This window comes from Hymenobacter guriensis (genome assembly GCF_015773195.1).
Classification (GTDB): Bacteria; Bacteroidota; Bacteroidia; order Cytophagales; family Hymenobacteraceae; genus Hymenobacter; species Hymenobacter guriensis.
Genome location: NZ_JADWYK010000002.1, coordinates 515466 through 572116, shown reverse-complemented (window position 1 = coordinate 572116; position 56651 = coordinate 515466). Strand labels below are relative to the sequence as shown.

51 protein-coding genes and 1 tRNA gene (1 of these 52 only partly in view) are annotated in these 56651 nt (G+C 59.2%); 23 read left to right on the top strand and 29 right to left on the bottom strand.

The features are described from left to right. The 6 genes in view from I5L79_RS05945 to I5L79_RS05920 are tightly spaced (at most 54 nt apart) and all read left to right on the top strand, a layout consistent with a single transcriptional unit that may run on beyond the window. Nucleotides 1–881: the 3' portion of a hypothetical protein gene (locus I5L79_RS05945; protein ID WP_196954083.1), read on the top strand. 697 nt of this gene lie to the left of the window's left edge; the window shows 881 of its 1578 coding nt (coding positions 698–1578); its start codon lies off the left edge, out of view; it ends in the stop codon at nucleotides 879–881. Beyond that, nucleotides 878–2155: a hypothetical protein gene (locus tag I5L79_RS05940; protein ID WP_196954082.1), complete on the top strand. Its 1278-nt coding sequence runs from the start codon at nucleotides 878–880 to the stop codon at nucleotides 2153–2155. The genes I5L79_RS05945 and I5L79_RS05940 overlap by 4 nt, the downstream gene beginning before the upstream one ends. A 20-nt stretch (nucleotides 2156–2175) precedes the next feature. After that, nucleotides 2176–2787, top strand: a complete 612-nt coding sequence (locus I5L79_RS05935) for a hypothetical protein (protein ID WP_196954081.1) — start codon at nucleotides 2176–2178, stop codon at nucleotides 2785–2787. Between the two features lie 18 nt (nucleotides 2788–2805). Then, a complete protein-coding gene (locus I5L79_RS05930; RefSeq protein ID WP_196954080.1) occupies nucleotides 2806–3363 on the top strand; it encodes a glycoside hydrolase family 19 protein in 558 nt (185 codons plus the stop codon). Between the two features lie 54 nt (nucleotides 3364–3417). Beyond that, a complete protein-coding gene (locus I5L79_RS05925) occupies nucleotides 3418–3630 on the top strand; it encodes a hypothetical protein (protein WP_196954079.1) in 213 nt (70 codons plus the stop codon). Further along, nucleotides 3630–4715, top strand: coding sequence for a hypothetical protein (locus tag I5L79_RS05920; protein ID WP_196954078.1), 1086 nt, complete (start codon nucleotides 3630–3632; stop codon nucleotides 4713–4715). Before I5L79_RS05925 ends, I5L79_RS05920 begins: the two co-directional genes overlap by 1 nt. A gap of 126 nt (nucleotides 4716–4841) precedes the next feature. On the opposite strand, the gene I5L79_RS05915 is transcribed toward I5L79_RS05920, so the two are convergent. The 3 genes from I5L79_RS05915 to I5L79_RS05905 all read right to left on the bottom strand — a co-directional run bounded on the left by I5L79_RS05915 (nucleotide 4842) and on the right by I5L79_RS05905 (nucleotide 5810). Beyond that, on the bottom strand, nucleotides 4842–5090 hold the full coding sequence (locus I5L79_RS05915; protein ID WP_196954077.1) for a hypothetical protein: 249 nt from the start codon (nucleotides 5088–5090) through the stop codon (nucleotides 4842–4844). Then, complete coding sequence (locus I5L79_RS05910) at nucleotides 5059–5331, bottom strand: hypothetical protein (protein WP_196954076.1); 273 nt, start codon at nucleotides 5329–5331, stop codon at nucleotides 5059–5061. The genes I5L79_RS05915 and I5L79_RS05910 overlap by 32 nt, the downstream gene beginning before the upstream one ends. A gap of 113 nt (nucleotides 5332–5444) precedes the next feature. Continuing rightward, nucleotides 5445–5810, bottom strand: a complete 366-nt coding sequence (locus tag I5L79_RS05905; RefSeq protein ID WP_231402806.1) for an HNH endonuclease — start codon at nucleotides 5808–5810, stop codon at nucleotides 5445–5447. A gap of 402 nt (nucleotides 5811–6212) precedes the next feature. Here I5L79_RS05905 and I5L79_RS05895 point away from each other — a divergent pair, with 402 nt between their 5' ends. Further along, nucleotides 6213–6419 (top strand): type II toxin-antitoxin system HicA family toxin, encoded by a 207-nt coding sequence (locus I5L79_RS05895; protein WP_196954073.1) that lies wholly within the window; start codon nucleotides 6213–6215, stop codon nucleotides 6417–6419. Between the two features lie 90 nt (nucleotides 6420–6509). After that, the gene (locus tag I5L79_RS05890) at nucleotides 6510–6896 is read left to right on the top strand and encodes a helix-turn-helix domain-containing protein (protein ID WP_196954072.1); all 387 of its coding nucleotides are present in this window, start codon (nucleotides 6510–6512) and stop codon (nucleotides 6894–6896) included. A 60-nt stretch (nucleotides 6897–6956) separates the two neighbouring features. On the opposite strand, the gene I5L79_RS05885 is transcribed toward I5L79_RS05890, so the two are convergent. The 6 genes from I5L79_RS05885 to pheS form a co-directional block, all read right to left on the bottom strand. Next, nucleotides 6957–7499: a hypothetical protein gene (locus tag I5L79_RS05885; protein ID WP_196954071.1), complete on the bottom strand. Its 543-nt coding sequence runs from the start codon at nucleotides 7497–7499 to the stop codon at nucleotides 6957–6959. Nucleotides 7500–7694: 195 nt separating this feature from the next. Beyond that, entirely contained in the window at nucleotides 7695–9002 is a 1308-nt protein-coding gene (locus I5L79_RS05880; RefSeq protein ID WP_196954070.1) for a site-specific integrase, read from the bottom strand. 165 nt (nucleotides 9003–9167) lie between these two features. Next, nucleotides 9168–9241: transfer RNA gene (locus tag I5L79_RS05875), tRNA-Asn, on the bottom strand. A 96-nt stretch (nucleotides 9242–9337) separates the two neighbouring features. After that, nucleotides 9338–9772 carry a Rieske (2Fe-2S) protein gene (locus tag I5L79_RS05870; protein ID WP_231402804.1) on the bottom strand — a complete coding sequence of 145 codons (435 nt, stop codon included), beginning with the start codon at nucleotides 9770–9772 and terminating at the stop codon, nucleotides 9338–9340. After that, nucleotides 9759–10643, bottom strand: a complete 885-nt coding sequence (locus tag I5L79_RS05865; protein ID WP_196954069.1) for a 3-hydroxyacyl-CoA dehydrogenase NAD-binding domain-containing protein — start codon at nucleotides 10641–10643, stop codon at nucleotides 9759–9761. The genes I5L79_RS05870 and I5L79_RS05865 overlap by 14 nt, the downstream gene beginning before the upstream one ends. Nucleotides 10644–10694: 51 nt before the next feature. Next, the gene (gene pheS, locus I5L79_RS05860) at nucleotides 10695–11732 is read right to left on the bottom strand and encodes a phenylalanine--tRNA ligase subunit alpha (protein WP_196954068.1); all 1038 of its coding nucleotides are present in this window, start codon (nucleotides 11730–11732) and stop codon (nucleotides 10695–10697) included. A 232-nt stretch (nucleotides 11733–11964) separates the two neighbouring features. Here pheS and I5L79_RS05855 point away from each other — a divergent pair, with 232 nt between their 5' ends. Further along, nucleotides 11965–12507 (top strand): hypothetical protein, encoded by a 543-nt coding sequence (locus tag I5L79_RS05855; RefSeq protein WP_196954067.1) that lies wholly within the window; start codon nucleotides 11965–11967, stop codon nucleotides 12505–12507. Nucleotides 12508–12585: 78 nt separating this feature from the next. Here I5L79_RS05855 and I5L79_RS05850 read toward each other — a convergent pair whose 3' ends face one another. Further along, nucleotides 12586–13863: a M16 family metallopeptidase gene (locus I5L79_RS05850; protein WP_196954066.1), complete on the bottom strand. Its 1278-nt coding sequence runs from the start codon at nucleotides 13861–13863 to the stop codon at nucleotides 12586–12588. Between the two features lie 79 nt (nucleotides 13864–13942). After that, nucleotides 13943–16630: a TonB-dependent receptor plug domain-containing protein gene (locus I5L79_RS05845; RefSeq protein ID WP_196954065.1), complete on the bottom strand. Its 2688-nt coding sequence runs from the start codon at nucleotides 16628–16630 to the stop codon at nucleotides 13943–13945. Between the two features lie 144 nt (nucleotides 16631–16774). Between I5L79_RS05845 and I5L79_RS05840 the strand changes: the two genes are divergently transcribed. From I5L79_RS05840 to ytxJ, 4 genes are all read left to right on the top strand, one after another. Then, complete coding sequence (locus I5L79_RS05840) at nucleotides 16775–18763, top strand: alpha-ketoacid dehydrogenase subunit alpha/beta (RefSeq protein WP_196954064.1); 1989 nt, start codon at nucleotides 16775–16777, stop codon at nucleotides 18761–18763. 150 nt (nucleotides 18764–18913) lie between these two features. Continuing rightward, complete coding sequence (locus I5L79_RS05835) at nucleotides 18914–19195, top strand: hypothetical protein (RefSeq protein WP_196954063.1); 282 nt, start codon at nucleotides 18914–18916, stop codon at nucleotides 19193–19195. 26 nt (nucleotides 19196–19221) lie between these two features. Next, the gene (locus I5L79_RS05830) at nucleotides 19222–19572 is read left to right on the top strand and encodes a hypothetical protein (protein WP_196954062.1); all 351 of its coding nucleotides are present in this window, start codon (nucleotides 19222–19224) and stop codon (nucleotides 19570–19572) included. Beyond that, nucleotides 19569–19913 (top strand): bacillithiol system redox-active protein YtxJ, encoded by a 345-nt coding sequence (gene ytxJ, locus I5L79_RS05825; protein ID WP_196954061.1) that lies wholly within the window; start codon nucleotides 19569–19571, stop codon nucleotides 19911–19913. Before I5L79_RS05830 ends, ytxJ begins: the two co-directional genes overlap by 4 nt. A 104-nt stretch (nucleotides 19914–20017) precedes the next feature. Here the strand turns inward: ytxJ and I5L79_RS05820 are convergent, their stop codons facing one another. After that, nucleotides 20018–20425: an OsmC family protein gene (locus I5L79_RS05820; RefSeq protein WP_196954060.1), complete on the bottom strand. Its 408-nt coding sequence runs from the start codon at nucleotides 20423–20425 to the stop codon at nucleotides 20018–20020. Nucleotides 20426–20525: 100 nt separating this feature from the next. Here I5L79_RS05820 and I5L79_RS05815 point away from each other — a divergent pair, with 100 nt between their 5' ends. Beyond that, entirely contained in the window at nucleotides 20526–21335 is an 810-nt protein-coding gene (locus I5L79_RS05815) for a hypothetical protein (RefSeq protein ID WP_196954059.1), read from the top strand. 93 nt (nucleotides 21336–21428) lie between these two features. After that, nucleotides 21429–22325, top strand: coding sequence for a lipoyl synthase (gene lipA / locus I5L79_RS05810; protein ID WP_394368783.1), 897 nt, complete (start codon nucleotides 21429–21431; stop codon nucleotides 22323–22325). A gap of 88 nt (nucleotides 22326–22413) precedes the next feature. Here lipA and I5L79_RS05805 read toward each other — a convergent pair whose 3' ends face one another. Next, nucleotides 22414–23013, bottom strand: a complete 600-nt coding sequence (locus tag I5L79_RS05805; protein ID WP_196954058.1) for a DUF4136 domain-containing protein — start codon at nucleotides 23011–23013, stop codon at nucleotides 22414–22416. Nucleotides 23014–23226: 213 nt separating this feature from the next. On the opposite strand from I5L79_RS05805, the gene I5L79_RS05800 reads away from it, so the two are divergent. Then, nucleotides 23227–23520, top strand: coding sequence for a hypothetical protein (locus tag I5L79_RS05800; protein ID WP_196954057.1), 294 nt, complete (start codon nucleotides 23227–23229; stop codon nucleotides 23518–23520). A 98-nt stretch (nucleotides 23521–23618) separates the two neighbouring features. Here I5L79_RS05800 and gcvP read toward each other — a convergent pair whose 3' ends face one another. Then, nucleotides 23619–26546: an aminomethyl-transferring glycine dehydrogenase gene (gene gcvP / locus I5L79_RS05795; protein ID WP_196954056.1), complete on the bottom strand. Its 2928-nt coding sequence runs from the start codon at nucleotides 26544–26546 to the stop codon at nucleotides 23619–23621. 254 nt (nucleotides 26547–26800) lie between these two features. Here gcvP and I5L79_RS05790 point away from each other — a divergent pair, with 254 nt between their 5' ends. Further along, on the top strand, nucleotides 26801–28015 hold the full coding sequence (locus tag I5L79_RS05790; RefSeq protein ID WP_196954055.1) for an NAD(P)-dependent oxidoreductase: 1215 nt from the start codon (nucleotides 26801–26803) through the stop codon (nucleotides 28013–28015). A gap of 73 nt (nucleotides 28016–28088) precedes the next feature. On the opposite strand, the gene I5L79_RS05785 is transcribed toward I5L79_RS05790, so the two are convergent. Further along, nucleotides 28089–28922 (bottom strand): DUF1206 domain-containing protein, encoded by an 834-nt coding sequence (locus I5L79_RS05785; protein WP_196954054.1) that lies wholly within the window; start codon nucleotides 28920–28922, stop codon nucleotides 28089–28091. Between the two features lie 128 nt (nucleotides 28923–29050). Beyond that, complete coding sequence (locus I5L79_RS05780; RefSeq protein WP_196954053.1) at nucleotides 29051–29269, bottom strand: CsbD family protein; 219 nt, start codon at nucleotides 29267–29269, stop codon at nucleotides 29051–29053. A gap of 191 nt (nucleotides 29270–29460) precedes the next feature. Between I5L79_RS05780 and I5L79_RS05775 the strand changes: the two genes are divergently transcribed. Continuing rightward, nucleotides 29461–31011, top strand: coding sequence for a hypothetical protein (locus tag I5L79_RS05775; protein WP_196954052.1), 1551 nt, complete (start codon nucleotides 29461–29463; stop codon nucleotides 31009–31011). A gap of 69 nt (nucleotides 31012–31080) precedes the next feature. On the opposite strand, the gene I5L79_RS05770 is transcribed toward I5L79_RS05775, so the two are convergent. Beyond that, nucleotides 31081–31374, bottom strand: coding sequence for a hypothetical protein (locus tag I5L79_RS05770; RefSeq protein WP_196954051.1), 294 nt, complete (start codon nucleotides 31372–31374; stop codon nucleotides 31081–31083). A 252-nt stretch (nucleotides 31375–31626) separates the two neighbouring features. Here I5L79_RS05770 and I5L79_RS05765 point away from each other — a divergent pair, with 252 nt between their 5' ends. Then, entirely contained in the window at nucleotides 31627–32028 is a 402-nt protein-coding gene (locus I5L79_RS05765) for a hypothetical protein (RefSeq protein WP_196954050.1), read from the top strand. An 88-nt stretch (nucleotides 32029–32116) separates the two neighbouring features. Here the strand turns inward: I5L79_RS05765 and I5L79_RS05760 are convergent, their stop codons facing one another. The 4 genes from I5L79_RS05760 to I5L79_RS05745 form a co-directional block, all read right to left on the bottom strand. Further along, the gene (locus I5L79_RS05760) at nucleotides 32117–32602 is read right to left on the bottom strand and encodes an XrtX-associated membrane protein (protein WP_196954049.1); all 486 of its coding nucleotides are present in this window, start codon (nucleotides 32600–32602) and stop codon (nucleotides 32117–32119) included. A 15-nt stretch (nucleotides 32603–32617) separates the two neighbouring features. Next, a complete protein-coding gene (gene xrtX, locus I5L79_RS05755; protein ID WP_196954048.1) occupies nucleotides 32618–33127 on the bottom strand; it encodes an exosortase X in 510 nt (169 codons plus the stop codon). Nucleotides 33128–33242: 115 nt separating this feature from the next. Continuing rightward, nucleotides 33243–33452, bottom strand: coding sequence for a PID-CTERM protein-sorting domain-containing protein (locus tag I5L79_RS05750; RefSeq protein WP_196954047.1), 210 nt, complete (start codon nucleotides 33450–33452; stop codon nucleotides 33243–33245). A 37-nt stretch (nucleotides 33453–33489) separates the two neighbouring features. Then, nucleotides 33490–35709, bottom strand: coding sequence for a T9SS type A sorting domain-containing protein (locus tag I5L79_RS05745; RefSeq protein WP_196954046.1), 2220 nt, complete (start codon nucleotides 35707–35709; stop codon nucleotides 33490–33492). Between the two features lie 284 nt (nucleotides 35710–35993). On the opposite strand from I5L79_RS05745, the gene I5L79_RS05740 reads away from it, so the two are divergent. Both I5L79_RS05740 and I5L79_RS05735 read left to right on the top strand, forming a co-directional pair. Continuing rightward, nucleotides 35994–36953: an AAA family ATPase gene (locus I5L79_RS05740; RefSeq protein ID WP_317191358.1), complete on the top strand. Its 960-nt coding sequence runs from the start codon at nucleotides 35994–35996 to the stop codon at nucleotides 36951–36953. Nucleotides 36954–36964: 11 nt separating this feature from the next. Beyond that, nucleotides 36965–37780: a class I SAM-dependent methyltransferase gene (locus I5L79_RS05735; RefSeq protein WP_196954045.1), complete on the top strand. Its 816-nt coding sequence runs from the start codon at nucleotides 36965–36967 to the stop codon at nucleotides 37778–37780. Here I5L79_RS05735 and I5L79_RS05730 read toward each other — a convergent pair. From I5L79_RS05730 to I5L79_RS05715, 4 genes are all read right to left on the bottom strand, one after another. Further along, entirely contained in the window at nucleotides 37777–39045 is a 1269-nt protein-coding gene (locus I5L79_RS05730) for a lipopolysaccharide biosynthesis protein (RefSeq protein WP_196954044.1), read from the bottom strand. The genes I5L79_RS05735 and I5L79_RS05730 overlap by 4 nt on opposite strands. A gap of 21 nt (nucleotides 39046–39066) precedes the next feature. Then, nucleotides 39067–40266: a glycosyltransferase gene (locus I5L79_RS23615; protein WP_196954043.1), complete on the bottom strand. Its 1200-nt coding sequence runs from the start codon at nucleotides 40264–40266 to the stop codon at nucleotides 39067–39069. Nucleotides 40267–40456: 190 nt separating this feature from the next. Then, nucleotides 40457–42064, bottom strand: a complete 1608-nt coding sequence (locus tag I5L79_RS05720) for a T9SS type A sorting domain-containing protein (RefSeq protein WP_196954042.1) — start codon at nucleotides 42062–42064, stop codon at nucleotides 40457–40459. Nucleotides 42065–42169: 105 nt separating this feature from the next. After that, entirely contained in the window at nucleotides 42170–44959 is a 2790-nt protein-coding gene (locus I5L79_RS05715) for a TonB-dependent receptor (RefSeq protein ID WP_196954041.1), read from the bottom strand. Between the two features lie 141 nt (nucleotides 44960–45100). Between I5L79_RS05715 and I5L79_RS05710 the strand changes: the two genes are divergently transcribed. Then, on the top strand, nucleotides 45101–45997 hold the full coding sequence (locus I5L79_RS05710) for a YicC/YloC family endoribonuclease (RefSeq protein WP_196954040.1): 897 nt from the start codon (nucleotides 45101–45103) through the stop codon (nucleotides 45995–45997). 334 nt (nucleotides 45998–46331) lie between these two features. Next, a complete protein-coding gene (locus tag I5L79_RS05705) occupies nucleotides 46332–46874 on the top strand; it encodes a hypothetical protein (protein ID WP_196954039.1) in 543 nt (180 codons plus the stop codon). A gap of 86 nt (nucleotides 46875–46960) precedes the next feature. Here I5L79_RS05705 and I5L79_RS05700 read toward each other — a convergent pair whose 3' ends face one another. The 4 genes from I5L79_RS05700 to sov form a co-directional block, all read right to left on the bottom strand. Further along, a complete protein-coding gene (locus I5L79_RS05700) occupies nucleotides 46961–48268 on the bottom strand; it encodes a M28 family metallopeptidase (protein WP_196954038.1) in 1308 nt (435 codons plus the stop codon). Nucleotides 48269–48276: 8 nt separating this feature from the next. Continuing rightward, the gene (locus I5L79_RS05695; RefSeq protein ID WP_196954037.1) at nucleotides 48277–48681 is read right to left on the bottom strand and encodes a VanZ family protein; all 405 of its coding nucleotides are present in this window, start codon (nucleotides 48679–48681) and stop codon (nucleotides 48277–48279) included. Between the two features lie 9 nt (nucleotides 48682–48690). After that, nucleotides 48691–49071, bottom strand: coding sequence for a glycine cleavage system protein GcvH (gene gcvH / locus I5L79_RS05690; RefSeq protein WP_196954036.1), 381 nt, complete (start codon nucleotides 49069–49071; stop codon nucleotides 48691–48693). A 164-nt stretch (nucleotides 49072–49235) separates the two neighbouring features. After that, on the bottom strand, nucleotides 49236–56537 hold the full coding sequence (gene sov / locus I5L79_RS05685; RefSeq protein WP_231402801.1) for a T9SS outer membrane translocon Sov/SprA: 7302 nt from the start codon (nucleotides 56535–56537) through the stop codon (nucleotides 49236–49238). Between the last annotated feature and the right edge of the window lie 114 nt (nucleotides 56538–56651).

The following is a 56651-nucleotide window of genomic DNA, read 5'->3' as shown; positions in this document are numbered from 1 at the left end:
ACAAGCTGCTTTCGCCCCTCACGGCCGAGTCGGGCGTGTCGTCGGTGAATGGACTATCGGGCGCCGTGACCGTGACCAAGAACATGGTGGGCCTGGGCAACGTGACCAACGATGCCCAGGTAAAGCGCAGTGAGCTGGCCGCTCCGTTGGGCGTGGCCACGCTCGACGGCAACGGCAAGCTGCTGGCCGTGCAGTTTCCCGACGGACTGCTCAGCGGCCTGAGCTGGAAGGGCGACTACTCCTTCGCCACGGGCCAGGTCACCAGTCCCGAGGCGGCCCTCAACGGACAGCCGCTGCCGGCGGCCGGCGCTGGCAACATCGGCTGGTATTTTCTCTCGCAGGGCAGCGGCAGCATTGCCGGCCCGGGCGGTACACAGATCAGCTACGAACAGGGCGACTGGATTGTCAGCTACGGGGCTGTCGGCTACCGCAAGGTAGATAACACCGATGCCGTGCAATCGGTGGCCGGAAAAACGGGCGCTGTCACGCTGGTAAAAGCTGACGTGGGCCTGAGCAACGTCGATAACACCAGTGACCTAGCTAAGCCCATTTCTACTGCTGCGGCTGCGGCCTTGGCGGGCAAGCTCGATGCGGCCACCGTCGTGACGGCTGGCACTGCGCTCAAGTTCGACGTGGAGCGCACCTACGGCTCCGAGGCAGCGCCCCGCTCGGATGCCTCCTACTCGCTGGATCCAGCTGGCGCGATGGTCAATACGGTGGTCATGGTAATTCACCAAGCGGCCACGGCGCCAACGCTGAGCAATACCATATTCCGCAGCACAACGATCAGTGCCTCTTACAAGGCCAACGTGGTGAATTACCTGCTGTTTTTCTACCGCAATTCGTCGCTGGTTCACTACACTATCTACCAGCTCAAATGAGTAACCTGCGGCGGTATTGGCAATTTCTCGGCGGCCTGGTCCCGAGCCTAGCAGTGAAGCTAACGCGGCTGGCCTCTGGCAACTACACTGGCACGGTCTTCAGCCCTACGCCGGTGACGGTGAATGTGGAGCCCACCGGGCAGGAGGTCACGGCACCGGGTAACTCCAGCTTCACCGTGAATTTCCCGGCCGCCGGCACGTACTACCTGCGTCTGTATGCCGCTGGTACGGACATCGTGAGCTATGTGAATTTGGATGGACTAGGTGTCGTGGGCACGGAAGGCGACCCGGACGGCGTGTTCGATACGACCCAATTCCTGAACCTGACCTATGCCAACGTGACGGGGAGCTACGTGCATACCGTCCGGGGCTACTACCAGGACACGCTGTTTATTCGCAGCACCCTGCTGACGTCCGGTACGCTGAACCTAACGGACGTGAACACGGCCACCATTAACATGGAGTTCAACAAGTTCACCGGGCTACTGCTGCCGGTGAACCGTGACCGGCTGGTGAGCATCCTGGGAGCCAGTGGCCGGCTAAGTGGCACCTTCACGTCAGGCATCATGCCGGTGTTGAAAACGCTGGAAATAGGCTCCGACCAGAATGCCGCCGGCCGCCTGACGACGATTAACATCACGGGCTGCACGGCGTTGGAAACCTTCGCTCACTCGCAGAACCAGACGAGTTCGGTAATAGCCACCGCCGCGGATGTGGCCAAGCTGAAGACCTGGACTGCTCTGCGCTGTGCGCTGGGTGGCGCCAATGCTGCGGCACATGCCCTGCTGGTACGCTATGCCGTGCTGCTCACTAGCCTGGATATGCGGGAAAATGGGCTAACGGGGGCAGAGCAGGAAGCCTTCTTTGATTCCTTCCTGGATACGGTCGGTAGCCGCGTGGCCACCGGAGCCAAAACCTTCCGCCTTGACGGTACCGGCCTAGTCGCGCAAACCAATGAGGGCTTGGTACAAACCCAGGAACGGACGAAGGTGGCCTCGTTGCTGAGTGCGCTCAATATGACGGTGAGCTACAACCGCCCTCGCCTGAGCCTGTCCCGGCTGAACACCAACACCATCCGCCTGACCTATACCGGCACCCGAGACATAACCATTTGGGGCATAGGCGACACGATTACACTCATTAGCTCCACCAACACTACGGGCCTAACAAATACCACCTACACCGTGCTGGCTGGCAGTGGTAAAGTATGGGACATCGGCCAAACGGGAGCCACCATTTCCAATGGTGCCCTCGGAACCTTCGATAAAATCTAACCCCGCCCGCCGTGAACCCCGTGAGCCACTTCTTTCTCGAAATCTATAAGCTACTCGGCTTCCGGAGTGGGCGCGATATGCTGGAATCGGCCTTCGGCTTGAAGTTCTACTCCGTGCAGCTGCTCAAGATTCAGATCAGCACCACCATGCTTGCCAGCGTCGTCGGCTTCTGTGCCCAGTGGATATGGGACCCGCCCTCGGCCCTGTTTCTGCTGCTGGCTATGGAGGTGCTCAATACCTTCTACGGTATCCGAGTAGCGAAGAAAATCAAGAAAGAGCCTTTCAGCTTCGAGAAGTTCTGCCGCTTCTTCGGCAAGCTCTTCGCCGTGCTGGCCGTGTTGAGTATGGTTAAGAACATGATCAACAGCTACGAGGCCGTGAAGGTGGTAGACTTCACTGTGTTCATCTGGCTGGCTGGCACCAAGCTGCGGAAGATTATCTCCAAGCAGGTGGCCCTGCGCGTGATGGAGGACGGGCTACCCGGCGTCATTCAGCAATTCATTCAGCAGTTCCTCTCCACAAAGGTGGCGGCCCTTCTGGTCGACGCGGCCCAGGGTGTGAAGCCCGCCCCGGCAGACCTCCCTTCCCCCAACCCCGAACCGGCCCCGCCAACGGAGCCCCAAACTCCCTAGGTCCCAAACTCCCTAAGTATGCAACTCACACGCCCCCAACTCCTCGAAGCCGTGGCCGGCTGCAGCGCCGCCGAGGCTACCACCTTCATCGGCCCTATCAACAAAACGCTGGCCCGCTACAAAATCAGCACGCCCCTGCGCGTGGCGCACTTCCTGGCCCAGATCGGACACGAGAGCTGCGGACTCGATGCCGTGCGGGAGTACGCCAGCGGCGCCGCCTATGAGGGCCGCCTTGACCTGGGCAACGTGCACCCCGGCGACGGGGTGCGCTTCCGGGGACGGGGCCTCATTCAAATAACCGGCCGGGCCAACTACTACGCCCTCTCGCGGGCCTTCGGCGTGGACTTCGTGGCCGACCCGGTGAAGCTGGAGCAACCGCTGTATGCCGCGCTTTCCGCCGGCTGGTACTGGAACTCGCGCAACCTCAACGAGCTGGCCGATGGGAATTTCTTCCGCACCATAACGAAAAGAATTAACGGCGGCACCAACGGCTATGCTGACCGCGAGGCCCGCTTCCTCCGCGCTGCCAAGGCCCTGGGTGTACCTGGTGGCATTGTGCCAGCCGTGGCCGCCTAACCCACAACCAGCAACCTGTTACCTGTCACCTTCTCACCATTTCACCATACCACTATGAAAAACTGGATCCTCCGCATCTTTCTGTTTGTGCTCCTGCTGGCCCTGGGCTTCTGGTGGCGTCAGGCTGCCCAGTCCTCAGACTACGGGCACGTCGAAGGCAGTGCGTACCTGACCGCCTTTGTGTTGGTGCTGCTCCTGAACATTGGCAACGCCTACGGCGACTGGCGTACGCGCAAGAGCTTGAACCAGAAAGCCCGGCCCCGCTGATGTTCTGGCTGCTCTACAACCTGTTCGCGCTGCTCGACGGGCTCTGCGACGCGCTGCTCTACGGGCGGCTCGGGGCGGATTCCTTCGAGTGGAATGAGCACGCCCCGCTCGGCACCCGGCGCGTGGTAACCGTAGCGGCGGCCGTGGGCGCCGGGGCTGATGCCGTACTGGCCGGCCCCGGCTCTGCGGCTGGCGTGGCCCTGTGGGCGTGGTGGCTGGGCTGGGAAATAGTGGCCGCCGCCTTCTCCTTCAGCTTATTCCACAACGAGGCCTACAACTTCGGCCGCGTCTGGATTCGGGAAAAGACCCTTACCCGCGCCTGGGACGCCTTCCGCTTCAACTACCAGTCTGACAGCACTACGGCCCGCTGGGACTTCGACGGGCCCGCCCGCTGGCAATGGCCGGCGCTGCGGTGCTCTGGCTCGGCCTGGGCTGTATTCTCCTCGCCAAACTCTAACGTTATGACGGAATCTACAAAACGCGCCTGGCCCTTCCTGGTTCTGCTGATAGGGGTAATCATAGCCAGCTGCTGGCTGTTTGGTTGCGCCGCCTCCCGTACCACCCAGCCGGAGGAAGAGCTTTCCCCGAAAACGTGGGCAACACCCACGTTTTCCAAACCAGACCCCGCCGCGCCGCCGGCTACACTTCCGGAGGCCGACCAGCCCGGTATACTGAAGCAGGTAGCCACCAGCGCGGCCCGCCTGTTTGGCGGCTCCGGCAAGACCAAATTCAATGGCCCGGTAACTATTCAGCTGGGCAACGGCAACATTGCGGCCGCAGCCACGAAGCCGGGTACTATGGCCACTGGCACCGACGCCACCGCCGTGGAAGCGAAGAAAGCGCAGGCTCCGGTGCAAGCCGGAACTGGCAACAACCAACAGGCAACTGACAACACAAAGGCTGGCCAACGGGGCGGCGCTGCCGCTACGGCACCCGGCGCTAGTGCCGAGGCCTCCTCGAAGCCGGGAGGGGTGCCCTGGTGGGTGTTTGTGCTGGTGGCTGGTGCCGGCGGTGCGGGTGGCTGGTGGCTACGCGGGAAGGCCAGTGTATGGCACTGGTGGCCGGCGTGGGCGCGGCCGGGTTAGATGTCGTAGCTTTGTGCTGTCGTCGGACGCAGCGTGGCCATAGTTCTTAGCACGTTCTATGTGTGCATGCTGACTAGTAGGGACACAGAAAAGCCCCGGCTGCTAAAACGGTCGGGGCTTTTTTTATTAGGAGCCGGGCGGGAAGCGCATCCGCTCGAAGAATGCCTCCAACGTCGGAACGTGCTTCTGCGGTAGCGGCCGGGTGCCGCCGACCCAGTACTCCAGGATCTTGTGCGAGAAACCGCAGCTTTCGGCAATGCCTTTTAGGCTGAGCGCCTTGCGGAACTCCTGCACATAGGCCAGCAGGCGAGCCTCCCGCTCACCATCCAACGCAACCAGCGGCTCAGAATTCTCGGATTTCGATTGTTTCTGCATCGTTTTCTATAATTGTCTGCCCGTAAAAGGCGGTCGGCTCCTCGTGACCGTAGGGCGCAAGGCCCAACTCGCTGGGACGGGCTTTACTAGGTTTCAGCTCCCAGCGGCCAGCGAATAGATGGTCGCGCACGGCGGCCCATGCCCCGGCGTAAGTTTCGTACTGACCAGCCCAAACGCGGCCGCTAGGGTTGTCGTCGTACTCGGCGGCCCATTCAGTGTAGGTGCTGCGGATTTGATACATAGGGCTGGGATTGAGTTGGTGCCGCTACCGAAGCCAACCGCTGCCAGGGTAATCGGCTTTCGGTTGACTTCGGTAGCGGCGGAAGGATTGCGGCTTGCAAGGAAGGGGTAAATTTAGCTTAGTTCAGCTAAGACCTTGGCGCATGAACCACGCTTAGCTACCATTTCTTTGGCGGCTTTCAGCGGCAGCACCCGGCGTATCCGGTTGCGAATGCCAGCCAGAATAGAGCTAGCATCTTGTTGGGTATAAGCGGCTACGGCAGTCACAAACGCCTTCACGTCGCGGTTGCCACGGGCGGAGTTGCAGGAGAGGCAGCAGGTTACAAGATTCGTTTCCTTGTTGGAGCCGCCCAAAGAGTAGGGCATCAGGTGGTCAAGAGTAAACTTTGTACCGGCTTCTACTCCGGCGCCGCAGTAGGCACAGGCTAGGCCGTCACGCAGGTAGATAGCCAGCCGCTTGTGCTGAGAAATCCAGTTCATTCCCTGAGTGCGTTTGGCGGGGGCGGAAGTAGAAGGCTTGCACATAGTAGAAGGCGTTTGCTGCTGTTTGATGTTCCAAATATAGAACATATATACCAATGTTCCAAATAAAGAACAAAAGTATTTCAGCCTCTTTTCGTACCTTTCACCATGCCGCTGCCCCGCACGGGGTCGGCAAGGGTTGGCTTGCGCCAGCACTGACGCTCCATGACAGGCAACCATTCTACACGGTGCTGGCACGTACCAGAATGGCCGAAAAAGACTCCGCCGAAAGAGCCCTGCCAAACCGAGAAAAGCCCGAATGCCGCCCGCGTTCGGGCTTTTTTGTTGCTGATAAAAAAAAGATATAAATTTATACCGGGTATTGCTTGCAGTGAAGATATAATTTTATATCTTTGACATATGAAAAGCAAAGACCTACTCAAAATCCTGTTCGAAGATGGCTGGTACATCCTTCGGCAAGCAAAGGGAAGCCACATGAAACTGGCTCACCTCACGAAACGAAGCCCCAAAACAGCAGACGGCTGCATAGTCTTCTCCTTCCACGGAAGCGACGAAGTAGGAAAAGGGGCAGAATCTGACATACTGAAACAGGCGGGGCTTAAATAGCCCCCCTCTTTCAGGGAGGGGGTGGGGCTGAAAGGCCCCACCTATCCTACCTCCCCCTCTTTCACAAACTGTAAAAAAAGACTGTACAAAATGGCACACAAGAAAATCAATGTAATAGTCGAGAAGACGGGCACGGGGTATTCTGCCTACGCTTCCGACGAGGCCGTGTATGCCGGTGGCGCAACATTCGCCGAATTAAAAAAGAATATGGTGGGGGCCTGTAATTTCGCCTTCGAGGACACGAGCGGCCGGGTAGTAACGGAAGATGATTTGCAGTTCACGTTGGACGTGCCGCAATTCTTCGAGTTTTATAAAGAATTAAATGTTTCCAAATTAGCGGCCCGTATCGATATGTCGCAGCCGTTGTTGGCCGCCTATATCAATGGGAGCCGAAAGCCCTCAGAAAAGCAGATTACCCGCATTTTAGCAGGTGTTCGCAGTCTTGGGCGCGAGTTGGCCGATATTGACTTGATTTAAATAAAATAAACCCTTTGCTTTTCATACACGAAAAAGCCCGTCCATATTGGACGGGCTTTTTTATTTATACGACATCATTAAATTGTATTGATTGTCATCCAGTAAAGAAATGTTCGTGCCTTCTGATTTCTTCGGGTGCTTCTGGCAGAAATAAACAAAATCCAGCGCCCGCCCGAATATTTCCGGCCGCTGCAATGCCGCGTGTAATTCTTCCCCCTCCAATCGGACAGTACCTATTCTCCGCTTTGTATGGGTGCATATATGCAGGGTGTCATCAACGCCGGAACTCATTAAATGAATGCCGCAACCGATGCTCAGTAGCTTCTGCCACCGTTCGGGGTAGTCGTGTAAGCTGAAGCGGCTGTCCCAATGCGGAAGAACGGCAAGCTGATTAGCGCGGGCCTCAGTGAGGGGGAGTGTTTGCTTGTGGCCTTGCGCAACCAGCACCAGGCGCCCGCCCGGCCGCTCCTCTACCTTCCAAAGAAAGCACCGCGAAATGGGTGTCTTGTCGTATTCATAGTACCCCCAACGGCTGGCGTAGGCGTAGGCGCCAGGGCCCAGTGACTCCTGTAAAGCATCAGTGTAAAGGGCAGGGGCTGGCATAGAGCGGGAAGTTTGATAAAACCCGAGAATCCGGGTTTTGTGGGAACGGCCCCAGTAACTTATATAGTATTTGAGCCAACGCAAAATTGCATCGGCTCAAATTTGAGCCGACCTCATTCGTTAACATTTGATTTGTTAACGCCGGGCTGAGGTTACGATTCGTAACGCCGGGCCTCTCCTCAAAACTGAGGACACCTATTGCCGTGGCTCCTGGTCGTACAATTCTCCCAGGATAACCTGCCAGGCGGCCAACACGTCGGGCGCGAGCAGGCGGGCTTTATCCTTCGCGTAGCGGTCGGTCACGTCTTCGTCGGCATGGCCCAGCACCAGCTTCGCCAGGGCCTTGTTGCCCTTGGATGCCTGCTTCAGTAGCGTGGCCGCCGTATGCCGGGCCGTGTGGGTGCTGATGACCTGCCACAACGGCCGCCAATTGTGCACCACCTTGCCGCCGGTTATAAGCCGGTCGTCCCACTCGCGGGTAAGCCCGGCCTGCTGCGCCACCTCTTTGATAGCGGAGTTTCGCACCGTCTCACCTCGGGCCGGGAATTTCCAGCCCCACCGTTCCCCGATAGCCACGGCAATGGGAGGAAGGGGTACGGCGGCATCGTTGCCGGTCTTGCCCTGCACATGGACGAGGGCGGGTACTTCGCTCCCGTCTTCGAGGGTGAGCGTTACCCGTTGGCGGCTCCCGTCGAACTTCTCCAGGTCTTCATAGCGCCGGCCGCAGAAGAGTTGAAACAGCCACCGGTCGCGCTCCTCTGCCAGGAACGGCCCCGAAGGCTTCCACCGGATCAGCCGCCGGACTTCCTCTATTTCCAAATCCAGCTGCGGCGCGTTCTTCGCCGCGTACTGCAGCCAGCCTTCGTCGGTGGGGCGGCCCAGGCGCTCGAAGCATTTGCGGATGCCGGTGAAGTGTACCTTAATAGCCGCGTCGCTCAGGCCCAGATCGAGCAGATGGTTTTGGTAGTCCTTGGCTATATCTTCCGTGAGCTGCGCCGGCCGTAGCGCGGGCCGCCACGATTCCATCATGGTGGCCAGCTGGTCGTACTTGCGCTGGGAGTCTTTGGCGAGGTGCCGGTTTTTCTCTTTCCACACGTCGAGCAGCTGACGCCAGGTGTGCTGGATAAGAACCGCCGGCTTTTCCTCCTGCGCCGGGAAGAGGTACAGAAAGAAGGCCTCGCGGCTGATGCGCTCGAAGGGGGCGGCTTTCCAAAGGGCCTCGAAGGCGGCTTCTATATCCCGCTCCCAGTCATTGAGCCGGCCGTTAATGTCGATGGAGTCCGGATGGTCCCGGGTCACGCGCTGGCCTTCCCAGAGGCTAACAGGAGCCCCACGTTTGCCGGGCTTGGTGAGCAGCACCCGCTCGCCCGTATCGAAGGGCATTTCCTGCCCGTGCCAGCGCACCATGACCCGAACTGGGCACCAACCTTCCTTACCGGCTGCCGAGGGCAGGGGGTAGAATTTGATGCTGATTTTACGCTTATAGATAATCGAGCGGGGCACGGCTGATTGCTTTCCGGGGGCAGTACCGGTTTCTATACCGGTTTTCGTACCGGTTTTACCTTTGGGGTGTGGCGGGCTGGCCTGACGCCGTAGCTGTAAAACCGCGCTGGTTGGGCCAAAAACAGCAATACCCGCCGGATGAGGGCGGGTATTATCTGGGGGTTGCGCTCCCTCCTGGGCTCGAACCAGGGACCCTCTGATTAACAGTCAGATGCTCTAACCGGCTGAGCTAAGGAAGCGGTTATGGCGACATTTATCTGTCGTTGCGGGTGCAATATTAGGCTAGAATCTGGCTTTGTGCAAGAATTCTATGGAAATATTTTTCGCGCAGCAGGCTAATTTGTGATTGTCAGGAGGTTGCCCGATAAGGCTGTGCTGTACTGGCGCAGTGCCCGTGGCGCGGGACCACCCTGAATCTGCCCCTGCAAGTCGAACTGGGAATTGCAGCACTTATCAATCAGGAACAGGCGGGAGGCATCAATTTCTACCCGGGCGCAGTCGTCGTAGGGGCGGTAAGGACAGTTGCGCTCAAAGGCGAGGTAGGAGGTGGCACTGCGGCGCACCACAATCAGGCCGCGCACGCCGCCATTGTGGTACACCATGCCACCATCAAAGCGCAGGGCCGTGTACTCCTGGTTGGTGAGGGGCAGGACTTCGTTGACCACGGCCAGCGGAATCTGCGGCTGAGTATCGTTGCCCGAGTCGCTGCAAGCTGCCAGTAGAGGCAACAGGACCACGGCGGCCGTGTGCCAGAGGTTACGAGTACTCATAGAATCCTTTACCGGTTTTGCGGCCGTGGTGGCCGGCGTCTACTTTCTGCTGCTGTATACGACTGGGCCGAAACTTGGCGTCATAGTGAAACGCCTCGTACATAGCCGACGTCACGGAGAAGTTGGTGTCCACTCCAATCAAGTCCATCAGCCGGAACGGGCCCATGCGAAACCCGGTGGCTTCCAGCAGCTCGTCGATTACCTCCAGGGGCGCCACCTGCTCTTCCGCAATTTTCAGTCCCTCCACGTAGAAGTGGCGGGCCACGCGGTTCACAATAAAGCCGGGCGCATCGGCCGCGTACACCGGCGTTTTGCCGAGCTGCAGCGCCAGCTGATACACCGTGTCGGCCACGGCCGCACTCGTGGTGGCGCCCTTGATTATCTCCACCAGCGGCATCAGGGGGGCCGGGTTGAAAAAGTGCATACCCACCACTCGCTCCGGGTGCTGGATGGGCGCGGCCAGCCGCGTGATAGGCAGCGAAGAGGTATTAGAAGCCAGAATCGTGGTAGGCCCGTTGAGCACGGCCAGCTCCCGGAAAAGCTGGTGCTTCACGCTGAGCTTCTCCACCACGGCCTCAATAATCAGCTCGGCCTGCACGGTAGAGAGGTCGGTGGTGAGGCGCAGGCGAGCCAGGGCCGCTTCCTGTTCTGGCGCCGTCAGGCGGCCTTTTTCCACGAGCTTACCCAGGCCCGCCGTAATAGCGAGCTGAGCTTTCTTCAGCATTTCCTCGTTGATGTCGAAGAGCACCGTGACAAAGCCGTGCTGCACGCACACCTGCGCAATGCCCAGGCCCATGGTGCCGGCCCCCACAATGCCAATGGTGCGGATAGCAGTCTGCAAAGCAGAGCTGGTGGGCTGTTCGTTTGCCATGCGGTTGATCTAGGGAGAAAAAGTCAGGTTTAGACGAAACAGCCCGCTGTTTTATTGTACGCCCTCAAACTGGCGCAAGAAGCGAGTGTCGTTTTCGGTGAACAGGCGCAGGTCTTTGATCTGGTACTTGAGCATGGTAATCCGCTCGATGCCCATGCCCCAAGCGTAGCCCGAGTAGCGCTCCGGGTCGATGCCGGACTGCTCCAGCACGGCGGGGTCCACCATGCCGCAGCCGCCGATTTCCACCCAGCCGGTGCCCTTGCAGATATTACAGCCCTTGCCTTTGCAAATCAGGCAGGTAATGTCGATTTCGGCGCTGGGCTCGGTGAAGGGGAAGAACGAGGGGCGGAAGCGTACCTGCATATCCTGGCCAAACAGCTCCTGCACGAAGTAGTACACGGTCTGCTTCAGGTCGGCGAAGCTCACGTTTTCGTCTACAAACAGGGCCTCTACCTGATGGAACATCATGTGGGCGCGGGCCGAAATGGCTTCATTGCGGTACACGCGGCCGGGCATAATGCTACGGATAGGCGGCTTCTGAGCCTGCATCACGCGCACCTGTACCGGGCTGGTGTGCGTGCGCAGTACCCACTCGGCCTCCCCGGGCGTGCGGTGCACGAAGAATGTGTCCTGCATGTCGCGGGCCGGGTGGTTTTCGGGGAAGTTCAGGGCCGTGAAGTTGTGCCAGTCATCTTCAATTTCGGGTCCCTCAGCCACATTGAAGCCGATACGGGCCAGAATGCGCACGATTTCCTCCCGCACCAGGCTCAGGGGGTGACGGGTGCCCAGGGCCTGCGGCACGGTGGGCAGAGTGTAGTCGAACGTAGGGTCGGCCGGGGCGTTGGCAGCGGCGGCTTCCAGCTCCTGCTGGCGCTGCTCGAACTTCTGCTGGGCGTGCTGCTTGAGCTGGTTGAGCTGCTGGCCCACCGACCGGCGCTGCTCGGGCGCCACAGTTTTCAGCTGGTCAAACAAATCGGCCAGCTGGCCTTTGCGGCCGGTGAAAGCCACGCGGAACTGTTCCAGCTGCTCGGCGGTACTGATATCGAAGGCGTCGATGGCGGCCTGTAGATGAGTGATAGTCTCCTGCATAGTAGGGCAAAGGTACGCGCTGGCCCTGAAGTCTTCACGCCCCCTGCGGTACCCAGGCAAGAGAGAAAATAGTTGTTTCAAGAAAAGAAGAAAGCCGCTGGCGGAACCCCCTGAAAGGCCGTAATGTTGCAGCGCCAAGATTCTCAGGCGGCTGATTGCACCAATCGGCCATTTTTTTCGTACTGGCTTCAAACTAACCGCGTTTCAACTTCTACATTTCTTCCCTCTTGTCATGCAGCGTTCCTTCTCAACATACTTTGTAGTAGCAGCTGTGCTGGCTGGTTCGCCGGCGCTGGCGCAGAAAACTACGGCGGCCAAGCCCGCCGCAGCTCCGGCTGCAACAGCCACGGCCGCACCCGCCGATACGGCCCGTAAAGCTGCCACCGGCGGCGACTGGGGCGCAGTAGGCGGCGGGGGCGGTACCCAATCGATGAACCAGACGGAGGGCATGCAGATTGCTCCCGGCTTCACGGCGGCGCCTTCCATGCGCGTGTCTACCGACTACCAGGGCCGCCCCCTGGGCAAGTACGTTCGTCGTCGCAGAAGTGAGCCGGATCCGGTTCCGGCGCCTGCTCCGGCCTACGTAGAGCCTGCCCCAGCCCCGGAGCCTGAGCCGGTTGCTGAAGTTGCACCGACTACTACTACTGCCAGCCTGACCTCGGCGAAGAAAACTACGACCACCACGAAGAAAGCCACCACGCCCGCTAAGAAGGCCACCACACCCGCCAAGAAGAAGGTGGATGATGGCTGGGGTTCCAGCGGCAGCGGCTGGTAAGCTACCGCCTGGTAAGCAGCTATAAAAAAGCCTGTTCAACTTAGTTGAACAGGCTTTTTCGCGGGGCGGAGTGGGGGCTTAGGCCTCGGCGGCTTCCAGTAGCTCAGGCGCCGGAGCCGTGGCCTGCGCCCGGTAGTATAGAGTGGTGCTGTTTTCGGGGCGCAAAACCTCCTGGGCCGCAGCCAGCACGCCGGCGGCGGTTACGGCCTGCACGCGGGCACTTTCCTCGTTTACCAGGTTGGCATTGCCCATGAGCTTGCAGAAGGCCAGGTTCATGGCGCGGTTCAGCAGCTCAATCTCACTGAACACGATGCTGGCTTCGGCCTGATTTTTTACTTTCTCCAGCTCCTCGGCGGGCACCGGCTGGGTGCGCAGCTCTTCTATCACCTGGCGCACGGCCGCATCGGCCGCTTCCGGCTCTACGCCCGCATTCAGCTTGCCACTGATGACCAGCAGCCCGGGCTCCAGGGAACCGGTAACGGAGGCCGAAATGGAGTTGAACAGCGGCTGCTCCTTCACCAGGCGCTGGTAAAGCCGGCTCGACTTGCCCCGGCCCAGCACGTCGCTCATCAGGTCCACGGTGTAGTAGGCCTCATCAGCGCGGGAGGGCATGTGGTACACCTGGTAAAAGGCCGATACGGGCACGTCGGCCGTGATGTCGAGGTGGCGGGCCTGGTTCTGGCGCGGTTCCTGGGGCAGCTGCCGCACGTAGGGCGCCCCGCCCGGAATGGGGCCAAACCACTTTTCGGCCAGCCGTTCGGCCTCAGCCCGCGTTACGGCGCCGGCCACCACCAGCACGGCGTTCCGCGGGGCGTAATGCTTCTGAAAAAAGGCCCGCACATCGTCCATCACCGCGTTTTCGATGTGGCTGATTTCCTTGCCGATGGTGGCCCAGCTGTAGGGGTGCTTTTGGTAAGCCAGGGGGCGCAGCTTCAGCCATACGTCGCCGTAGGGCTGGTTGAGGTAGTTCTGCTTGAACTCTTCCACTACCACCTTGCGCTGCACTTCCAGCCCGTTTTCGGAGAAAGCCAGACTCAGCATCCGGTCCGATTCCAGCCAGAAGCCGGTTTCGATGTTGGCCGCCGGCAGGGTGAGGTAGTAGTTGGTAATGTCGGGAGAGGTAAAGGCGTTGTTTTCGCCGCCCACCAGCTGCAGAGGCTCGTCGTAGCTGGGGATGTTGACGGAGCCCGAGAACATCAGGTGCTCAAACAGGTGCGCGAAGCCGGTGTGCGCCGGGTCTTCGTCGCGGGAGCCCACGTTGTAAAGCACGTTGAGCACGGCCATGGGTGTGCTGTGGTCTTCGTGCACGATGCAGCGCAGACCGTTGGCAAGGGTAAATTCTTCGAACTGAATCATAAAAGGAGTAAATAGCCGGGAGTACTCGCGGGCCATCGGGGTGAAGATAAAACTTCGGAAGCGAAGGGGAAGTTTCGCCTTACAGCGTTGCCTGTACTCCTAGAGCTACTACGCGGGCAGTTGGGTAGCGTGCGGTATCCAAGCCACTCTGTTTGGCATCAGCTTCCATACTGCTCACATTAGGGTCGTAGCCGCGATACTTGGAGATGACGAGCAGGTTGGTGCCGCTCACAAAAAGGGAGATACTGCGCTGTTGGGCCTGCCAGATTTCGGCCTTTAGCTGCAGATTGCTCAGCCGCAGATGATTGCCTGACTGGAGAGTATAGGTTGTAGCTGAATTGAAAAAATAGCCGCGTACTGTGCCCGCTCTAGGTACCTGTGCATCTGGATGAACGGGCGTCCAACGGTCACGCACACGGGTGGTAGCATTAAACCCATTGGCGGGAATATCCAGCAACGCCAAATTTGTATCGAGCACCTGATAGCCGAACATGCCGTCAAGCTGCATTTCAACCCCGAAACGCTTGTACTGTACTTGCTGCGTGGTATTGAGCAACCAGCGTGGCAGACCTGAACCAAGCACCTGCTGAGCGTTAGGTCCCTGGGTGCCATTTGTCACATCCTCAAATTGTGGATTGCCGCTGGCATCAAGGCCTTGGTAACGGTAGCCGATAAACGTAGCGACGGGCTCATTTTCCCACAGGCTGGAATACGTAGAAGAACGATAGTATAAGGCATTGGAGCTTGCGGGCTTGTGGTAACGGTTTTGGTTGAAGGCAAGAGCAACCGTTGAAGTGCCACTCATTTTCCCTTTTTTCCAGTTTCCCAGTAATGTTGTTTCCAGTCCGGAATTGCGCAGATAGGCTAGTTGCTGCTGGCCGAAATAGCCCGTACGCACTGCTGTTTCACGCCTGTACACGGAGGTGTAAAGCTCTAGGCTATTTTTCCATAAGCCCAGCCGGATACCTGCGTCAGCCTGCGTGGTCAACTCATCTAAGAACTGAAAGAACGGTTCATTAGCGGTTCGGTAGGTAAAGCCGTGGTCACCGCTAAAGTTAGCGCGGTTGCTGGTGCGCCCCCAGCCAGCCCAAGCTTCTAAGCGACTAATTGTGGCGCGCTGCTGCAAAAAGGCCTCATTGTGTAGTTGCCAGGTGCCCTGTAGAGCCGGTAGCCACTGGCGTTTCTCGTTTAGTGGGGCAAAGGGGCTAGAGTCGGCTCGAAGGCTGGCCTGCAGAGCGTACCGCTCAGCATACGTATAGCCAGCCGTTAACTGCAGGCTGTAGAACCGGCGTTGGTAAGTGAATGAGCTGTAGCTGAAGTTAGTGGTAGGCCGGTTCCGGTCGTAGAAGTAAAAGCTTTGGGAAATTCGGTTCTGCCAAGCAGTAGCTTCGGCCGCAGCTTGCACCTTATGGACGCCTGCCATCACGTGGGAAAAGCACAGAGCCGGATTCAACTGCCACTGCTGGTAAGAGCCGCTTCGCTGCCCGTAATCGATGCCATCCTGCAGAGTATAGTCTTTCTCGCGGCTGCGATAATCAGTGGCCGTTAGGGAGTCACGCTCAAGCGAGCCGCGCACTTCTATCAGCAGACTACGATTAAATTGGTAGCGTGCTTGAGCGTAGGTAAGTAAGCGTTGGTTGTGGGGCGTGCTGTAGTTTTGTCTTACCTGCTGCACAGGGTTTGGTAGCTCGTAGTCGGCAGCATAGTTGCCCTCAGCGGTATACACCGGTAGCATAGGCCGGAAACGAAGGGCATCCTGAAAGGCAAAAGGATAGAGCCGTCGTTCCCGGGTATCACCGTAGCTAAGACTGCCACTCAGGAATAAGCGCTGGCCCAGCTGTTGATCGAGGTTCAAGCGTAAGTTATAACCGTTCAGACGGGAATTCAGGGCAATACCCGTTTGATGAAGGTAGCTGGCAGAAGCGTAGTAGCGAGTGCCAAAGCCGGTGCCGCCGTGGAGGCTGACGTGGTGTTGATATTGCACCGCCGGGCGTAACAACTCTTCCTGCCAGTCTGTGCCCCGGCCCAAGCTCGCCAAGTCAGCCGCAGAGTATTCCGGCGCATAGTTGTTATTAAGATTGGCCTCGTTGGCTATTTCGGCTAGCTCGCGGGCACCCAGTAGTTGGTAGCGCGTGCGTGCCTGCTGCACGGCACCATAGCCGGTGTAGCGCACCCGTAAAGATTGCTTGGCCTTTCCACGGTAGGTATTGATGCGTATCACACCGTTTTGGCCTAAAGAACCGTACTGACCGGTTTCAAAAGCCCCTTTCAGCACTTCTACCTGAGCTATATCTTCGGTAGCCAGACTAAGTAGAGGGTTTGTACTGGCGTCAGGGTTAAGTGATAGGCTGTAGGGGATGGTATTTTCGTCATAGGTTCTAAACTGATGCTGAAATACCGGCACATCATCTATTACATACAGCGGTTGTACATGGCTGTCGAGACTAGCCGCGCCTCTAATGCGTACCACTGCCCCAGCCCCCGGCGCCCCTGAATAAGGCGTCACCTGGACCCCAGCCACCCGGCTAAGTAGGGGCTGAACAGTTGTAAGTGGGAGGCAGGAATTTAGGTGAGCATGGGCATTGGATGGATTTAAGTCTAGACAAATAAATGCACCATCTAATGCAGTCTGTGGTATTCCAAGGTTTTGGAGGCTGTCTGGTTGCGGCACTTGCACAGTTACCTGGCGGGATTCCAATGCATCAGTTTGCTGAGCCAACACCAGCGTGGGGCAGGCCAGCAGGCCCAGGAGTAAGAATCGGGTCATAGAGGAATAGGATAAGTGTCGACTGATTGGCTGCGAAGATAGATGCCGGCTCTGGCGCAATTGTATAAAGGAAAGCGCATAATTTTCCTTCCCGCCCAAACCCGTACTTTTGGCCCCCAACACCTTCCCACCCGCCTGAATCCCATGAATTTCGACCGCAAGGACTACGCCAACGACGAGCTGCTCCACCTGTACAAAGGGCTGCTGAAACCCCGCCTGATTGAGGAAAAAATGCTGATTCTGCTCCGCCAGGGCAAGGTCAGCAAGTGGTTTTCGGGCATTGGGCAGGAAGCCATTTCGGTGGGCTCCACGCTGGCGCTGCACGAGGACGAGTACATCCTGCCCCTGCACCGCAACCTGGGTGTATTCACGGGCCGCAACATTCCGCTGGACCGCCTCTTCGCGCAGTGGCAGGGCAAAACCACCGGCTACACCAAGGGCCGCGACCGGTCGTTTCACTTCGGCACCAACGAGCACCACATCGTGGGCATGATTTCGCACCTGGGCCCGCAGCTGGCCGTGGCTGGCGGCATTGCCCTGGCCGATGTGCTGGAAAAGCGCCACAAAGTAACCGTAACCTACAGCGGCGACGGTGGCGCCTCCGAGGGCGACTTCCACGAGGCCCTGAACGTGGCCGCCGTGTGGCAGCTGCCCGTCATCTTCATCATCGAAAACAATGGCTACGGCCTGAGCACGCCCAGCCGGGAGCAGTTCCGCTTCCGCTACTTCATCGATAAAGGCCCTGCCTACGGCATGGAAGCCGTGCAGGTGGATGGCAACAACGTGCTGGAAGTGTACGACACGGTAAAGCGTCTGGCCGAGGACCTGCGCCAGAACCCCCGCCCCGTGCTGCTGGAGGCCCTCACCTTCCGCATGCGCGGGCACGAGGAAGCCAGCGGCACCAAGTACGTGCCCCAGGAGCTGTTTGAGGAATGGGCCCAGAAAGACCCGGTAATCAACTACGAGAAGTGGCTGCTGGATGAGGGCGTGCTGAGCGAAACCCTGCGCCACCAGTACCGGGAGCAAATCAAGGCCGAAATCGAAGAAGGCCTGCGCGTGGCCGACGCCGTGCCCATGCCCACCCCCAGCCTCGAAGAGGAGGTAGCCGACATGTACCGGCCCTTCGAGCCGGATGCTGCTCTCCAACTAGCATCAGACAATGGGCAGCCGACCACCGACAAGCGCTTCGTTGACGCCATTTCCGACGGGTTGCGGCAGAGCATGGAGCGCTACCCCGAGCTGGTGCTCATGGGCCAGGACATTGCCGATTACGGCGGGGTGTTTAAGGTCACGGAGGGCTTCGTGGCGCAGTTTGGTAAAGAGCGGGTGCGCAACACGCCCTTGTGCGAGTCGGCCATTGTGGGTGCGGGCCTGGGCCTGAGCATCAAAGGCAAAAAGGCCATGGTGGAAATGCAGTTCGCCGATTTCGTGACCTGCGGCTTCAACCAGATTGTAAACAACTTGGCCAAAAGCCACTACCGCTGGGGTCAGAACGCCGATGTGGTGGTGCGTATGCCTACCGGCGCGGGCTCGGCGGCCGGTCCCTTCCACTCCCAGAGCAACGAGGCCTGGTTTACCCACACGCCCGGCCTGAAGGTGGTGTACCCCAGCAACCCCGTGGACGCCAAGGGCCTGCTCTGCGCCGCCTTCGAAGACCCCAACCCGGTTATCTACTTCGAGCACAAAATGCTCTACCGCAGCATCAGCGGGCCCGTGCCGGATGGCTACTACACCACGCCCATTGGCAAGGCCGCCCTGGCGCGGGAAGGCGACACGCTCAGCATCATCACCTACGGCATGGGCGTGCACTGGGCCACCCAGCTGGCCGAGGAACTGAGCCTCGACTGTGACATCCTGGACCTACGCACCCTGCTGCCCTGGGACGAGGAAGCCGTGCGCCGCACCGTAGAGAAAAACGGCCGCGTGCTCATCCTCCACGAAGACACGCTCACCGGCGGCATCGGGGGAGAAATTGCCGCCTGGATTGCAGAAAACTGCTTTACCTCCCTCGATGCGCCCATTCAGCGCGTGGCATCCCTGGATACGGCCATTCCCTTCGCGCCTTCCCTGGAAAAGCAGTTTCTGCCCCAGCAGCGCCTGCGCACTGCGGTAGAAAAGCTGCTGGCTTATTAAAGGCGGTTGTCAGTTGCCCGTTTTCGGTAACCAGTTGCTGAGGTAGGCAACTGGCAACTGAAAACGGGCAACTGACAACTAATACTTATCTTCCCTGTCTGAATGCCGCCCTGCGGCGCAATGCGTAGTCTGATGCTGGGATTCCCGCGTATGTTTTTTTCTGTGGTGAGCACGCTGGCGTTGGTTGGGTGTCTGGCCTTGAGCACAGGCTGCCACCGCTACCGTATCCCCGACCCCAAAGGCCCACCCCAGCCCAAGGTGAAGCTGGGCAAAGCCGACAGCAACGGCTCCGGCATGTCGGAGGCCGTATCGTCGCTGAAAACAGAAAAGAAAAGCTACGACAAGCAGGGCCTGCTCAAGCAGAAGAAATACGAGCGTCGGAAGCTGACCCGCAAGGTAGGGCAGCGGAAAATATTTGGAATTGTTTTTTAGACCAGGAGATTTTACTGCTACAGGTTATGGTTTCTCGCATCGTTTTCTTCTTGCTGGTATCTGTGAGCCTGGCCACACCCGCGCTGGCCCAGACGGAGTATTCCAGCCCGGCGCAACAGCGGGCGGCCAACCGCAAAGCCCTTAAGGACGCGGAAAAGCAGAAAAACCAGTACCAGGACTCGCACCTGGGCGTTACGCGGCAGTCTTTCCGGGCCGGGGAAAGCACCAACCAACCGCGCAAGAAGGATGGCCGTAATAGGTACAAATACGACCACGAAGGCACCCCGCGGTACACACCCCCGGCCAAGGATATGATTCCGAAGCTGCGCCCGATCCGTAAAGCGCCCAAAAAACAACCTGCTACCCCAACCTCATGATTTCTTCCTGGATTCCGCTTACCTCTTCCGAGCAGCTCACTGACATCGTACGCGAGTCGGAAGAGCAGCCCGTAATCATTTTCAAGCACAGCACCACCTGCTCCATCAGCGCCACCGCCAAAAGCCGCCTGGAGCGCCAGTGGGCCGATGCCGCGCCCGCCAACGCTAAGTTCTACTACCTGGACCTGTTGCGCTTCCGGCCGATTTCCAACGAAATAGCCCAGAAGTTCGGCGTCCGGCACGAGTCACCCCAGCTGCTGCTCATTCAGCAGGGCGAGTGCCGCTTCGATGCCTCCCACATGGCCATCCGCCTCAACGACGTGCAGCAGGCTATAAGCTAACATCCCGTACGCTTCAGGCACACACAGTCAGGCGCGCTATCGACTTAATCGGTAGCGCGCCTGACTGTTTTTCAAGAGCTGAAAACCTGCTGGCCGCAAGCCGGTTACAGACTATAGTCGAACTGAACCTCCTGGCGGATTTCGGGGTTCAGACTTAAGGCTACCGGGCAGGTACGGGCGGCGTTTTCGAGCAGCGTCCGTTGCTTGGCATCCAGGGCGGCGGGCAGGCGAAACTGCACGTCGATCTGGCTAATGCGCCGGGGCGCGGCCGCCATATGCTTGGTTACGTCGAAGGTGGTGCCGGTGAGGTTTAGGCCGTGCCGCTCCGCCACGATGCCCATTATCGTCATCATGCAGGAGCCCAGCGCCGCGCTGACCAGATCCGTGGGCGAAAAGGCTTCGCCCCGGCCGTGGTTATCGAGCGGGGCATCGGTCAGGATAGTGTTGCCGGAAGCTACGTGGGTAGCTTCGGTACGCAGATGGCCGGCGTAGCGGATGGAGGCAGTGGGCATAGGAAAAAAGGGCTAACTGAAAGGCAGTAAATTTACGTACTTTCGACCAGTGCTGGCCCAGCGGGGCCGCCATCATCAGATGAGAGAATTTAGCTACGCTATGGGCGCTTTGCGTTTCCGGATTTTGGGGGGAATACTTGGGCTGCTGGCCGTGGGCAGCACGGCGGCGCAGGCCCAGGCCCGCCGCACCAGCACCGCGGCTTCCGATGCGCCCACGTTTCAGCGGGAGCTAACGTACGGCGTCAACTTCAACACCAACGGGGGCATGATCGGGGGCGCCATGTTCCGCTCTACCCGCATGATTTCCACCGACTGGTCGCGGTTCTGGATGCTTGAGGCGGTGGAGGTAAAGCACCCGAAAGAGCAGCGGCTGCAAAATCTGTACTCGGGCGGCATTTACGTGCCGGGCAAGATGAACTATGCCTTTGTGCTCCGCCCATCGGTAGGCGCCCAGCGGGTTGTCTTCCGCAAGGCTCCCGACTCCGGGGTGCAGGTAAGCGCCCTGGCCTCCGCCGGGCCGTCGGTGGCGCTGATGATGCCTTATTACATTTACTACGACTACACCAAGCGCGACAACACCGGTCGTCCTATCGGCGCGGAAGACATTCGGGCCGAGCAGTACGACCCGGACAAGCACCCACCGGAAGACATCTTTATCTACGACCGGGCCCCTCTCTTCAGCGGGGCCAGTGAAGTAAAGCCTCAGATTGGGGGGCACGTGCGCGGTGCGCTTACGTTTGAATACGGCCGCTACCGCGACGCCATTGCGGGGGTAGAAACCGGATTTCTGTTTGAAGCTTATCCCAAACAGCTGTCCATTCTAGGCTCCAATTCCGTGGATGCCGCCCAGTTGAACAATAAATACTTCACCTCGGTTTACCTCACGATTTACATCGGCACCCGCAAATAGTCAGCCGGGCGCATCTGGCGCCACTCCTGGCGAAGGTGCCCCGCCGACTGCGAAGAACTGCGGGCTGCCTCCTACCTTTGCCGTATGGATGATATGTTGCTGACGCTGCCCATTGTGCAGCCCGAGGCTGTGGCACCCGCCAAACCCCGCAAACCCGACTGGCTACGCGTGAAACTGCCCGTGGGCCGCGAGTACGCCAACGTGCGTCGTCTGGTAGACGAGCATAAGCTGCACACGATCTGCGAAAGCGGCAACTGCCCCAACATGGGTGAGTGCTGGGGCGCCGGTACGGCTACTTTCATGATTCTGGGCAACATCTGCACGCGCTCCTGCTCGTTCTGTGCCGTAGCTACCGGGCGCCCCACCGAGTACGATACCGACGAGCCCCGCCGCGTAGCCGAAGCCATTCAGCTGATGGGCGTGAAGCACGCTGTGATTACCAGCGTGAACCGGGACGAGCTCAAGGACCGGGGCGCCAGTATCTGGCACGAAACAGTAGTGCGCATCAAGCAGCTTAGCCCCGAAACCACCATCGAAACCCTGATTCCCGACGTGAAAGCTAACTGGGAAGCCCTGGACTTAATGATTGCTGGCGGGCAGGAGGTGGTGTCGCACAACGTGGAAACTGTAGGCAGCCTCTACCGTCTCGTACGTCCGCAGGCCAAGTACGACCGCAGCCTGGAGCAAATCCGCCGGACCAAGGCCGCGGGCAAGCGCACCAAGTCCGGTATCATGCTGGGCCTGGGCGAAACCCCGGAGGAAATGTACCAGGCCATGGACGACCTCGTAGCCAACGGCCTCGACATTCTGACGCTGGGCCAGTACCTGCAGCCCACCAAGCGCCACCTCGAAGTTGCCGAGTTTATTCACCCCGACCTGTTCGCGCACTACCGCGAGGAAGGGCTGCGCCGCGGCCTGAAGTACGTGGAAAGCGGCCCGCTGGTGCGCTCCAGCTACCACGCCGAGCGCCACGTGAACGTACCGATCTAAGCCGGGTTACTGTACGGAAAATGAAAATAAAAGAGCCTGCCTCATATGAGGCAGGCTCTTTTGCTAGTAAGCAGGTTTGCAAAGACCATTACCGCTGGGCCTGGTTGTCCTGGGGAGGATAGTTGCCCAGCACACTGCCAACAATGCGGTACACTTCCTGCTCCGAAATGGACTGGTCCTGTACCTGGGCCTGGCCGTGTCCGCGCCAGGCAAGCTGCTTGCGCTGGGCGTCCACCACATCAATGATGACGGTGCCGGCTTTGTACTCATTCACGCGCGACGGCATCCCGTAGCCGTAACCGTACCAGCGGTAGGCGTAGGGCGAGTTGAAGGCCGGGTCGACGCGCTGCTTGTCTTCTACCTTGGCGCTGTAAGCCACGTACACATCGGGGTTTTTATCCGTCAGTGTGAGGCCTTTTTTGTTCATCTCCATTTCCACGGCCTTGCGGATGCGCTGATCGAGAAAGGAGTTGTAACCCTGGGCTGGGCCACCCTCCGCGTCGGTGGGCTGCTGCGGGTACCAGGCCCAGGTTTTGTACGTACGAAAATTGACGGCGTGGTCGAAGTCAGAAGTAACGCCGACGCGGCTGGTAGTAGCGCACCCGGCACTACCCAGCAGCAGGGCTACCGCAGCCAGCGCTACCGGCCGGGAGAAAAAACGCAGGAACTTGGACATATTGACGGGCATGAGAAGTAAAGAAGAAATGTTTTTATACCGCCCGTCCAGGCTGGCATTCAACCTGAACAGGTGAAAAAGCGTACTAGGCGGCTGTATTCTAACAATTCCGGTAGCTGCGGCGTTCCGTTGGGCCTGGGCCATTCTCTTGGAATGAAACAATTTGTTTTCAAAAAATGCCTTTCGTCTTATCTTTCACCGATATTCCTCACCTTCTCCAGCGTTATGCGTCGACTTTTGCTTTTTTCCGGCCTCGTAGGAGCCTTTGCTTCCTGTACTACTGCCTCCGAAAGTACCACTTCCACCAAGCCTGATCGTGACCCTGTAGCCCACAATACCATCGTGGAGTGTATCCTGTATGATGGCATGACCAAGACCTCGCCCCAGCTGCTGACCATCACGGCTGGCTCCGAAGTGCAGGTCACGGACACCGTTGACTACTATTTCATGAAGGCCCGCGTGGTGAAAGACGGTAAAACCTATACCGGCTACGTGCAGCGTCAGTGCTTTAGCAAGTAGGCTTCTACTGGCTACGCTGCAGAGCCTAAAGTATAAGCCCAGTAACTGAAAAGGCCCCGCAACAATCGTTGCGGGGCCTTTTTCATTTGCTTCAAGCCTTAATAGGACGGGCCTTTGTCGGTTTCCACCAGTTTCTCTTCGGCATCGGTGTACTGCTCGATGGGGGTGCAGGAGCAGATCAGGTTCCGGTCGCCATAGGCGGAGTCGATGCGGGCTACAGCGGGCCAGAACTTGGCGGCGCGCACGTACTCGGTGGGGTATACCGCCTCTTCGCGGGTGTAGGGGCGGTTCCAGTCGGCCGTGAGTACGGCGGCAGCCGTGTGGGGAGCATGCTTAAGCACGTTATCCTTCTGGTCGGCGCGTCCTTCTTCCACGGCAGCAATTTCCTTGCGGATGCCAATCATGGCCTCAATAAAGCGGTCCAGCTCCTCCTTGCTCTCGGATTCCGTGGGCTCCACCATCAGCGTGCCCGCAACCGGGAACGATACGGTGGGCGCGTGGAAGCCATAGTCCATCAGGCGCTTGGCAATGTCTTCTACCTCAATGCCGGCCTTCTTGAACTGGCGGCAATCCAGAATCATTTCGTGGGCGCAGCGGCCGTTGGCTCCGGTGTACAGCACGGGGTAGTGCGCTTCCAGGCGGGCCTTGATGTAGTTGGCATTCAGGATGGCTATGCGGGTAGCCTGCGTCAGGCCTTCGCCGCCCATCATCGAAATGTAGGCGTAGGAGATAGGCAGAATACTGGCCGAGCCCCAGGGAGCCGAAGTAACCGCCCCGGCCGTGCGGCCATCGGCATCTACCAGCACATGGCCGGGCAGGTAGGGGGCTAGGTCGGCTACTACGCCAATGGGGCCTACGCCGGGCCCGCCGCCACCGTGCGGAATGCAGAATGTTTTGTGCAGGTTCAGGTGGCACACGTCGGCCCCGATGGTAGCGGGTGAAGTAAGACCTACCTGAGCGTTCATGTTGGCGCCGTCCATGTACACGCGGCCGCCGTGGTTGTGGATGGTCTGGCAGATGTCGATGATGGTTTCCTCGTACACGCCGTGCGTGCTGGGGTAGGTTACCATCAGGCAGCTGAGCTTATCGGCGTACTGCGCGGCTTTGGCCTTCAGGTCCTCTACGTCGATGTTGCCTTCCTCGGTGCTTTTCACCACCACTACCTGCATGCCGGCCATAACGGCCGAAGCAGGGTTGGTGCCGTGAGCCGAAGCCGGAATCAAAGCCACGTTGCGGTGCTGGTCGCCGCGGGCATCGTGGTAGCCTTTGATGGCCAGCAGGCCGGCATATTCACCCTGAGCCCCGGAGTTGGGCTGCAGCGAAACAGCTGCAAAGCCGGTTACCTCGCACAGCCAAGCTTCCAGGTCGCGGAAGATTTCGGCGTAGCCCTGGGCCTGCTCGCGCGGCGCGAAGGGGTGCAGACCGCCGATTTCCGGCCACGTTACCGGAATCATTTCGGCGGTGGCGTTGAGCTTCATGGTGCAGGAGCCCAGCGGAATCATGGAGTGAGCCAAACTCAAATCCTTGTTTTCCAGCTGCTTCATGTAGCGCAGCATCTCGTGCTCGGAGTGGTGCGAGTTGAAGATGGGGTGCGTCAGGTACTCGCTCTTGCGGATCAGCTCAGTGGGCCAGGTAACGGAAATTTCTTCCGGCAGCGAAAGCGCCTTTTGCTCGCCTTTGCCCAGCACTTTGCTGAACACGCCCACGATATCGGCCACGTCCTCAATTTCGGTGTTCTGGTGCAGGGAAATGCCCACGCGGGGCGAACCGTGCTCCTCGAAATACCGGAAGTTGATGCCAGCGGCCTCTGCTTCTTTTTTGATGGCGTTTTGCAGCTCCTGGCTTTCCAGCTTGATGTCCAGCGTATCGAAGTACACCTGGTTGCGCTGGTCGAGGCCCAGGGCTTTCAGCTCAGTTTCCAGCACTTGCGCCAGCGCATGCACGTTGCTGGCAAACTGACGGATGCGCTGGGGGCCGTGGTACACGGCGTACATGCCTGCCAGTACCGACAGCAGCACCTGGGCGGTGCAGATGTTGGAGGTGGCTTTTTCGCGGCGGATGTGCTGCTCGCGGGTTTGCAGGGCCATGCGGTAGGCCTTGTTGCCGGCCGCATCAATGCTCTGGCCGATAATGCGGCCCGGAATTACGCGCTTGAAGGCGTCTTTGGTAGCCAGGAAGCCGGCGTGCGGTCCACCGTAGCCCATGGGTACCCCGAAGCGCTGGGAGTTACCCACCACGGCGTCGGCGCCCATTTCGCCGGGAGGCGTGAGCAGCGTGAGGGCCAGCAGGTCGGCGGCCACGGTTACAAACAGGTTGTTGTCGTGGGCTTTGCTGATGAAGTCGGTGTAGTCGTACACAGCCCCGTCGGCGGCGGGATACTGCAGCAGCGCGCCAAACAAGGTTTCGTCGGTAAGGTCGAAGGAGCGGTGGTCACCCACTACTACCTCAATACCCAGGGGCAAAGCGCGGGTGCGCACCACGTCGATGGTCTGGGGCAGCACCTGCTCGGAAATGAAATAGCGGGTAGCATTTTTCTTTTTGCTGAGCGAGTGGAACATATGCAGCGTTTCGGCGGCGGCTGTTCCTTCGTCGAGCAAAGAAGCATTGGCAATTTCGAGGCCCGTTAGGTCAATTACCATCGTCTGGTAGTTGATGAGAGCTTCGAGACGTCCCTGGGCAATTTCGGCCTGGTAGGGCGTGTAGGCCGTGTACCAGCCCGGGTTTTCCAGGATGTTGCGCTGGATTACGGGCGGCAGCTGGGTGTCGTGGTAGCCCAGGCCGATATAGTTTTTAAACAGCTTATTCTTGCCGGCAATGCCTTTGAACTTCGCTAAAAAAGCCCGCTCGGTAAGGGCAGCGGGCAGGTTCAGGGGCTTTTTGAGGCGAATAGCCGCCGGTACGGTCTCGTCGATGAGCTGGTCTATCGACTTCACGCCGATGACGCGCAGCATGTCGGCCACGGCCGCGTCGTCGGGCCCATTGTGGCGGTCCACGAATACGTCGGCGGGCTTGGTTTTCAACAACATAAAAGGATGGTTGAGGGTGGCAACAAACGGGCCCCGCGAAGAGCCATAGCAAAGGTAGCGCGAAAAGGCTTCATGGATAAGCCCGGAAAGCGTCAAAAGTTTCGGCCTGTTTTGCGCCGGTGCAACATCACCGGCCGCGTGGATAGTGCCCGGCGGTTGAATGGTATTATGGAAAGTCTCGCCGGGTACTCTTACAGCAGGCCCAAATAATTTGCTCAGATTTGAGGCTGATTTCCACCCACCCAAGCTCCTCCATGCGTTCCGTTACCATTGGCCTGATTCGCGAAGGCAAAACCCCGCCCGATAAACGCGTGCCGCTCACGCCCAAAAAATGCGCCGAAGCGCAGGCCCAGTACCCCGGCCTGCGCATTGTGGTGCAGGAAAGCCCTATCCGCTGCTTTTCCGACCAGGAGTACCGAGACCTGGGCCTGGAAGTGCGCCCCAACGTGGCCGACTGCGACATCCTGCTGGGCGTGAAGGAAGTGCCCATCGGCCAGCTGATACCCGACAAAACGTACCTGTTTTTCTCGCACACCGTGAAAAAGCAACCGGCCAACCGGGAATTGCTACGTCAGGTGCTGCAGAAAAATATTACGCTCATCGACTACGAACTGCTAACCAATGAGCAAGGGGAGCGGATTGTGGCCTTCGGGCGCTGGGCCGGCATTGTGGGGGCCTACAACGGGCTGCTTACGTATGGCCGCAAGCACGGGCTGTTTCAGCTGAAGCCGGCCTACGAGTGCATCGATATGGAGGATATGCAGGAGGAGTTCTTTAAAGTGAAGCAGCTGCCGCCCATCAAAATGGCCGTAACGGGCACCGGCCGCGTGGCCCAGGGCGCCGTGGAGGTGCTCGACCGGATGGGCATCCGGCGCGTGAGCGTGTACGATTATCTGTATCTCGACTTCAACGAACCGGTGTACACCCAGCTGCGCTCCTCCGACTATAACCGCCGCCGCGACGGGCGCGTGTGGGATACACCCGACTTCCACCGCAACCCGCAGGAGTACGAGTCGACGTTTCAGAACTTTCTGCCCGTGACGGACCTGCTCATTGCCTGTGCCTATTGGCACCCGGCCGCCCCGCATCTGTTCACGGAAGAGGACGTCCGCCGCCCGGAGTTCCGCATCAACACCATTGCCGACGTAACCTGCGACGTGGATGGCTCCATCCCAACCACCAAGCGTAGCAGCACCATTCAGGAGCCGGCGTTCGACTACAACTGCCAGACCGGCGAGCTGGAAGCTGCTTACTCGCGGCCCGGCAACATCACTGTTATGGCCGTGGATAACCTGCCCTGCGAGCTGCCCCGCAACGCCAGCCGGGACTTCGGCCGCCAGCTAATAGACAACGTTTTCCCGCACCTGCTGGGCGAAGCCGGCACCGATGACGTGGTAGCCCGGGCTACCATTGCCCGCGGCGGCCAGCTCACCGAGCGGTACCAATACTTGGCCGATTATGTGAAATAGTGAGGTGGTGAAATGGTGAGTTAACGTTCTAACCGCGCAAGTGGTGTAGTAAGAACATGAACTCACCATTTCCCTATTTCAGATTCAGCACCGGGTATTTTGCCTGCACCAGCATATAGAGCCCGTAGGCCATTAAACCCAGCGCCACAATGCCGAGCACAACCGGCCCCATAGCCGCCAGCAGGTCAAAGGCCTCGTCGGTGGTGCCGGCAGCCGCCGCGCTGTGCTGGCGGCCCGCCTGCACGAAGAAATAACCGATGATGGCCATTACGATGCCGCGGGCCGTGTAGCCCAGCTGACCGGTGCGGTACACCATGTTCTGCTGGCCGGCCGGAATATCGGCGCTGTTTACGTGCTTCTGGAACGAGCCCGAATAAGCCCGATAAATCTGATACAAGCCGCTACCAATGGTAATCAGCCCGACCATGATAACAATCCACTCACCGGCGGGCCAGCTCAAAGCTTTGGCCACCAGGCTTTGCTGGGCGCTGCCGCTGCTGCCACTGGCCGAGCCCCGGAAGGCCAGCTGCGCCGCGTACCAGGCCAGACTGGCGTAAAGCAGCCCGCTACCTGCGTAGCCCAGGCGCCGCCCCAGGCCTTTAGCACTGGAACCCTTGTTTTCGGTGTCGCGGAAGGCCTGTGTGAATCGCCAGATGATATAGCCCAGGAGACCTACTGCAACCAGCCCGAGCAAAACTGAGCCGCCAGGGAGGCCTTGGAGGGTTTGTACAGCTTGCTTTTTGTCGGCCGTCTGGCCACCCTGTTGGCCGGTAGCCGCCAGCAGCGCCAGAAGGCCCAGCAGCAAATACACTATGCCCTTGGCTGCAAAACCAAAGCGGGCCAGCGCCCGGATGCCGCTGGAAGCCGAGTGCGGCACCGCCGCAGAAATAGAGTTGGAGAGAGACATGGAAGAAAGGTGAAAGAATAAAAGAATAGATGTAGGAGCTTACGCGAAACGACGATATACGGCCAAAAAGCAGCGCCCCGCTCACCAGGTTGGGGTGGGCGGGGCGCAGTAAGCGTAAGGCAGGTCGGCTAGAATGTGCGGTGGAACCAGCCTTTGATGTCATCAATGGCGTCGCCGGTTTTCTGCTGCAGGCGGCCAAACCACTCATCTTGCTGGCCTTCCTGGTAGTCCAGGTCGTCGTCGGTGAGGTTGCCCCACTTCTGCTTGGCCTGGCCTTTGATTTCGTTCCAGTTGCCGCGGGCACGCAGCTCCGTGCGGTCGTTCAGGTTATTGTTGTTCAGATCCATAAGTGAAAGAAGCGTTAGGTGGGAAAGGTACTGATGAGCTATACGCGGCCTTACTGCGGAGGTTAACACCAGGGCCTCAGTGGCTGGTTGCCGTAAAAAATCAATTAGGCCGCAAAACCGCCTCCGGCGCCGGAATGCTCCGTTATTCTCCTTATTATTGAGAATAAAATTATATACAATCCAAGCCGGCAATGGATGATTTACGGACCACGTTAGCCACCTTTTCCGTTGATGAGCGGCGCGAGTTCGGCCAGTTCATTCAGCGGCAGCGGCGCAAAGACAAGGGCCGCATGGACCAGCGCCTCTACGAGCTGCTGCTGCTGCCCCAGCCGCTCACTACCGAGCAGATTCTGGCACACCTGTATCCGCAGGAACCCAACGCCACAGCCTATTACGCCCTGCGTAAGCGTCTGCTGCGCCACCTCACCGAATACCTGCTGCTCCGCCAGCACCAACGGGACCCTACGACGGCGTCCTCGGTGCGCGGCTTGCTCACGCTAGCCCAGTACCTGTTTGAGGCCGGCGTGCCCCGCTTGGCCTGGACCACCCTGCGCAAAGCCGAAAAGCAGGCCCAGCAAAACGAGCAGTTTGAGCTGCTCAACGCCGTGTACAATCTCCAGATAGCCCAGGCCAGCCGCGAAGCCACCGAAGACCTCGACGACATCATCCGGCGGCGCCACCTCAACAAGAAGCTGGCCGATGAAGAGGAGCGGGCCGGCATTGCCGACAGCATCATTCGGCACCGGCTGCGGCAGGCCCGGGTGAAAGGCCGTGCTGCCGAGTCGTTTGACGGGATTTTGCAGGAAGTGCTGCGGGAATACGAGCTGCAGGAGGCATTTGCGCGCCGCCCGGCCGTGCTCTACCGGCTTATGTCCATTGCCCGCAACGCCATGCTCGTGCGCCGCGACTTCAGCTCGTTTACGCCCTTTGTGATGCGCTGCTACCACCTCATGGAAAAGCGCCACGGCTTTGCTCCAGCCCACCGCTACTACCAACTAGGGCTGCTGTACATGATTGCGCACGGCCTCTACCGCACGCGCCGCTTTGCGGAGGCTGCCGAGTATCTGGCTCAGATGCACACCTTGCTGGCAGCCGGTGGGCGCAGCTACGCCGCCGAGTGGCTGCCGCGCTGTACGTTTCTGCAGGCCGCCATTTACGCCTTTATGCACCGCAACAACGACAGCATTACGTTGCTGAACAAGCTGTTATCCGAAACCTCGCTCACCCACCGCGACGAGCTAACGGCGCGTCTGGGCCTGAGCTTCCACTACTTTGCCGAAGGGCTGTTTCAGAAAGCCAACCAGGTGCTGCTCACCATTGGACAAACGGACCACTGGTGCGAGCAGGAAATGGGCCTGGAATGGCTGCTGAACAAGAATATGGGCGAAATGCTCATTCAGCTGGAGCTCGGCCACCACGATCTGGCCCTGAACCGGCTGCGCTCCATCGAGCGGCTGCTGCACGAGCGGTTTGCGGGCCAGCCGCACCCGTACGCCTACGTAGCCAGCTACCTGCAGCTGGTGCGCAGCATCCTTCTCGACCCCGACGTGGCCCGGCAGCCGGCCTTTGCTGCGCGTGTAGAAGCGCTGCCTACATTCCTGCCATTGGTGCGCGAAGATTTGCAAGCCCTAAGCTACTACGGCTGGCTGCGCGCCCGCATGACGGGCCGTGCCTACTACTCTGTATTGCTCGAGCTGGTGTGCCCCGCACCCGCCGATACATTGGCTACTCCAGAAGCCTAGAAACGAAAAAGCCTCCTGTCTTGCGGCAGGAGGCTTTTTTGTAGCTGTTGGCACCAGAGCGCCAGGCAATTACTGAGCAGCTTCTTCTTTAGCAGCGGCGGCAGCTTCTTTGGTTTCGGTAGCAGCTTTGTTGGCAGCAGCTTCCGTGGCATTAGCCGCGTTAGAGGCAGCAGCCTCAGTAGCCTGGCCGGCACCTTCCACGGCGTCGTCGGTTACTACGGCAGCGGTGTCAGCGGCAGCCTCAGTGGTAGCGGCAGCGCTGTCGGCAGCGGCTTCGGCGTTGTTTTGCTCGGCTTGGGTGCAGGCAGCCATTGAAGCGGCGAAAGCAACGGCAACCAGGGCAGATTTCAGGGAGAATTTCATGGCAATTTGGATTGGCTGGTGAAAGATTCAGCCTTAATAAAGGCATGCCGAAAAAGGTAACCCGCGGGCCTGGATGCCTTGGGCCGAAGCGCCGAAACCACGGCTACAGCTACCTCAGAGGGTTCAGCTCACTTTGCCCGCAGATATAAGCGGCCGCGCCGGACTGCCCGAGCCGGTCAGGATGCATAGTCAACCTTTCCGCCGCAGCCTAGGTATATGCCTGTAACTTCTGACCTTTCTTTTCTGATTTGTATGGATTCCATCACGCCCACTCCCCAGTCCGTTCCTACGCCTACCATTCCACTGGAAGTTAGCGACAAGCAGAACTCGGCTTTGGTTGAGGATACCTTAGCGCTGCTGAACGACGGCGTACCCAGCACCGACAGCAAGCGGGGCCTTTCTGAAATAGCCCGTTGGGAAGAGGTGCTGCTGGCCAGTGAGCGGCCGGGCCTGGCTAAGATCAAGCAGGAAATTGTGCTGTTGCGTGAGCAGCTCAGCAACTCAGAAACCGACTCCCACAGCATTGCCGAAACCCTGGCCAGTCTGGGGTCCGAAACCATCAAAGTGGCTGAGGAAGCCGCCAACGGCTACACTGCCCCCCTCACGCACCTGGGCAAAATCCTTATCAAGCTCGGCTCCTCTCTCTCTCGCTAGCACATGTGGGCGGTGGCGGTAGCTGCTTATTTAGTCGGGCGCGCAGCTACCGCCCATGAGCTGACGTAAGGCTTGCCGTTGCTTATCCTTACTTGGTTGCGGTGGCTGGAGCCGCAGTGGGATAATACCAGTAAACCAAGGGCGCAAGCACCATAATAGGTAGAGGAGAGACTATAAAATCAATCAGGTTACGACTCAGCTGATAAAGGCCCAAGGCGCCGGACAGAAGCTTAGCCAGGACCAGTAGTACTAGGCAGGCACCTAAGCTCACCGCGTAAGCTGCCAGAATGAAGCGGAAGCGCAGTGAGGTAACAACGAGCAGCCTAAGTAGCAACAGGCATAGGCAGATATACAGCAAGGTGTAAAAACCAACAACCGGTACAGGTAGGCGGGTAATGGCCGGATCGGCAGATCCGGTTAAGGCAGTTGGCAGGTAGGTGCTATAGCGGTGCCATACAACGTTGAGCTGACCAAGGATATCCTTCTCGTAAGCACCCAGGCAAAACAGGAAACCTGCTAAAACCAGCAAGCCACAAATCCATAGCAAGCGGGCAGGAAGTGAACGAGTAGGCATAACTGACACCAAGGCTTAGACAGCCGGCTGAGTGAAACGCCTAACCCATAAGCCCCACAGCAGCAAAATAAAGGCGTATACTATGAATGTGAAGGTGTAGTGATGATTGAAATCAACTGACCCACGAGCGTAGACGTGGTTTAAAGCCAGGGCCGCTACACGCAGAATATTTATAAGGTAAATGGCCGCTATACCAATAGGAATAAACCAGAGCTTTGATTTGGCCGGACCAGGAAAAGCAAGTACAAAGCCGGTGAACAACGCATAGAGCACCAGTCCGTTACAAGGCGGCCACACCGCTACCACCTGCTGACCGGCAATGGTTACTATGTGCTGACTGGCAGTACCGGCGTCGAAGCCAATGAGTCGCAATGTTAGGGCGCTGCCTGCGGCAATGTTGTTGGATAACTCAGTGTCCAGTCGGTGGTCCGGGCCCAGCCAGTTTTCATATACACCAAGCCACAGGAAATAGATACCTAGGCTAAGTAGTCCAAAACGAATTAGCTGACGCTTGCGAGTATCCATGAACAAGGGTAATTAGGCGGCTGCAGGCCAAGTAAATCGGGAAACGTACCCTAAAAATAACTAAAAATCCCCGGCTTACGAGGCCGGGGATTTAGCTGGTAAATAGTAGAGGTGCTTACCTGACCATTTTGCGCCGGCGTAGCTGCCGTACGCCCAGGCCCACGCCGGCGGCTAGCAGAAGGGAAGCTCCCCCATCAATAGGCACGGCCGTGGGGTCGTCGGGCATGGGGCCGCCTTCCGGGGGCTCGTCACTTTGCGCATGGGCTACATTGGCCATTATCAGCAGGCTACCCATCAATAGCAGCTTCAGTAGTACGTTTTTCATAGGTGAAAGAGAAAGTTATATGTTGAGGTAAGACAGCCTACTCCAGAACTACCCGCTTGGTAAGCAGCGTAGTGCCAATTTCCAGCTGTAGCGAATATATTCCGCGGGCCATACCACGCACGTCGAAGGAGCCTTGAGCGCCCTGGCTGGTCATGGGCAAGCTACGTGTTTGTACCCGCTGGCCCAACTGGTTGTAGAGTGTTGCCTTTACTGTTTTGCCGCCGGTTATTACCGGAATCTGCAGCTCAAAAGATGTACGGGCTGGGTTGGGATACAAGGCTACCTGCGCCGACTGTACTTTGTCGCGGGTGCCGGTTACGCTGCTGGCTCCGAAAACAAGATTAAAGCGGTGCCCGGAAAAGGCTTTGTCCAGCGTGAAGGTGTACTCCGGCTGCTGGCGTAGGTCAGTAGTTTTGCCGGTTACATTATCGACCAACGACACAGGCTGGGCGCCGGCGAAGTTCAAGATTTTCTCGGCGCGCAGGATGTAGGTGCCGGCTCCAGCGGACACGCCTACCGGAATGCTCACGGCCAGGCCAGTTAAAGGTGCCTGCCCGTTCACGGCCAGTTCCTTGGTGCCTACCATCGTGTAGAGCGAAGCGGTGCCTACGTTACGCAGCTTGGGTGCATCGTAGTTGTTGTCCACGGCGGCAGTGGCTTTTGCCTGGAAGTACACGTACGTGGGGTCGGTGACGCCACTGGTAGTTTTTAGCTCCAGGTGCACGTAGGGCTGCGTGGGACTTGTGGTTCGCTTGGCCGTTGTGCGCTGGGTGAGCTTGGGCAGGCCGGCTTGGAGTTCGGTGGGTTCGGGGTTAAAACCTCCACGTATTTCGTTGGTGAAGGTAAGCTCAACGGAGCTGTTGTCATTAAACAGACGAGTGAAAAAGCCCTGACCCGGGGCAATCATAGGGTCACCAAAAGATGTTCCGTCCCCATTATTAAAGTATGTCCGGTACGTGCCGCCATATTGGCTGGTGGGCGAGTAGATGTAGGCCGAGCGTTCCATGCCGCCAGGAATAACGCCTAATACATCAGCCGCATACCAGTCGATGGAGGAAGGGTAGGGGTTGCCCAGCAGGTTCCAGCCACTGTCTTCCTCGTCGCCGCGCGTGAGGGTGAGCGGGCCCACGGGACCATTGTTTACTGCGCCGGCAAACTTGAGCGTCTGACCCCTGCGGATGTTGACGGAGTAGCCGCGACCTTCCTCCATGCTTGATTCAGTGGGCGAAAACCAGCCCCGGGAAAACGTCTGTCCGTACGACTCGTTGGGCGTGGCCAACCGGCTCTCGTCGTAGCCGAACACGTTCGGGAAGGGGGAGATGCCACCGGGCTTTTCGGCGGAGTTGTAAGCAGAGTTGAAAATTGCCTTGAAGTTGCCACCACTTTCCAGCGCTTTGAATGGCGCATCCTGAACGGGAGAAGACAGGTGATGATACCCGATAAGCGTAGCGGCGTCAATGTATTTCTGTGCCACCACCGTGTTGCCAATAACTTCGCCCTCAAGGTCTGCAAAAAGATTGGCGGGTAGTATCTCGGCCGTGCCATCCTTGGTAGAGAGCAGCGTTAGCTGATGATCATCCAGGTATAAATCAGCTGAGGCCACTAACACCCCGGTTCTGACTTTGACATCCTGGCTAAGTAAGATAGCAAAAGGAGAATCGGCTGGCTTTTGCTGACGAGCCGAGATGCTGCTGATATCGGGCCCAATAATTAAGATGGCTACCTCTGCGGGCAAGCCAGTCCCGGTCACAGGAGGCGTATCGAGTATAAAAAACGGAGGTACCAGATAAACATAGGCAGCTTTGGAGCTAAATGAGCGGGCCGCTGTCTGGATGATACCGGAGTTCTGGCCGGTTGCGGCAATACCTTCGGTGCTTCTGATAACTAGAGTGGCCTCGTCTGCCAGCACAAAGGCGCCCGGACCTTTTACCAGCCCTCCTTGAAAGCCAGCGCAGTTCAGCGTACCACCGGCTTCAACGGTCATGGTGCCCGTGATAGTTAGCTTCCCATACAACTCCAGGGTGGCGCCGGCTGCTATAGTAAGGTCATGATAGGTTTCATCCGTCAAAATCTGTTCATCGCCCGTTATGACGCGGTCCTCCTCAATGCCAACTAACGGCTTGCTGATGGTAGTGGGAGTAGTAACGGCCAGCGCCGGCGTAGCACCCAGCGTAGCCGTCAGGCTTAGGCCCAGCAACGCCCGCCAAGCGTGACGGGAAAGGCCGGAAGGTGAATGGGTGAGTAGGGTTTTTTTCATAGGAAAAGGAGAACAAGAACAAAAGAGAAAATCAATTTCGAGCAACTAATAAAAGGCAGGTAAGATATATAACCAATAGCGTAGAGTCAATACATAATTATGACTGGTCTTTTTGTAAGTGAACAAAGATTTTTGGTACGTGAATGGGCCCCATGCCCCAACGAGGACAGGAGCATAGGGCCCGGATATGACCCGCAACTCCGGCTACTCTACTATCTTGGCCCGACGGCTGCCGGGCCAGCCGTGGCCAGTTGGGTACCTTTGCTTTCTTTTGACCGTATCCCGTGGAAAATTACCGCGACAAAATCCGCCAGGTATTTACTGAAGTTGGCAAGGTGGTGGTGGGCCAGCACTATATGGTCAACCGGCTGCTTATTGGCCTGTTCACCGGCGGGCACATCCTGCTCGAAGGCGTGCCGGGGCTGGCCAAAACCCTTACCATCAGCACGCTTTCCCGGGTGATGCACCTGCCGTTTCAGCGCGTGCAGTTTACCCCCGATCTGCTACCGTCCGACCTCATCGGCACCATGATCTACAACCAGAGCCAGTCGATATTCGAGGTGAAGAAAGGGCCGATTTTCGCCAACCTCGTGCTGGCCGACGAAATCAACCGCTCCCCGGCCAAGGTGCAGAGCGCCCTGCTCGAAGCCATGCAGGAGCGGCAGGTGACCATCGGCGAAACCACCTACCCGCTGGATCTGCCGTTTCTGGTGTTGGCTACCCAAAACCCCGTGGAGCAGGAAGGAACCTACCCGCTGCCCGAGGCCCAGGTAGACCGCTTCATGATGAAGGTGTTTGTGGATTACCTCAAGAAGGCCGATGAGCTGGAAGTGATGCGCCGCATGGCCAACCTCAGCTACGTGGATGAAGTAAACCCCGTGCTTACCAAGGAAGACATTTTCGCCATCCGCAGCCAGATAAACCAGGTGCAGATTTCCGAAACCCTGGAGAAGTACATCATCGAGCTGGTGTTTGCCACCCGCAAGCCGGCCGAGTACGACCTGCCCGATTTTCAGCAGTACGTACAGTTTGGAGTGAGCCCACGCGCCAGCATTGCCCTGCACCGGGCCGCCAAAGCCGTGGCGTTTCTGGACGAGCGTGACTACGTGCTGCCCGAAGACATCAAGGAAGTAGCGGCCGATGTGCTCAACCACCGCATTCTGCTCAACTACGAAGCCGAGGCCGACGGCATCCGCACCCAGGATCTGATTGAGGCCATCCTGCGCAAAGTGCCCATCAGCTAATGCCGCCTGCCTTGTCCCGACTCACGAAAACCCTGCGCGCCCTGGGCCGGGTGGCGCGTAACCCGTGGCTGCTCAACCACGTGCTTATTGCCGATGAAAGCGCCTGGCAGCGGCAGGCACTGGCCCATAGTCCGGGACGCGGTGTAGTGGCGACGGGCTTGCCCGTAGTGCCGCTTACTGCCTTCTTGCCGGCCGAAGGCGAAACGGTACGGCCCTTCGCTTTTCGGGACGGCGGCTCCCTGCCTACCGATCTGGCTTTGCTGCGCGCCCTGGCGCGCCGGGTACCGCAGTGCCGCTACTTCGAGATTGGGACGTGGCGGGGCGAAAGCGCGGCCAATGTGGCCGAAGTAGCCGCCGATGTGTACACGCTGAACCTTTCGGCGGCGGAGCTGCGGGCGCTGCGGCTGCCGGAACGCTATATCGAGTTGCACGGCTTTTTTTCGCACCCGTTGCCTAACGTACACCACCTGCACGGCAACTCCGCCACCTACGACTTTCGTGGGCTGGGCAAGTTCGACGTAGTCTTCATCGACGGCGACCATCACTATGAAGCCGTGCGTACCGATACCCGACGCGTGTTTGAGCACCTGGCAGGCCCCGAAACGGTAGTAGTGTGGCACGATGCCAGTCGCCAGCCGGGGCAGCCGCGCTGGGAGGTGCTGGCTGGTATCCTGGATGGTTTGCCGACAGATGCGCCCGGCCAGTTGGTGCAGGTCGGCAACACGCTCTGCGCGGCGTACCTGCCTGCGCCTATGCCCACCCAGGCGCCAAATCTTCTGGCAGACCCGCTGCCGTATTTTGAAGTGACTTTGAGGGCCGTATACTAACGCCAGCGTTGTTGCAACAGCCGCCAGCCATACGCCACATCGGCCCAGCCTGGCAAGAATGCCCCCAACCCGCTGCCGGTGGCCCGCCAGAAGTGCCACAGCAGGAAAACGGTAGAGGCCACATAGGAGCAGGTGGAAGCCAGCGCTGCTCCCCGGATGCCCAGCTTCGAAATAAGCAGGGCGCAGCAAATCAGCGTGACAGTCAGGCCCAGCGTGGCGGCGGCATTGTTGATCCGGTAGCGGGCCTGGGCCGCGAAATAGCTACTCACCAGCAGCTGCACAGCCATAACCACCACGCCGGGCGCCAGCAGCAGCATAACCGGGCGAGCTGCCCCAAACTCAGCCCCGAAGACCCTGCTCAGTAACTCTGCCGGCAGCCCGATAAGCACCAGCACCGCTGCCAGGGTGCCGGCTACTGTGAGACGCGCCACGCGTAAGGCAGCGGTGGGCAGTGGGCCGGTGCCGGCCGTGTGCACCATATCTACATACTGCACCAGGGCGGTGCTGCGCGGAATCAGCCAGATGGCTTCCATCAGTGCCACACCCACCGACAGGATACCCACCGCCCGGGCATCGGCATAGTAGGCTACGAAATAGTAGCTGAGGCGGTAGTTGGCAAAGGTCAGGATGTTGGAGAAGTGTGCCCCCCGGCTGTGGCGGGCCAGCTCGCGGGTGGTAGCCCGCAGCCGGAGGTTCAGCCGCAGCTGGTCGGGCAGGCGCAGCAGCGGGCCGAAGCTCAGCAGCAGAGGCAACCCAAACGCTACATAGGACGCGTAATAATAGGTGCTCACTTCCTGCCACCGCGCATCCAGCCCGAAGGCCAGCAGCAAGCAGCCCGCCAGCAAAGCCACCTGCGCCGCCGTGAGCAGGTTGTAGCTGCCTTCGCGGCGCCGGCCCAGCAGCAGCGCGCAGTTGATGGAAAAAAATGCCTGCAACAAGCTCAGTACGCCTAAATGCAGCAGGTAAGAAAACGCAGGCTGCCGGAGCAATCCGACTATTGCGGTACCAGTGGCACACACTACCAAGGCCCAGCCATAGGCCGGCAGCAGCAGGTGCCATAGGTTGCGGCGCGGGGCCAGGTAAATCAGCGAAGAGCCGCCCAGCAGCCCAATAAACAGCAGCAGGGCCGCGCAGTCCGTAACAAACAAGCTCACGGCCCCACGGCCCGCCGCGCCCAGGTAGCGCGCCGTCAGCCAGACCACGACAAAACTCAGCAGAGCCGTAGTTAGTCGGGCAGCAAAATTGTACGCGACGCGGCGGAGCATAGGGCGAAGAAAAATGTAAAGCTACGCCTGCGTCGGCAGCTGCCGGTACACCCGCCAGAAAGCCGCGCCCACCGCCGAATAGCTGAATTGGCTAACGGCCCGGGCCCGCATAGCGCCGGCATCGAAGCGGCCGGCCGGCGCCTGTAGGGCCGTGAGGAGGGCTTCGGCCAGGGCCGCCTCGTCGCCGGCCGGTACCAGCAGGCCGCAGGAGCCGTCTTCGGGCACCATTTCGGGCACGCCATTCACGCGAGTAGCTACCACCGGCAGGCCGCTGGCCTGAGCCTCAATCAAAACGCAGGGCAGGTTTTCGTAATTGGAAAACAGCACGAATACCTGGGCACGCTGCATTTCGGCCGCTACCTGCCTGGGCGTGAGCTTGCCCAGAAACTCCACCGTGCCATCAGCCAGCAGGCCCAGGTCGGCGGCCAACTGGTGCATCTGGGCCTCCGCCGGACCATAACCGGCAATACGCAGGTGCAGATGCAACCCGGGCCGCTGGCTGCGCAGGCGGGCTACCGTGCGCAAAGTGCCACTCAGGTTTTTGGCCTGCTCGTTGAAGGCAGCTACGTTCAGCAGACCTTGGCGGGGCACGGACTCAGCCGGCAGGTGAAACAGCTCCGTATCCACCACATTCGGGATGATGACGGTATGCAGGTTCACGCCGCCCAGCCGCACCAGAGCCCGGCGCAGGTCATCCGAAACGGGCGTATAGGCACCGGCCTGCTTTACCAGCCACCCCGCCAGCCAGCCCCGGAACCAGCTCCGGCGCCCGTCGTTGGCGGGCAGAAAAATGGTCCAGTTTTCGGTGATGAGGTATGGAATCCGGTGACGCCACTTCAGCCAAAGGGCCAGTATGCCCGGGCGCAGCAGGATGTGAGCATGCGTAATATTGGGGCGAGAGCCGCCCCAGTGCTGCCGCACGGCACCAAGGCCCCGGCGCATGCATTCCAGCCAAAGCAGCAGCTTCAGCAGTTTATCCAGTGGCTTCAGGCCCGTAATCCGGGCGCGGTAGTAGTAGCGCCAGGTGGGTACCAGCCCGGTGGAGTCATGCTCGGCCTTAATTAAAGCAGGCAAGGGGCCGCGCGCTACGGCGGCAAATACCACGGCGGTTTGGGCCGTGGGCTCGGCCTGCGCAATGGCTGCAATGTGCCGGGCTACAAAGTCGCCATCCTGATCATCGTAGCGGTTGGGATACCACTTGGGCAAGTGCAGGATGCGCATCAATCAATTGGAGGTAAGGAAGCGAAGCAGAAACAAAAGTAGCGTTAGCAACTGAGTTGCCCTATCTGCGCTACCTGCAGGTGCCTGCTGGCTGGTAGTAGCGCATCATCACCCGGCGGCAAACAGCACAAAAAGGGCGGACACGCTCGGTGTCCGCCCCAGGTTCAGGCTGCGCTATGGGTGCCGGTGCTTATTGCGTTACCACGAAGCGCACGGCCTGAGTGGTTTCTTCGGTAGCAACCGTGGCCACGTATACGCCGGCTTTCAGGCTGGGCAGGCGCAGCTCATGCGCGCCCGCGGTTAGTTTCGTAGGCTGGCTCAGCTGCGCTACCTCGCGGCCGGTCACGTCCAGCACGCGCACGGCGGCCGTAGCCCCGCGCCGCAGTACGAAGGCCACCGAGGCTTGGCCGGCGGCCGGGTTGGGGTATACGCTCAGGCCGGCCAGCTGGTCGGATTTCTTACGGCTGGCGGTGGTGATGCCGTTGGCGTAGTCGGTGTTCTGCGGGTCGAAGTTGGTCCAGCCGGCCGTCCAGTCTTCGGCGCCAAATGCGCCGCGGAAAGCAACCTTATCGAAAAACTCACCGCTGATTTTGGCATCAGTGAAGTCGGCGCCAGCCTGCAGGAGGGAAGCTGCCTGCGGCAGGAACTTGGGCGCCGTCAGGCTGAAGTTATCAGCGTTCAAACCCAGCGCGTCGGTGGTGGTGAGCTGGTTGTTGCGCGTGGCGGCGTTGAAGAAGCCGGCTACGTCGTAGGCGCTGCCCGAGGCGGCGGCGAAGTTGGCTTTGGCGCTGGCCAATACCGTGTTCTTGATTTGCAGCTCCCCGCTCGTGGCGTTGGCTTCCGAAGGCGTACCATCCAGCAGCAAGCCCGTGGGCCAGCCCGTGAAGACCGAGTTGAACACCGACAAAGCCGAGTTGCGGCGGATGTGCATGGCGCGCTTGTAGTCGGAGTTGAGGCTAGTAGAGGCCGGCAGGAAGCTGCTCACGTTCGAGAAAACCGCACTGGTTTTAGGCGAGTTGGCCGAGCCGTTCTTGTCGTTGTCCGACTCAAAGCTGTTGGAGCCCGAAATGTCGGCCACTTCCGGGTCGCGCAGGCTCACCGCGTACTGTACTTTGCCCGAGAAGCCATTGTCGGAGTCGAAGTCATCGTCCAGCCCGCGGAAGGCTACCAGGTGCTTGGCATTCACGCTGCCCCCGAACCACTCGTAGGAGTCGTCGCCGGAGTAGGATACCTGTACATGGTCGATGATGGTGCCCGAGCCCACGCCGCCCAGCGTCAGGCCGTTGATTTCGTTGTCGGGCTGGAAGGCCACGCCGGGGAATTCAATGCGCACGTAGCGCAGGATACCGGAGTTGTCGTTGGCCACGGTGCCGCCGAACACGCCGTTCACGCCGCCCTCAATCACGGCCGTGGTGCCGCTGATGTTCTGGGGGGCCCGGCCCAGCAGAATCACCCCGCCCCAGTCGCCGCGGGCGCGTTTGCCTTTCTCCGAGTTCGAGGTGAAGACGATGGGCTGGCTGGCCGTGCCGTCGGCCAGCAGCTTGCCGCCCTGCTCCACAATCAGCGTGCCCTGGGTGTCTTTTTTGCCTTTGATAACGGTACCGGGCTCAATAGTGAGCGTGGCGCCGTCGGCCACGCGCACGAAGCCGTCGAGCAGGTACACGTTCTTATTAGTCCAGGTGGTGTTGGCCGTAATCTTGTCCTTAACCGTTACCACGGGTGCCTGCGCCTTCGCCCGTTGAGCGGAGGAACTGAGCAGCGCGGCGAGCAGGAAAGCAGGAAGTACAAACTTTTTCATAGTCAGAAATACGTGGGTGAAATGACGCTGCGAAGTACTTATGAAAAAACGCCTCCCGGGCTACGGAAGGCGTTATGCTTTCTTTAGGCGAATGTTACCTTATTGTTAGAAGCGGTACACCAGCCCGAGGGTGCTGTACTGGCCCCGGCGGTAGCGGGCAAAGTCCCGATCGGCGCTGGTAATCTTGGCGTCGAAGTCCACATCCTGCACCTGGCGCACCGCCTGGTTGAACACGTCCTGAATACCGCCCTTGATTTCCAGACGCTGCCCGATGCTCTTGGTCACGGCAATGTCCAGCACGTTGCGCGGCATTTCGTAGATGGTGAAGATGTCGCGGTTGCCTACCAGGAAAATGCGCTTGCCTACCACGTTGTACTGCACGTTCAGCTGCAGGCCACGGTCGGTATCCTGGTAGAAAAGACCTGCATTCACCACGTAGGGCGACTGACCTTGCAGCGGGCGGCGGGCAATCTGCGAGGAGTCGCTGCTCAGATCCACCCGGCTCCGAATCACGGAGGCGTTCAGCAGTACCGAAAAGCGGTTCCAGATGTCGGCTCCGCCCAGGCCGGCCAACGACTTGCGCAGCTCAATCTCGGCACCGTAGTCGTAGGCCGCATTGGCGTTGGCGGGCTTGATGTTGGGCAAAGAGCCGCTGGCAGGCTGCTGCGTCTGCTCAATGGCATCGTTAAAATACTTGTAGAACACGCCGCCCGACAGCATTTCCGTGGGACTGGGGTAAAACTCGTAACGCAGGTCGGCATTGTAGATGGTGGCCGTTTTCAGCTCCGGGTTGCCGATAATCAGCGCGGTGTTGTTGAAGTCGTAGTAAGGATAGAGGGCCTGTTCCCGGAACTCGGGGCGGTTCACCGTCACGCTGGCGGCGGCCCGCAGCAGGCTACGCAGCGTAAAGTTGTAGGTGGAGTTGAACGAGGGCATTACAATAGTGCGCTTCTCGCGGGTATTCACCGGCTCGTCGCCCAGGGTGGCGGTGTTTACCTGCCGGTCGTTGTACTCGATGCGCACCCCACCCGAGAGGTTCACTTTGTCGCTGATGGGCGCCGTGGTACCCACGTAGCCGGCAATGAGGGTGTTGTCGGCGGTGTAGTTGCGGCTGGGGTTGCGCACTTCGTCCAGCTGCAGCTTCTCCGGCCCAAAGTTCTCCGGCGAAAATACCTGGTCGATAGGGCGCGTCAGAATGCTGTTGTCGAAGCCATTTTCGGTGCCGCGCACGAAGCCCAGCAGGCGGGCGTTGAAGTCCCGGCTTTTGCGCTCGGTGTAAAAGCCGGCCCGCAGCTTGAAGGCGCTGGCACCGGTGGTGTCGCGGCCCGTGAGGCGGCGCTCCACTTGGCCGCTTAGCATGTAGGTGCTTTCCTGCAGGTCGGAATAGAAGCGGCTGGTTTCTACCAGCTCCCGCCCGATGGTTACGCGAAACGGGTCGTCGGTGCCCAGTTCGCGCTGGGTGCGGGCCCGGCGGAAGTCAGGCTCGTCGCGGTTCACGTAGTTGTAGCCGCCGGTCCAACTCACGGTGGTGTTTTCGTGTCCGCCCAGCGTGTGGGTGCCCTGCAGCTGGCCCGAATAGATAGTGCGGCTGGTGTAATGGAAGGCGTAGTCGCGCCGGTCGTAGCCGTCGGCTTCGTTTACGCCGGTACGTAGCACCGTCTGGTCGGCCCCAATCTGGTTGAACAGGTTGCGGAACTCCACTTTGTGGCGCGGATTCAGCCGCACTGCCCAGTTGTGCACGATGCCTAGGCGCACTCCGGCCGTACTCTGCTGGTCTTCGTAGCCAAACTGCCGCTGAATGGTGCCTCCCGAGGGCTGGTTGTAGCGCGCCCGGCTTACGGTGTACTGCTCCAGTGTGTTGGAATAAGAAAGAGAAGTAACGTTCGTCAGGTCAGCGCTGCCCAGCATCAGGCGGCGCGTAAGGCCTAGCGAAGCGCGCAGGTCCGGCCGCGCCGTCACGTTGCGCATGCTCCAGTCGTTGCGCAAGGAGCGGCCCGCGGCGGCCAGCTGCTCCGGCGTGGCGTTGTCCGAAGATACCGTGCCGGGCGTGCCGCTGGGCAGCGTGCGTTGCGAGTTGTCGAAGCCCAGCCAGTCGGTAGGGGAGTTGTTGGCCCGCTGGAAGGCGCTGAGCGTGGTGCCGGCGCGGTAAGAGCTGGAAAAGGAAAACGTGGTGCCGTTCTCAATGGCGGAGTTCTTGGTGTACACCTTCACTACGCCCCCGCCCATTTCGCCGGGCAGCTCCGGTGCCCCCGACTTGAACACCAGAATCCGGTCGATAACCGAGCTGGGCAGCACATCAAAGGAGAACGAGCGGGTATCGGTTTCGGCCGAAGGCGTGAGGGCGTCGTTCAGCAGCACCGTGTTGTAGCGTTCCGACAGCCCCCGGATGACCACGAAGGCATTGTTCTGAATCGTCACGCCCGGAATGCGCTTTACCACTTCGGCCGCGTCGCGGTCCAGGGATTTTACAATTTGGTCGTTCGACATCCCGCTCACGACTACCTCACTTTTGCGCAGGTCCTGAATCAGGGCTACCTCCGTACCGGTTTGCTTCTGCCCGGTCACCGTCACGCCTTCCAGCGTCGTGGTATTTTCCTCCAGCGTAGCATTCAGGGTGGTAGTGGCGTCGGCGCGCACCGCAATACCGGGGAAGGTTTGGGGCTTGTAGCCGATGTTGGTAATGGTGATACTGTAGGTTCCCGGTTCCAGCTTTAGAGTATAGTGGCCATCTACCTCCACGGGAGCGGCCTGAATGGTGCCCGTTACCAGCACCGTGGCGCCAATAACGGCCTCGCCGGTTTTTTTGTCTTTCACGTTGCCGCTGAGCGTGCCTTGCTGGGCCAGGGCCCAGGTGCTTGTCAACAGCATAAGCAGCACTAGGAAAGAACGTTGCATAGCCAGATGGGTTGTTTTGTGCCGCAAAAGTACCCGGCCGTCATTATGCCAGCATGACGGCAATATTATGCTTATGTTACGCCCCGATGGCACTCGCTAAAAGCGTATTTTTGCCTCTCAAACCTCCCTATTCTTTTCTCTATGCTGTATTCAATGACCGGCTTCGGCAGCGCCCAGCGTGACACCGAACGGTACTCTGCTTCGGTCGAAATAAAGTCGCTCAACTCGAAAACCCTGGACTTGAGCTTGCGGCTGCCGCGCTTTCTGCAGGACCGGGAGCTGGAAATCCGTAACCTCGTGGCCAGGCAGCTGGTGCGGGGCAAAGTCAACCTTAACCTTGAGTTCACGCGCCCACGGGCAACCGGCACGCAGGGTTCTATCGTCAATAAAGACGCGTTGCGCACTGCCTGGCAGGAGCTTTCGGAAGTCAACCAGGAACTGGGGCTTTCCACTGAGCAGCTTATTGCCTTGGCTCATGCCCTGCCTGGCGCCCTACGCATTCCCACTGATGCTTCCGCTGCCACCGAGGAGGAAGAGAACGTGCCCTGGGAGGAACTGCTGCCGTTGCTGCAGGAAGCCCTCGACCGCGCCAACCAGTTCCGCCGCGACGAAGGCCAGACGCTAACTACAGAAATTTTAGGTTACGTCGACAAAATCCGAATTCTGCTGGCCGACGTAGAAAAACATGACCCCACGCGTATTGAGCAGGTGAGGCTGCGGCTTCAGAATCATATGGCGGAGGTAACCAGCAGTGAGCATTTCAACTCCACCCGATTTGAGCAGGAAATTCTGTATTATATAGAGAAGCTGGATATCGCCGAGGAAAAAGTGCGGTTGGTCAGCCATTTGCACTATTTCAACGAAACTGTGTTTCTTCCGGAGCCCGTTGGCAAGAAATTAGCCTTCATTTCCCAGGAGATGGGGCGCGAAATAAATACCATTGGCTCCAAGGCCAATGATCCAACAATTCAGCACTTAGTCGTTGAAATGAAGGAAGAACTGGAAAAAATAAAGGAACAGATCAATAATATTCTGTAGACCTGGATTGGCAGATCAGGGCTTATAGCGGCTATATTCATTGGATTTAATCCAGTAATAATTAGAATAGAAAGCGCCGAATATTTTTAGAACTTTTTGATGCCATGTCTCGTCTAAACCATTAACTTTGCAACGGTTAAGCGAAATAGTCTTTTCCGCTATTAGCTTGCCAAGCGCCTTCTGGCTTACCACTGTTCCGGCATAATGATATTTTTCTATCAGAATGCTTGGAACATCGGATTTTGTTCTTAACTTGAGATATCCGAAGGCGCCTCCAAGGTATACGTCGGAATCCGGATTCATTTTGATTACTCACTTTTTTCAGCCTACGACCATGAAAAAAGCTTTACTTCTTCCTGTTTTGAGCCTGATGCTGCTGCTGATGGCTGCCCGCCCCGCTGCTGAGGTAGAACTCATCAAAAAGCGCGTATTGAGCGAGCGTGTTGAAATTCTTATCCCCAAAGGTTTTGAGGTGATGAGTGAGCAGCAGATGGACTTCCTCTACGCCAAAGCGCAGAGCCGTCCCAGCCTGATCTACACCAATAACAAGCAGGCCAGCATCTCCTTCACGTACACCGACAACACCGCGGATCAGGACATGATCCAGATGTACTCGGACAACTTCATCAAAACCTACACCAAGCAGTTTCCCAATGCCCGCTGGTTTGGCAAAGGCATGAAGGAAATCAGCGGCCGTCAGGTTGGTTACCTGGAGCTGATGAAGCCCGAACTTGGTCACGAAGTATACAACCTGATCTTCTTCACCGACGTGGAAGGCAAACTGCTGATGTGCACCTTCACCTGCGCCGACCGTCAGAAGCCGGAGTGGGAAATGGTAGCCAAGCAGATCATGAACTCCTTTAAGTCGAACGGCTAAGCGTTAGCTCTTCGCCCCTGGGTCGTCAGAATACAGCAATTCCGGAACAGATCGATATTCATCGGTTTGTTCCGGAATTGCTACGTTTATATAGTCCGGCTGAGCCGCTGCAGAAATTGCCTGGCAAGGTTAACTAGTCGTGGAAAAGCAGTCAGCGGTAAAGGTTTCGGCTTATCGTGCACATCATGGTAAGCAGCCGTGCCGCCGCGGGTATACCAGAAAAAAGCCGGTACACCTTGTTCGGAAAACGGGTAGTGGTCGGAATTAGCGGCCCGTCCCCGGGCTGCAATAGCGCCTACACCTACGTCCGACGTATTAAGTTGCTGTAACAGCTGATATTCCTGGGAGTGCACCTTGCCGTTTACCACCGTGATGCCCTCCTCGCCCGTGCCCACTAAATCCAAGTTAAGCAGGAAGCGAATAGAAGCCAGAGGCATAGCAGGATTCGCCACAAAGAATTGGGAACCCAGCAGGCCGGCTTCTTCCCCGCTGAAGGCTATGAAGGCCACCGAGTAGCGCAGCCGATTAGCCGGCTGAGCGAAGTGCTCGGCAAGCTCTAGCAGCATGGTAGTCCCGCTGGCATTATCGTTGGCCCCGGGGAAATACGTGCGGCGGCCCAACTCACCCAGGTGGTCGTAATGCGCCGTCACTACCAGAAAAGAGTCGGGGACGGCGGTGCCCGGCACATAACCCAGCACATTCTGCGTCTGGTAAGCTTGTTGCAAATGGGCTGTAACGTCGAGCCGCACGTGTTGCGCCTGTGCCGGCCAGGCCTGAGCCCGCACCAGCAGCCGCACGTGTGGTGCTTGGGTGTCGGCTACCGACGCGGTAAGCTTGGCAGTGGTCAGCACAATACTGGCGCGGGCTTCGGCCAGCTTTGCTTTAAGCTCCGGCATCTGCTGTAGGCGCGCCTCAATCTGCTGCTCGTATACCAAGGCTTTTTGCCGCAGGTCCTGCTGCAGAAACTGGTTTCGGATAGCGGGCTGGGTGAAGGCGAGCGTATCGAAATACACAACCGCCAGCTTGCCCTGAAAGGAGCCAGAGGTAGGGTGCGGAATGAAGTCGATGCCAGGCTGCAAAGTTTGCCGCCCGACGAACACTTTCAACCCCTCCGAAAACGTGTTGACGGTGAGGGGGAATGGCTGCCGGTAATCGGGCTGCCAGGCTTGAAGACCCAACTGGTGAAACCGTTTAGCTATGTATGCCGCCGCCCGCTGGTCGCCGTGATGGGTGTAGCCGCGCCCGTGTAGCTTCGGGCTCGTAAGCACCGATATCGTACGCCGTACGCGGGCCATATCCTGCGCCGGGGCAGGTTGGGCCGCCAGCAGGGTTACGAGGGCGCCGAGTACCGCCGTAGAGCAATGAATAATCCCAGGCCTGTTGGCGCTATGCATCGAACCAGTTAATTAAGGCGTCGCATAGCAGCGCTGATCATCAGCAGGCCAATGCTCATGCCGATGGCGTCGGAGAGGCCGTCGGTCCATTCGCCGTAGCGGCCAACATGCATAGTGGTTTGCAGCACTTCAATAAGGAACCCAAAGGCTACGCCTGCCAGTAATAGTACACTGAATGCATGCTGACGGAGCCAGGGCCACCGTTGCTGCCGCCGGGCGGAGAAATAGCTGAGCACGGCCAACAGCCAGAAAACAGCGGCATGAGCAGCCGTATCAAACGACAGCAGCTCCCATCGGGGCTGCGGCGGCATCCGGTCGGCGGGCGTGAGCGTGAGCAGCAGAATGACAACCGCCCACGCTACGGGCAGCGCAACGTAGGCGCGGCGGCGTGGCGTGGGCGGAACCAGCGGCATTCGGAAAAACTAGGCGCCTACCAGCTCACCGTAAGCTTCGGCCGAGAGCAAGGCTTCCAGCTCGGCGGGGTTGCTGATCGAAATTTTCACCATCCAGCCGTCACCGTAAGGGTCGGAGTTCACCAACTCGGGGCTGCTGTCGAGCTTATCATTGATTTCGAGTACAGTGCCGGAAATGGGGCTGAATAGGTCCGAAACCGTCTTAACCGCCTCAACCGTACCGAATACGTCGTTCTGGGCAACTTCCTTGTCAAGCGTGTCGATGTCAACGTACACGATGTCGCCAAGCTCGCGCTGGGCGTGGTCGGTGATGCCTACGTAGGCAACGTCGCCTTCAACACGAACCCACTCGTGTTCTTTGGTATACTGGAGGGTGGCCGGCAAATTCATAGAAGGGGAATTGAAGTAAGGGTTCTGACACAACGACCGGAGGCCGCGCTCAAAAGTACGGGTTAAATCCTGGATTGGCTACCGTCAAAGTACACAAAGCACTACGAAAAACGCCTTTCATCCCGGCAGATGAAAGGCGTTTTTTTGCTCAGTGCTACTATTGCTTACTGCGAGAGGCTATAGCGTAGCTGCACACCTCCCTCGGTGGCCGAGTTGCGGTAGCCAGCCGTACCGCGCGGCTCCGAAATCACGCGGGTGAAGTAAAACTGCAGGTTCAGGCGCTGGTTAAGCACATAGTCGATGGTAGGGCGTAGCTGCACCTGGCGGTTGCCATTCACGACCAGCCCACGCGGGTTGCCCAACAAGTTGGTGCTGTCGGCTACAATGGTGCGTTGCGTGGTCGTATTGTCGCGGATGGATAGATCGAGCCGCACCGTGAGCTCATTGCGCAGGATGCGCTGCTCACCCCCGATGCGGAAGGGCAGCTTCAGCTGGTTGGTTACGTAGCCAAAGCCAAACACCATTTCCTGCGTGTGCACTTCCGTAACCTGGGCACCCGACGAAATATTCAGGGAAATCTGGCGGTCGGTGCGGTACTCTGCGCGGCCCGTCACTTTTTCCAGCGTCTGAAAGTTCAGCCCGATCAGCGGCGACAGTCGCTCGATAATGCTTACCTGACCCAGCGTATAGTAGGGCACGTACAGTCCGTCCTGCACCACGGTGGGGAATTCCTCGGGCTTGCTGGGGTAGAGCGACGAACTGTTGAAGCTGCTCACGTTGTACACCGATGAGTAGGCGTGCGTGAGCGAAACCGAGCGGAAAAACCGTTGCACGAAGGGTAGCTCGCCCAACCCATTGTAGTTGACGGTCCAGTTCGGTACTGGCAGCACGGAGAAGGGGTCGAATGCTTTAGCCTTGTAGCCTTGGGAGGAGCGGCCGCGGTACGCATCCAGGAAAGCCGGAATCAGTACGTCCTGGGAGTTGTAGCTGTACTTGGGGTTGGTGGCGTCGGTGGCGGCCACCAGCCGGTCGCGCACAAAGCTCCGGTTTTCTATGAATTGGTTGAAAGCTTTGGAAACCGTGCTTTCCTTGCTCAGGTCGCCAAAGAGGGTGCCTATGGAGATAAAGGAAGTAGAAAAGGAGCCGGTTTCCAGTGGCAGCCGTGCGGCCAGCCCCCCGGTTGGTAGCTGGGTGTTTTCGTCAATGGCTAATCGGTAGAAACTCTCATTGTTGCGCACCGTCTGGCGGCGCGCATCTAGCTGAATATTGAAGTCGCGGATGGGCTCTAGGCTGGTGCGCAAATTCAGGTCGGTGGTTTCGAGGTTGCTGAGCGGCGTATTCAGATACTGGCTTTGCGGGGTATACCAGCCCCGTGAGCTGGCTCGCTCATATAGGTCGTCCAACTCGTACTGCTTACCCAGAATGAACGGCACCCCAGGGGCACTGAAATCCCCATCAAGCCCAAAGAACTTGGTGCGGGGTAGGTAGCCCGGCAGCAGCGTGCCCGCGCTGCGGGTGTAAGTAAAATTGAGGCTGCGGGCCGTCATCAGGGAGCGGAGTACGGCTTTCACCAGGCGCAGCTCGGGCTTCTTGGCGGTGGTATCGGCTGGGGCAACGGGTGCCGTGGGGCTGCCACCGCGGCCCGGCGTTTTGGCATCAGGCTTGGCGGGGCGGGCAGGTGGCGGGGCGTTGTTGATGATGTTGAGAAACCGAACCTTATTGTAAAGCTTCACCAAGTCAATCTTGCCGTTGGCGCTTAGCTCACTGTTATTCTGCACCGTGTTACCCAGGTTCAGGGTTCTGAGGCTGTCCAATGGGTCAACCAAGGCCGTAGAAGCGGCCTGCCAGGTGTAGGTGGCCGCGTAGCGCGCATCGGCCGAAATCCAGTCGGTGAGCGGGAATTTATCCAGCGGCAGACGGTAAGTGAGAGCCACTACCTGATTGAAGTTGGTAGTGCGGCCCCCGCGCTTAATGTTTTCGCGGATCAGCGCCCGGTTGCTCTCTGCTTCGGGCGAGTTGCCGAGCGTGGCACCGGGCCCTTCGTCAATTACGCCGCGGTTGGTGGCCGTGTAGTCGAAGGCCAGGCTCTTGGTCAGGTCCCACTTCAAATCATAGATGCGGTTGAAGAAGAAGCTTTTCTGGAAAACGCCCTGCGCCACCGGCGTGGGCACCTGGCCGGGCTCCAGCGTCCGTTGCAGAAACCGCTCGTTGTAGCGCCGGTCGAGGTCGGCGCGGAAGGCAAAGCGGCTAGGCAGCGGCGTGAAGTTGATTTCCTTGAAAAACTTGAGATAGGGCGAGTCCAGGGCCTTCAGGTTGGCCAGCGGGGTGTAGTTCTTGGGCGTGGTCTGATAAGTGTACGCCAGCGCCCCGTTGTAAGTGCGGGTGAAGTCCTTGTCGGTCTGGATATCGGTGTGCAGCTGCTCGGTGAGAGAGTAGCTCAGGGCAAAGTTCTCGATGTCGTAGGGGCGTACCTTTTTCTCGGGGTTGGTGCGCTCCTTCCGCATGTTCAGCACACTGATGCTGCGGCTGCTGGTCTGGTCGATAACTTCCTTGCGGTAGTTGGCGCGCTCTTCGTTCGACTCAAACTTCTGCAGCGACTGTTCCAGCTTCACGTCGGGGTCGAGCGGGTCGTACAGCGGCGAGCGGGACTCGTGGCCGGCCTGCACCAGCACCGGAATGCGCAGCCCCAGCTTTTCGGGCAGCAGCTTATCCACGGCTACGGTGGCGTTCAGGTCGCCGCGTACCACGTCGTCGAGGGAGCGTTGCTGCACGCGGTCCTGCAAGCCCCCGAAGCCGATAGACGTAAAGGAGCCGGTAGCCGTGATATTGGCCAGGTCGGCCAACTGGGTATTGAAGCGGGCCGTAGCGGCCCAGCCGGAGGTGCGGTCGAAGTCAAACACGCGCAGCTCATCAGCCCAGATGCACACCGACTGGTCGTTGCCGTTATCGGTGGGATTGAAGATGCCAATCATGACGCCCTGCACCGCCGAAAAGTCGGGGTTGCCTACCACCGTAATGGTGCGGCCGTCGGCCAGCTGCTTCACGTAAGGCGTTTGCAGACCCTGCCCGCTTTTGTTGCGCTCTACCTTGGCATCGATAAAATCCTGGAACGCCACATCCACAATGTTCTGGGGGTTCCAGATCTGGTTTTCCGAGGTGCTGCCGGGGGCGGTTATCTTCAGTGGGAGCGAGTACTCGTAGTAGTTCTGGGTGTAGTCGGTGCCAATGCGGATGAAGCCGCGCACCTGATCGTCGCGGGTGCCGGTTTCGCTTTCGGCGTGCAGGAACATGCGCAGGCGCTTGTAGCGGAGCATGTTGGTGCTCACGTTTTTGTAGGCCGCCTTGCCGTAGCCTTCACGCAGCCCTTCTACGCACAGGCGCAGGCTCTGCTCGTTCTGCTGGCGGTTTACGGTGCTGGAGCCGTATTCCTGGTCGCGCTTGATGCCGGGCGGCACCACGTAGGGAATAGCGTCGCTGCCGCCGGTGCCGGAAATGCCGTTTTCCTCCACGCTCACCGTCGAAATGGTGAACAGGTCAGCGTCGGTGTCGGTGTTCACGTTGGGCCGGCCGGGCTCGGCCACAGTGCCCAGGTAGCGGCGCCACTGGTTGGCCACAAACTGCATCTGCACGAAGCGCAGCACCGTAGGCTGCTGCCACTGGGTGAGGTACAGGCGCATAAACCGGATGCTCTTGAAGCCGAAGGGCAGCCCGTCGGTGGTGCCGCGCACGGCCGTGGGCTGGCGCACCGGAATGCGGAACTGGTACCACGTCACCACGTCGTTGTTGATGCGGTTGCTTACCTTATCCACGATAAAGTTCTGGCCTACTTCCAGTCCGCCGGGGCGCAGCGTAATCTTGTACTCGTAGTACCGCTCTGTGTCCTGAATAATGTTGTCGCGGTTCAGGTCTTCCTTGTCGGGCAAGGGGGTGGAGCTTTGCTGGCTGTTCTCGGCCGAGTTGCCCTGCAGACCATTGTACTCCTTGTAGCGGCCCAGGATCTTCACGTCGCGCCCATCGGAGTTGTAGTAGTCGCTCAGGTGGTGGCGGAAGTTGTCGGCCGAGGGGTCTTCGGCGCTGGCCAGGGTGCCGGTGCCGAATTCGGCTTTTTCTTCGTCATCGTTCAGGCCGTCGAGTCCCACGTCCTGCCGGTCGCGGCCGCCGTTGGCCGTCGAGAAGGCATCGGTCAGGAACTGCTGGCGGCTGACGCGGCCGTACTTGGTTCTATCGGTATCCTTGTCCGGGTCACTGGGGTCGTCGGAAAGGCCGTTCTCAAACGCGTAGCGGCCGTCTTTCAGGGCATCTTCCGAAATGGTACCCAGATTCAGGTACAGCTCGCCGCCGGTGGTGTTTTCGGTGGGCTGGTTCTGGGAGTCGTTCACCTGGCCGTTCTTGCCTTTCAGGAACGGGTCCATCAGCCAGAACTCCAGGTACTCGATGTTGGCGTTGTCGAAGTCGGTATCGAAGGTGATTTCCCGACTGATGCCTGCAAAGTTGCCCGGGGCGGTGCCGGCGGGCAGGGTACGGCCGTCGGGGCTGGTTTGCGGGTTGTAGTTGTAAGGACCACGCTCCGTAGGGAAGTACGCCAGGTCCAGGGGGTATTCGTAGCCGTTGCCCACGGTGCCCACGTCGCGGTTCGGGAAAATTTCCTTGCGCTGCACGCCGCGGGTGTAATGGTTCAGCAGGTCGTCGGCCGTAATGTTGTTGGGCCGGCTGGAGCCGTTGTTGTAGTAGCTCTGATCCACGGTGTACCAGGCCAGCTTGGCGCGGCGGTAGTTGGCGGCCAAGTCGATGGTGCTGCTATTGCCCAGTATAGGCAGTGGCGTGGCTGCCATCCGCCAAGCCGTAAGCGAGCTGACGCCGCCCGTGAGCGTGTAGGGCGTGCGGGCTGCTTCAAAGTCGTCGATGTAGGATACGCCGTTTTCGCCCCGGCCCAGTTGGGTTTTGCCGGGCACCAGCTTGGCAAACTCCCCGCTGAACGCCACCGTCGACGGGGCCTTGGTCGAAATCAGCGGCAGCATGTCGAGGTAGCGCGTAAGGGCGCGGGACTCGCGGCGCAGGTTCACGTCGAGGCCGTAGATGGTGTTATTGCCGGGTTCGTCGCCAATGTTCACGCGGTTGATGCCGGGAGCCTGGTTTTCCAGCAAGTGCAGCACCGTAGCGCCAAAGTTGATGTCGTCGTTGAGGCGGTAGTCGAAGCGGGCACCCAGCAGGCTGCGCGGCTGAACCTGCACCAGGGCGTCCTTCTCAAAGGTCACGCGCAGCTCGTTGGCCGCGTTCAGGTAAGCCGGGTTCAGCACTTTTACCTTGGCCTGGTCGTAGAATACCTGGTAATCGGTGCCCTCGGTGAGCAGCGTACTGCCGGCGTACACCCTTACCGACCCCTCGGCCACCCGAATGCCAGGCAGATTGATTTCATCGGACGACGTGGCCTGGTAGCGGCCCGTGAGGAAGAACTTGTCCTTTTCCTGACGCTGCTGCGCGTCGCTCTGCACTTGGTCGTAGAGCTCTTGGTACACGTACTTGTCTACCAGGTCACGCTCGGCCACGGTATCGAACCTCGATTTCAGATAGCGGCCAAACGGCTCCACCTGTGGGAAGATGATACGACCCTGCTCCGGATCGATGGTGATGCCCGGCAGAAAGTCGAAGTTGCCGTCGGAGGGCCGGTCGTTGTTGGCGTTGGCGTTGTCGAGGTTGAACACCTGCACCAGCGGCACGTTGGCGGTCTGCTGCCCTTCCTTCAGGGAAAGCAAGTCCACGCCCGTCGCGTCGTCTTTGTAGATGATGTCGAGGCGGAACTGGTCACGGTTGAGCTGGGTGGCGTTCAGGGAGTAGATGTTTTTCATCATCAAATCCCAGGTGGGGTACTGCAGAGCCGGGTTGGTACTCTTCAGCATCTTCAGGAAAATCACCTGGTCCTCCTGAACACCGGCGGAGTAGGACCCGGCCGTTTCGCCTACCCGGTACGACTTGCCATTGTAGGTGTACTCGTAGGAAACGCCCAGCACCTGCTCGGGCAGCAGCTGGGTGTTCAGTGAGAGGTAGCCCAGCTGCTCGTTGAAGGTGTACTCGCGCGGGTCGAGCTTGCGGGCCCGCACGTGCTCAAAGTCCACGTTCTTTACCAGGCCCCGGCCCGCCAGCGCCGCATCAACCCCGAGGTTTTCGCGGCTGCCTTTCACCAACTCGTATTCCTGATTGGCTGCGTTATCGGCCGGGGTGCGCGTGGTGCCAGTGGGGGGGAACTGGTCGCGGCGGAATACGACGCGGGGCTCGGCCAGGTCCATCAGAGCTACCACGTTGCGCAGGTTCTCGGTGGTGCGGTTGTCGTTGGTCACGTACACCTCCAGGTAGCGGATCTGGATGCCCGACTGCACCGTGGGCAGGTTGCGCAGGGAGGTGTCGTACCGGTCGCGGAAAAACTGCGACAGAAAGAAGTGCCGGTCCTTTTCGTACTGACTGGCTTTGATTTCGAAGGGCCGGCTCTGGCCGCCGTTGGAAATGCGCACCTCGTCGGACTGGCCGCGCAGGGTGGAGGCCACGGCCGTGACGGAGAGCTTGCCGAACTGCAGCTGGGTTTTGGCCCCAAACAGGTTTTGCCCGCCCTGAATAAGGGAGTTGTTGAGCGGTAAACTCACGTTGCCCAGCTCTACTTTGCGGATAATATCGGTATCGAAGCCCGTGAAATCGAGCTTCATGTTGTTTTCAAAGTCGAAGGCAGCCTTCGTGTCGTAGTTGAGCGTCACCCGCATCTTCTCCCCGATCTGGCCGGTGAGGTTCAGGTTCATGTTCTGCTCGAAGTTGAAGTCGCCGGTTTTCTGCTGGCGCAGGGTGAGCGTGGGGTTGCGGTTGCGGTTGAACTTAGCCCCGGCCCGCACCGTCACCGAGCCGTTGGGCCGGATATCCACGTAGTTGCCCCCGAAAATGCGGTTGGCAGCCGGCCCCAGGTAAATCTTCGGAATCAGGCGCTGGGCCACGGCCGGTGAGCCGGCCTCCCCCGCCACGCCCCCGGCCGCCCGGTTGCGGAAGTAGTTGCGGATCGTCTGGTCCTGCTGCCAGCGCGAGTATTCCTCAAACGACATGCGGGTAGGGTCGCGGAAATCAATATCTGACCCCACGCGCTCCGACACGTCCACGCCCTGCAGACTGTCGTCCACGGTCACATTCAGGTTCACGTTGGACGGCAGATCCAGCAACAGCGGCGATTCGCGGCGCTGGGAGCTCAGGCGGTTGCCCGCGCGGTCTTCGGGTGCTACTTTGGGGCGGCGGCTGGGCCGGTAGCGGGTGGTGTCGGTGGGAGCGGTGCGGGGCGTGTCGGGCAACCAGGCCAAGTGACCGGCCGTACTACGCCAGGATGCCCACTGCAGCCGGAACGCACTGCTACCCGTAGCGCCCGACTGCGACCACCACGCCAGCAACGACGCTACGACCAAAGAAACAGTAGTGAAGGTCTTCTTACCGGTATTCAAGCGGGGTAAGCGTCAAGCCGCAAGCCACAAGCCGCAAGCTGATGAGTAAAGATATGGATGGCACAGGCGGTCTGCTTCCCGGTAGAAGGCGTACGGCTTGCCGCCGGCCGCTCA

Coding starts and splice junctions, on each gene's coding strand:
- I5L79_RS05805 (WP_196954058.1), bottom strand. CDS start 23,013: ATGCCCGTCAATATGTCCAAGTTCCTGCGTTTTTTCTCCCGGCCGGTA.
- gcvP (WP_196954056.1), bottom strand. CDS start 26,546: ATGTTGTTGAAAACCAAGCCCGCCGACGTATTCGTGGACCGCCACAAT.
- I5L79_RS05865 (WP_196954069.1), bottom strand. CDS start 10,643: ATGGCAAACGAACAGCCCACCAGCTCTGCTTTGCAGACTGCTATCCGC.
- I5L79_RS05920 (WP_196954078.1), top strand. CDS start 3,630: ATGTTCTGGCTGCTCTACAACCTGTTCGCGCTGCTCGACGGGCTCTGC.
- I5L79_RS05765 (WP_196954050.1), top strand. CDS start 31,627: ATGGATTCCATCACGCCCACTCCCCAGTCCGTTCCTACGCCTACCATT.
- ytxJ (WP_196954061.1), top strand. CDS start 19,569: ATGATTTCTTCCTGGATTCCGCTTACCTCTTCCGAGCAGCTCACTGAC.
- I5L79_RS05835 (WP_196954063.1), top strand. CDS start 18,914: ATGTTTTTTTCTGTGGTGAGCACGCTGGCGTTGGTTGGGTGTCTGGCC.
- I5L79_RS05815 (WP_196954059.1), top strand. CDS start 20,526: ATGGGCGCTTTGCGTTTCCGGATTTTGGGGGGAATACTTGGGCTGCTG.
- I5L79_RS05925 (WP_196954079.1), top strand. CDS start 3,418: ATGAAAAACTGGATCCTCCGCATCTTTCTGTTTGTGCTCCTGCTGGCC.
- I5L79_RS05790 (WP_196954055.1), top strand. CDS start 26,801: ATGCGTTCCGTTACCATTGGCCTGATTCGCGAAGGCAAAACCCCGCCC.
- I5L79_RS05800 (WP_196954057.1), top strand. CDS start 23,227: ATGCGTCGACTTTTGCTTTTTTCCGGCCTCGTAGGAGCCTTTGCTTCC.
- I5L79_RS05885 (WP_196954071.1), bottom strand. CDS start 7,499: ATGCCAGCCCCTGCCCTTTACACTGATGCTTTACAGGAGTCACTGGGC.
- I5L79_RS05840 (WP_196954064.1), top strand. CDS start 16,775: ATGAATTTCGACCGCAAGGACTACGCCAACGACGAGCTGCTCCACCTG.
- pheS (WP_196954068.1), bottom strand. CDS start 11,732: ATGCAGGAGACTATCACTCATCTACAGGCCGCCATCGACGCCTTCGAT.
- I5L79_RS05905 (WP_231402806.1), bottom strand. CDS start 5,810: ATGAACTGGATTTCTCAGCACAAGCGGCTGGCTATCTACCTGCGTGAC.
- I5L79_RS05910 (WP_196954076.1), bottom strand. CDS start 5,331: ATGTATCAAATCCGCAGCACCTACACTGAATGGGCCGCCGAGTACGAC.
- I5L79_RS05700 (WP_196954038.1), bottom strand. CDS start 48,268: ATGCATAGCGCCAACAGGCCTGGGATTATTCATTGCTCTACGGCGGTA.
- I5L79_RS05940 (WP_196954082.1), top strand. CDS start 878: ATGAGTAACCTGCGGCGGTATTGGCAATTTCTCGGCGGCCTGGTCCCG.
- I5L79_RS05915 (WP_196954077.1), bottom strand. CDS start 5,090: ATGCAGAAACAATCGAAATCCGAGAATTCTGAGCCGCTGGTTGCGTTG.
- I5L79_RS05870 (WP_231402804.1), bottom strand. CDS start 9,772: ATGAGTACTCGTAACCTCTGGCACACGGCCGCCGTGGTCCTGTTGCCT.
- xrtX (WP_196954048.1), bottom strand. CDS start 33,127: ATGGATACTCGCAAGCGTCAGCTAATTCGTTTTGGACTACTTAGCCTA.
- I5L79_RS05780 (WP_196954053.1), bottom strand. CDS start 29,269: ATGGATCTGAACAACAATAACCTGAACGACCGCACGGAGCTGCGTGCC.
- I5L79_RS05785 (WP_196954054.1), bottom strand. CDS start 28,922: ATGTCTCTCTCCAACTCTATTTCTGCGGCGGTGCCGCACTCGGCTTCC.
- I5L79_RS05720 (WP_196954042.1), bottom strand. CDS start 42,064: ATGAAAAAGTTTGTACTTCCTGCTTTCCTGCTCGCCGCGCTGCTCAGT.
- I5L79_RS05890 (WP_196954072.1), top strand. CDS start 6,510: ATGGCACACAAGAAAATCAATGTAATAGTCGAGAAGACGGGCACGGGG.
- gcvH (WP_196954036.1), bottom strand. CDS start 49,071: ATGAATTTGCCGGCCACCCTCCAGTATACCAAAGAACACGAGTGGGTT.
- I5L79_RS05895 (WP_196954073.1), top strand. CDS start 6,213: ATGAAAAGCAAAGACCTACTCAAAATCCTGTTCGAAGATGGCTGGTAC.
- I5L79_RS05855 (WP_196954067.1), top strand. CDS start 11,965: ATGCAGCGTTCCTTCTCAACATACTTTGTAGTAGCAGCTGTGCTGGCT.
- I5L79_RS05760 (WP_196954049.1), bottom strand. CDS start 32,602: ATGCCTACTCGTTCACTTCCTGCCCGCTTGCTATGGATTTGTGGCTTG.
- lipA (WP_394368783.1), top strand. CDS start 21,429: ATGTTGCTGACGCTGCCCATTGTGCAGCCCGAGGCTGTGGCACCCGCC.
- I5L79_RS05845 (WP_196954065.1), bottom strand. CDS start 16,630: ATGACCCGATTCTTACTCCTGGGCCTGCTGGCCTGCCCCACGCTGGTG.
- I5L79_RS05745 (WP_196954046.1), bottom strand. CDS start 35,709: ATGAAAAAAACCCTACTCACCCATTCACCTTCCGGCCTTTCCCGTCAC.
- I5L79_RS05730 (WP_196954044.1), bottom strand. CDS start 39,045: ATGCTCCGCCGCGTCGCGTACAATTTTGCTGCCCGACTAACTACGGCT.
- I5L79_RS05850 (WP_196954066.1), bottom strand. CDS start 13,863: ATGATTCAGTTCGAAGAATTTACCCTTGCCAACGGTCTGCGCTGCATC.
- I5L79_RS05775 (WP_196954052.1), top strand. CDS start 29,461: ATGGATGATTTACGGACCACGTTAGCCACCTTTTCCGTTGATGAGCGG.
- I5L79_RS05830 (WP_196954062.1), top strand. CDS start 19,222: ATGGTTTCTCGCATCGTTTTCTTCTTGCTGGTATCTGTGAGCCTGGCC.
- I5L79_RS05715 (WP_196954041.1), bottom strand. CDS start 44,959: ATGCAACGTTCTTTCCTAGTGCTGCTTATGCTGTTGACAAGCACCTGG.
- I5L79_RS05695 (WP_196954037.1), bottom strand. CDS start 48,681: ATGCCGCTGGTTCCGCCCACGCCACGCCGCCGCGCCTACGTTGCGCTG.
- I5L79_RS05770 (WP_196954051.1), bottom strand. CDS start 31,374: ATGAAATTCTCCCTGAAATCTGCCCTGGTTGCCGTTGCTTTCGCCGCT.
- I5L79_RS05820 (WP_196954060.1), bottom strand. CDS start 20,425: ATGCCCACTGCCTCCATCCGCTACGCCGGCCATCTGCGTACCGAAGCT.
- I5L79_RS05750 (WP_196954047.1), bottom strand. CDS start 33,452: ATGAAAAACGTACTACTGAAGCTGCTATTGATGGGTAGCCTGCTGATA.
- I5L79_RS05930 (WP_196954080.1), top strand. CDS start 2,806: ATGCAACTCACACGCCCCCAACTCCTCGAAGCCGTGGCCGGCTGCAGC.
- I5L79_RS23615 (WP_196954043.1), bottom strand. CDS start 40,266: ATGCGCATCCTGCACTTGCCCAAGTGGTATCCCAACCGCTACGATGAT.
- I5L79_RS05710 (WP_196954040.1), top strand. CDS start 45,101: ATGCTGTATTCAATGACCGGCTTCGGCAGCGCCCAGCGTGACACCGAA.
- I5L79_RS05705 (WP_196954039.1), top strand. CDS start 46,332: ATGAAAAAAGCTTTACTTCTTCCTGTTTTGAGCCTGATGCTGCTGCTG.